This window comes from Pseudomonas sp. 2 (assembly GCF_056627435.1).
Genome location: NZ_JBWXNG010000019.1, coordinates 55,867 through 111,469, shown reverse-complemented (window position 1 = coordinate 111,469; position 55,603 = coordinate 55,867). Strand labels below are relative to the sequence as shown.

The 55,603-nt window shown below is 62.4% G+C and carries 59 protein-coding genes (2 of these 59 running past the window's edge); 28 read left to right on the top strand and 31 right to left on the bottom strand.

The genetic code is table 11. The features are described 5' to 3' along the window. The 9 genes from AC1MEK_RS25520 to AC1MEK_RS25480 all read right to left on the bottom strand — a co-directional run. Positions 1-585, bottom strand: partial view of a D-alanyl-D-alanine carboxypeptidase family protein gene (locus AC1MEK_RS25520; RefSeq protein ID WP_480399013.1) — the 5' portion only. The gene continues 576 nt to the left of window position 1, outside the view; 585 of the gene's 1,161 nt are visible here — the first part of the coding sequence; its start codon is at positions 583-585; the stop codon falls past the left edge of the window. Positions 586-791: 206 nt separating this feature from the next. Then, positions 792-1,829, bottom strand: a complete 1,038-nt coding sequence (locus AC1MEK_RS25515; protein ID WP_480399012.1) for a septal ring lytic transglycosylase RlpA family protein — start codon at positions 1,827-1,829, stop codon at positions 792-794. Further along, positions 1,829-2,839: a lytic murein transglycosylase B gene (mltB, locus tag AC1MEK_RS25510; RefSeq protein ID WP_480399043.1), complete on the bottom strand. Its 1,011-nt coding sequence runs from the start codon at positions 2,837-2,839 to the stop codon at positions 1,829-1,831. The genes AC1MEK_RS25515 and mltB overlap by 1 nt, the downstream gene beginning before the upstream one ends. 17 nt (positions 2,840-2,856) lie before the next feature. Next, positions 2,857-3,960, bottom strand: coding sequence for a rod shape-determining protein RodA (gene rodA, locus AC1MEK_RS25505; RefSeq protein ID WP_480399042.1), 1,104 nt, complete (start codon positions 3,958-3,960; stop codon positions 2,857-2,859). A gap of 31 nt (positions 3,961-3,991) precedes the next feature. Beyond that, entirely contained in the window at positions 3,992-5,893 is a 1,902-nt protein-coding gene (gene mrdA, locus AC1MEK_RS25500; RefSeq protein WP_480399011.1) for a penicillin-binding protein 2, read from the bottom strand. A 31-nt stretch (positions 5,894-5,924) separates the two neighbouring features. After that, complete coding sequence (gene rlmH / locus AC1MEK_RS25495) at positions 5,925-6,392, bottom strand: 23S rRNA (pseudouridine(1915)-N(3))-methyltransferase RlmH (protein WP_037017961.1); 468 nt, start codon at positions 6,390-6,392, stop codon at positions 5,925-5,927. 9 nt (positions 6,393-6,401) lie between these two features. Continuing rightward, entirely contained in the window at positions 6,402-6,794 is a 393-nt protein-coding gene (gene rsfS, locus AC1MEK_RS25490) for a ribosome silencing factor (protein WP_480399010.1), read from the bottom strand. 16 nt (positions 6,795-6,810) lie between these two features. Further along, complete coding sequence (gene nadD / locus AC1MEK_RS25485) at positions 6,811-7,488, bottom strand: nicotinate-nucleotide adenylyltransferase (protein WP_480399041.1); 678 nt, start codon at positions 7,486-7,488, stop codon at positions 6,811-6,813. A 43-nt stretch (positions 7,489-7,531) separates the two neighbouring features. Further along, positions 7,532-8,806 carry a glutamate-5-semialdehyde dehydrogenase gene (locus AC1MEK_RS25480; protein WP_480399009.1) on the bottom strand — a complete coding sequence of 425 codons (1,275 nt, stop codon included), beginning with the start codon at positions 8,804-8,806 and terminating at the stop codon, positions 7,532-7,534. A gap of 297 nt (positions 8,807-9,103) precedes the next feature. Here AC1MEK_RS25480 and AC1MEK_RS25475 point away from each other — a divergent pair, with 297 nt between their 5' ends. After that, a complete protein-coding gene (locus AC1MEK_RS25475) occupies positions 9,104-9,787 on the top strand; it encodes a DNA-3-methyladenine glycosylase (RefSeq protein ID WP_480399008.1) in 684 nt (227 codons plus the stop codon). A gap of 3 nt (positions 9,788-9,790) precedes the next feature. Next, entirely contained in the window at positions 9,791-11,107 is a 1,317-nt protein-coding gene (locus AC1MEK_RS25470) for a bifunctional DedA family/phosphatase PAP2 family protein (RefSeq protein ID WP_480399007.1), read from the top strand. A gap of 172 nt (positions 11,108-11,279) precedes the next feature. Here AC1MEK_RS25470 and AC1MEK_RS25465 read toward each other — a convergent pair whose 3' ends face one another. From AC1MEK_RS25465 to AC1MEK_RS25455, 3 genes are read right to left on the bottom strand one after another with little or no spacing between them, the layout of a single operon-like run. Continuing rightward, positions 11,280-11,870: an LON peptidase substrate-binding domain-containing protein gene (locus AC1MEK_RS25465; RefSeq protein ID WP_480399006.1), complete on the bottom strand. Its 591-nt coding sequence runs from the start codon at positions 11,868-11,870 to the stop codon at positions 11,280-11,282. A gap of 54 nt (positions 11,871-11,924) precedes the next feature. Next, positions 11,925-12,635, bottom strand: coding sequence for an LrgB family protein (locus AC1MEK_RS25460; RefSeq protein ID WP_480399040.1), 711 nt, complete (start codon positions 12,633-12,635; stop codon positions 11,925-11,927). Positions 12,636-12,637: 2 nt separating this feature from the next. Next, the gene (locus tag AC1MEK_RS25455) at positions 12,638-13,015 is read right to left on the bottom strand and encodes a CidA/LrgA family protein (RefSeq protein WP_480399005.1); all 378 of its coding nucleotides are present in this window, start codon (positions 13,013-13,015) and stop codon (positions 12,638-12,640) included. Positions 13,016-13,312: 297 nt separating this feature from the next. On the opposite strand from AC1MEK_RS25455, the gene AC1MEK_RS25450 reads away from it, so the two are divergent. The 3 genes from AC1MEK_RS25450 (at position 13,313) to AC1MEK_RS25440 (ending at position 16,377) form a co-directional block, all read left to right on the top strand. Further along, positions 13,313-13,768, top strand: a complete 456-nt coding sequence (locus AC1MEK_RS25450) for a MaoC family dehydratase (RefSeq protein WP_480399004.1) — start codon at positions 13,313-13,315, stop codon at positions 13,766-13,768. Positions 13,769-13,910: 142 nt separating this feature from the next. Beyond that, complete coding sequence (locus AC1MEK_RS25445) at positions 13,911-15,635, top strand: C13 family peptidase (protein WP_480399003.1); 1,725 nt, start codon at positions 13,911-13,913, stop codon at positions 15,633-15,635. A 100-nt stretch (positions 15,636-15,735) separates the two neighbouring features. Next, on the top strand, positions 15,736-16,377 hold the full coding sequence (locus AC1MEK_RS25440) for an oxidoreductase (RefSeq protein ID WP_480399002.1): 642 nt from the start codon (positions 15,736-15,738) through the stop codon (positions 16,375-16,377). 193 nt (positions 16,378-16,570) lie between these two features. Here AC1MEK_RS25440 and AC1MEK_RS25435 read toward each other — a convergent pair whose 3' ends face one another. The 4 genes from AC1MEK_RS25435 to AC1MEK_RS25420 form a co-directional block, all read right to left on the bottom strand. After that, complete coding sequence (locus AC1MEK_RS25435) at positions 16,571-16,861, bottom strand: YceK/YidQ family lipoprotein (protein ID WP_480399001.1); 291 nt, start codon at positions 16,859-16,861, stop codon at positions 16,571-16,573. Further along, positions 16,854-17,483, bottom strand: a complete 630-nt coding sequence (ubiX, locus tag AC1MEK_RS25430; RefSeq protein WP_480399000.1) for a flavin prenyltransferase UbiX — start codon at positions 17,481-17,483, stop codon at positions 16,854-16,856. Before ubiX ends, AC1MEK_RS25435 begins: the two co-directional genes overlap by 8 nt. After that, positions 17,480-18,829, bottom strand: a complete 1,350-nt coding sequence (mpl, locus tag AC1MEK_RS25425; RefSeq protein ID WP_480398999.1) for a UDP-N-acetylmuramate:L-alanyl-gamma-D-glutamyl-meso-diaminopimelate ligase — start codon at positions 18,827-18,829, stop codon at positions 17,480-17,482. The genes ubiX and mpl overlap by 4 nt, the downstream gene beginning before the upstream one ends. Before the next feature lie 208 nt (positions 18,830-19,037). Next, positions 19,038-20,954 carry a sigma-54-dependent Fis family transcriptional regulator gene (locus AC1MEK_RS25420; RefSeq protein WP_480398998.1) on the bottom strand — a complete coding sequence of 639 codons (1,917 nt, stop codon included), beginning with the start codon at positions 20,952-20,954 and terminating at the stop codon, positions 19,038-19,040. A gap of 285 nt (positions 20,955-21,239) precedes the next feature. Between AC1MEK_RS25420 and exaC the strand changes: the two genes are divergently transcribed. The 13 genes from exaC to AC1MEK_RS25355 all read left to right on the top strand — a co-directional run bounded on the left by exaC (position 21,240) and on the right by AC1MEK_RS25355 (position 33,984). Next, the gene (exaC, locus tag AC1MEK_RS25415) at positions 21,240-22,760 is read left to right on the top strand and encodes an acetaldehyde dehydrogenase ExaC (protein WP_480398997.1); all 1,521 of its coding nucleotides are present in this window, start codon (positions 21,240-21,242) and stop codon (positions 22,758-22,760) included. Between the two features lie 190 nt (positions 22,761-22,950). Continuing rightward, positions 22,951-23,403, top strand: coding sequence for an N-acetyltransferase family protein (locus tag AC1MEK_RS25410; protein WP_480398996.1), 453 nt, complete (start codon positions 22,951-22,953; stop codon positions 23,401-23,403). Between the two features lie 276 nt (positions 23,404-23,679). Then, on the top strand, positions 23,680-24,327 hold the full coding sequence (locus tag AC1MEK_RS25405) for a DedA family protein (RefSeq protein WP_480398995.1): 648 nt from the start codon (positions 23,680-23,682) through the stop codon (positions 24,325-24,327). Between the two features lie 3 nt (positions 24,328-24,330). Then, positions 24,331-25,149 carry a M90 family metallopeptidase gene (locus tag AC1MEK_RS25400; RefSeq protein ID WP_480398994.1) on the top strand — a complete coding sequence of 273 codons (819 nt, stop codon included), beginning with the start codon at positions 24,331-24,333 and terminating at the stop codon, positions 25,147-25,149. Positions 25,150-25,246: 97 nt separating this feature from the next. Beyond that, positions 25,247-25,774: an inorganic diphosphatase gene (gene ppa / locus AC1MEK_RS25395; RefSeq protein ID WP_274136284.1), complete on the top strand. Its 528-nt coding sequence runs from the start codon at positions 25,247-25,249 to the stop codon at positions 25,772-25,774. A gap of 449 nt (positions 25,775-26,223) precedes the next feature. Continuing rightward, positions 26,224-26,949: a LexA family transcriptional regulator gene (locus tag AC1MEK_RS25390; protein WP_480398993.1), complete on the top strand. Its 726-nt coding sequence runs from the start codon at positions 26,224-26,226 to the stop codon at positions 26,947-26,949. Positions 26,950-27,565: 616 nt separating this feature from the next. After that, entirely contained in the window at positions 27,566-28,594 is a 1,029-nt protein-coding gene (locus AC1MEK_RS25385; protein WP_480398992.1) for a glycosyltransferase, read from the top strand. After that, positions 28,591-29,712, top strand: coding sequence for an NAD(P)/FAD-dependent oxidoreductase (locus AC1MEK_RS25380; RefSeq protein ID WP_480398991.1), 1,122 nt, complete (start codon positions 28,591-28,593; stop codon positions 29,710-29,712). The genes AC1MEK_RS25385 and AC1MEK_RS25380 overlap by 4 nt, the downstream gene beginning before the upstream one ends. Then, on the top strand, positions 29,699-31,198 hold the full coding sequence (locus AC1MEK_RS25375) for a hypothetical protein (protein ID WP_480398990.1): 1,500 nt from the start codon (positions 29,699-29,701) through the stop codon (positions 31,196-31,198). Before AC1MEK_RS25380 ends, AC1MEK_RS25375 begins: the two co-directional genes overlap by 14 nt. Next, positions 31,195-31,974, top strand: coding sequence for an NAD-dependent epimerase/dehydratase family protein (locus AC1MEK_RS25370; protein WP_480398989.1), 780 nt, complete (start codon positions 31,195-31,197; stop codon positions 31,972-31,974). The genes AC1MEK_RS25375 and AC1MEK_RS25370 overlap by 4 nt, the downstream gene beginning before the upstream one ends. After that, complete coding sequence (locus tag AC1MEK_RS25365) at positions 31,971-32,807, top strand: sugar phosphate isomerase/epimerase family protein (protein WP_480398988.1); 837 nt, start codon at positions 31,971-31,973, stop codon at positions 32,805-32,807. The genes AC1MEK_RS25370 and AC1MEK_RS25365 overlap by 4 nt, the downstream gene beginning before the upstream one ends. After that, entirely contained in the window at positions 32,804-33,160 is a 357-nt protein-coding gene (locus AC1MEK_RS25360; RefSeq protein ID WP_480398987.1) for a multidrug transporter, read from the top strand. Before AC1MEK_RS25365 ends, AC1MEK_RS25360 begins: the two co-directional genes overlap by 4 nt. Further along, positions 33,160-33,984, top strand: a complete 825-nt coding sequence (locus AC1MEK_RS25355) for a glycosyltransferase family 2 protein (protein WP_480398986.1) — start codon at positions 33,160-33,162, stop codon at positions 33,982-33,984. The genes AC1MEK_RS25360 and AC1MEK_RS25355 overlap by 1 nt, the downstream gene beginning before the upstream one ends. 102 nt (positions 33,985-34,086) lie before the next feature. On the opposite strand, the gene AC1MEK_RS25350 is transcribed toward AC1MEK_RS25355, so the two are convergent. From AC1MEK_RS25350 to AC1MEK_RS25340, 3 genes are all read right to left on the bottom strand, one after another. Beyond that, on the bottom strand, positions 34,087-34,971 hold the full coding sequence (locus AC1MEK_RS25350) for a LysR family transcriptional regulator (protein WP_480398985.1): 885 nt from the start codon (positions 34,969-34,971) through the stop codon (positions 34,087-34,089). A gap of 58 nt (positions 34,972-35,029) precedes the next feature. Next, on the bottom strand, positions 35,030-35,782 hold the full coding sequence (locus AC1MEK_RS25345) for a maleate cis-trans isomerase family protein (RefSeq protein ID WP_480398984.1): 753 nt from the start codon (positions 35,780-35,782) through the stop codon (positions 35,030-35,032). A gap of 216 nt (positions 35,783-35,998) precedes the next feature. Further along, the gene (locus tag AC1MEK_RS25340; protein ID WP_480398983.1) at positions 35,999-36,904 is read right to left on the bottom strand and encodes a LysR family transcriptional regulator; all 906 of its coding nucleotides are present in this window, start codon (positions 36,902-36,904) and stop codon (positions 35,999-36,001) included. A 106-nt stretch (positions 36,905-37,010) separates the two neighbouring features. Here AC1MEK_RS25340 and AC1MEK_RS25335 point away from each other — a divergent pair, with 106 nt between their 5' ends. The 7 genes from AC1MEK_RS25335 to AC1MEK_RS25305 all read left to right on the top strand — a co-directional run bounded on the left by AC1MEK_RS25335 (position 37,011) and on the right by AC1MEK_RS25305 (position 44,737). After that, positions 37,011-38,018, top strand: coding sequence for a zinc-binding alcohol dehydrogenase family protein (locus AC1MEK_RS25335; RefSeq protein WP_480398982.1), 1,008 nt, complete (start codon positions 37,011-37,013; stop codon positions 38,016-38,018). 67 nt (positions 38,019-38,085) lie between these two features. After that, the gene (gene nfsB / locus AC1MEK_RS25330; RefSeq protein ID WP_480398981.1) at positions 38,086-38,739 is read left to right on the top strand and encodes an oxygen-insensitive NAD(P)H nitroreductase; all 654 of its coding nucleotides are present in this window, start codon (positions 38,086-38,088) and stop codon (positions 38,737-38,739) included. A gap of 322 nt (positions 38,740-39,061) precedes the next feature. Further along, complete coding sequence (locus AC1MEK_RS25325) at positions 39,062-39,322, top strand: DUF2790 domain-containing protein (protein ID WP_480398980.1); 261 nt, start codon at positions 39,062-39,064, stop codon at positions 39,320-39,322. A gap of 237 nt (positions 39,323-39,559) precedes the next feature. Further along, the gene (locus tag AC1MEK_RS25320) at positions 39,560-39,802 is read left to right on the top strand and encodes an exodeoxyribonuclease VII small subunit (protein ID WP_062384761.1); all 243 of its coding nucleotides are present in this window, start codon (positions 39,560-39,562) and stop codon (positions 39,800-39,802) included. Further along, the gene (gene ispA / locus AC1MEK_RS25315) at positions 39,799-40,686 is read left to right on the top strand and encodes a (2E,6E)-farnesyl diphosphate synthase (RefSeq protein ID WP_480398979.1); all 888 of its coding nucleotides are present in this window, start codon (positions 39,799-39,801) and stop codon (positions 40,684-40,686) included. Before AC1MEK_RS25320 ends, ispA begins: the two co-directional genes overlap by 4 nt. A gap of 90 nt (positions 40,687-40,776) precedes the next feature. Next, complete coding sequence (dxs, locus tag AC1MEK_RS25310) at positions 40,777-42,669, top strand: 1-deoxy-D-xylulose-5-phosphate synthase (RefSeq protein WP_480398978.1); 1,893 nt, start codon at positions 40,777-40,779, stop codon at positions 42,667-42,669. A gap of 184 nt (positions 42,670-42,853) precedes the next feature. Then, positions 42,854-44,737: a TonB-dependent receptor domain-containing protein gene (locus AC1MEK_RS25305; RefSeq protein ID WP_480398977.1), complete on the top strand. Its 1,884-nt coding sequence runs from the start codon at positions 42,854-42,856 to the stop codon at positions 44,735-44,737. Between the two features lie 148 nt (positions 44,738-44,885). Here AC1MEK_RS25305 and AC1MEK_RS25300 read toward each other — a convergent pair whose 3' ends face one another. The 12 genes from AC1MEK_RS25300 to nrdR form a co-directional block, all read right to left on the bottom strand. Further along, positions 44,886-45,671, bottom strand: coding sequence for a cobalamin-binding protein (locus tag AC1MEK_RS25300; protein WP_480398976.1), 786 nt, complete (start codon positions 45,669-45,671; stop codon positions 44,886-44,888). Beyond that, positions 45,671-46,096 (bottom strand): MFS transporter, encoded by a 426-nt coding sequence (locus AC1MEK_RS25295; RefSeq protein ID WP_480398975.1) that lies wholly within the window; start codon positions 46,094-46,096, stop codon positions 45,671-45,673. Before AC1MEK_RS25295 ends, AC1MEK_RS25300 begins: the two co-directional genes overlap by 1 nt. Beyond that, the gene (ribA, locus tag AC1MEK_RS25290; RefSeq protein ID WP_480398974.1) at positions 46,093-46,710 is read right to left on the bottom strand and encodes a GTP cyclohydrolase II; all 618 of its coding nucleotides are present in this window, start codon (positions 46,708-46,710) and stop codon (positions 46,093-46,095) included. Before ribA ends, AC1MEK_RS25295 begins: the two co-directional genes overlap by 4 nt. A gap of 111 nt (positions 46,711-46,821) precedes the next feature. Next, positions 46,822-47,604 carry an ABC transporter substrate-binding protein gene (locus AC1MEK_RS25285; protein ID WP_480399039.1) on the bottom strand — a complete coding sequence of 261 codons (783 nt, stop codon included), beginning with the start codon at positions 47,602-47,604 and terminating at the stop codon, positions 46,822-46,824. A 19-nt stretch (positions 47,605-47,623) separates the two neighbouring features. Beyond that, positions 47,624-48,133, bottom strand: coding sequence for a phosphatidylglycerophosphatase A family protein (locus tag AC1MEK_RS25280; RefSeq protein ID WP_108239527.1), 510 nt, complete (start codon positions 48,131-48,133; stop codon positions 47,624-47,626). Next, complete coding sequence (gene thiL / locus AC1MEK_RS25275; protein WP_480399038.1) at positions 48,130-49,095, bottom strand: thiamine-phosphate kinase; 966 nt, start codon at positions 49,093-49,095, stop codon at positions 48,130-48,132. The genes AC1MEK_RS25280 and thiL overlap by 4 nt, the downstream gene beginning before the upstream one ends. Positions 49,096-49,133: 38 nt before the next feature. Next, positions 49,134-49,634, bottom strand: a complete 501-nt coding sequence (nusB, locus tag AC1MEK_RS25270; RefSeq protein WP_480398973.1) for a transcription antitermination factor NusB — start codon at positions 49,632-49,634, stop codon at positions 49,134-49,136. Further along, on the bottom strand, positions 49,631-50,107 hold the full coding sequence (gene ribH, locus AC1MEK_RS25265) for a 6,7-dimethyl-8-ribityllumazine synthase (RefSeq protein WP_074756916.1): 477 nt from the start codon (positions 50,105-50,107) through the stop codon (positions 49,631-49,633). The genes nusB and ribH overlap by 4 nt, the downstream gene beginning before the upstream one ends. Positions 50,108-50,243: 136 nt before the next feature. Continuing rightward, positions 50,244-51,335, bottom strand: a complete 1,092-nt coding sequence (ribBA, locus tag AC1MEK_RS25260) for a bifunctional 3,4-dihydroxy-2-butanone-4-phosphate synthase/GTP cyclohydrolase II (protein ID WP_480398972.1) — start codon at positions 51,333-51,335, stop codon at positions 50,244-50,246. A gap of 16 nt (positions 51,336-51,351) precedes the next feature. Next, positions 51,352-52,023, bottom strand: coding sequence for a riboflavin synthase (locus AC1MEK_RS25255; protein ID WP_480398971.1), 672 nt, complete (start codon positions 52,021-52,023; stop codon positions 51,352-51,354). Between the two features lie 46 nt (positions 52,024-52,069). After that, positions 52,070-53,209: a bifunctional diaminohydroxyphosphoribosylaminopyrimidine deaminase/5-amino-6-(5-phosphoribosylamino)uracil reductase RibD gene (ribD, locus tag AC1MEK_RS25250; RefSeq protein ID WP_480398970.1), complete on the bottom strand. Its 1,140-nt coding sequence runs from the start codon at positions 53,207-53,209 to the stop codon at positions 52,070-52,072. A 2-nt stretch (positions 53,210-53,211) separates the two neighbouring features. After that, on the bottom strand, positions 53,212-53,676 hold the full coding sequence (gene nrdR / locus AC1MEK_RS25245) for a transcriptional regulator NrdR (RefSeq protein ID WP_480398969.1): 465 nt from the start codon (positions 53,674-53,676) through the stop codon (positions 53,212-53,214). A 162-nt stretch (positions 53,677-53,838) separates the two neighbouring features. Between nrdR and AC1MEK_RS25240 the strand changes: the two genes are divergently transcribed. From AC1MEK_RS25240 to trxA, 3 genes are all read left to right on the top strand, one after another. Next, positions 53,839-54,291 carry a hypothetical protein gene (locus tag AC1MEK_RS25240; RefSeq protein ID WP_480398968.1) on the top strand — a complete coding sequence of 151 codons (453 nt, stop codon included), beginning with the start codon at positions 53,839-53,841 and terminating at the stop codon, positions 54,289-54,291. Continuing rightward, positions 54,288-54,941: a class I SAM-dependent methyltransferase gene (locus AC1MEK_RS25235; protein WP_480398967.1), complete on the top strand. Its 654-nt coding sequence runs from the start codon at positions 54,288-54,290 to the stop codon at positions 54,939-54,941. The genes AC1MEK_RS25240 and AC1MEK_RS25235 overlap by 4 nt, the downstream gene beginning before the upstream one ends. 229 nt (positions 54,942-55,170) lie before the next feature. Continuing rightward, positions 55,171-55,603, top strand: partial view of a thioredoxin gene (trxA, locus tag AC1MEK_RS25230; RefSeq protein ID WP_480398966.1) — the 5' end (the start) only. The gene runs 440 nt beyond the window's last position; the window shows 433 of its 873 coding nt (coding positions 1-433); it begins with the start codon at positions 55,171-55,173; the stop codon falls past the right edge of the window.

Here is a 55,603-nt window from a genome sequence, read left to right as displayed (position 1 = left end):
CGCGTAGTGAGCCGGGTCTTCGTGGATGATCGCACGGGCCAGCAGCGCCATGTCGTGGGCAGTGGAGTAGTGATCCGGATTCGGCAGGCCGGTCGGGTTCATGAAGTGGCTGTTGACCATGCCCAGGTCGCCGGCGGTCTTGTTCATCATGTCGGCGAACGCGTCTTCGCTGCCGGCGATATGCTCGGAAACGGCGACGCTGGCGTCGTTGCCAGACTGAATGATGATGCCGTGCAGCAGGTCGCTGACGGTAACCTGGCTGCCCACCTTGATGAACATCCGCGAGCCGCCGGTACGCCAGGCGTTTTCGCTGATGGTCACCGGGTCGTTTTCGCCGATCTGGCCGCGACGGATTTCCAGGGTCGCGATGTAGGCCGTCATCAGCTTGGTCAGGCTGGCCGGTGGCAGACGCTGGTCACCGTTGCTCTCCACCAGGACGTTGCCGCTGTTGGCATCCATCAGGACATAGGCCTTGGCTGCCAGTTGCGGTGCCGATGGCGTCATCTGCTCTGCCGCGAAGACGGCAGGCGCGGTGAGCAGTGGAATAAGCAGGCAAAGTCTTTTTGCGAAGGTGGTGATGTTCATCCGTCTCTCGAAAATGCTAATGGGCAAACATGCCCTTGCGGGCAAAGCGGTAATGCCGGGCTCCCCCGGCCAACGGGCCCACATTCTACAGATGTGGCCGTGAATTGTTGCTGACAACCCTTGCTCTTGCGGCAAGTTCGACCCGCCCCGGTCGCCCGGGTTCGGGTCACTGATTCACATTACTGATCCATGCTCGCTGATCCATGCTACTGATCAGAGCTCACGACGCTTGGCGAACCCAGGTTGGCCGAGCGCACGCTGTTCTGCAGCTGCGCGGCTTCACCCGGCGTGTCGACCGGCCCCATCCGCACGCGATAGAGCGTCTGTTGATTGCGCGCTATCGAGCTCACGAACACCGGCGCCCGTACCATCCCGCTCAGTTTCGACCTCAAGAGTTCCGCAGCGTCCGGGTTGGCGAAGGCTCCCACCTGGAGAAACAGCCCAGACGCTGGTCCGGAAGCGTTTTTTTTTGCATCGATCGGCACTGGATTGACCGGCGCGGCGTGCTGCTGCGGCGGTGGCGTCCACTGTTCGATGGTGCCCGCCGACGCCGTGATCACCGGCGCTGCCGCCTGTGGCTGGGGTCTTGCCGCCGGCCCACTGAGCGCCACCTGCGGCTGATCGAGCATCAATGGCGCCGGCTTGCCGCGCTGAGCCCAGTACTGCGCAGGGTCGATGCCTTCGACCTTGACCCGTGCGGTGCCGATTTCGGCGTAACCGAGCTTCTTGGCTGCGGCGTAGGACAAGTCGATGATGCGGTCCGAGTAAAACGGCCCACGGTCGTTGACCCGCAGAATGACGGTGCGGTTGTTGTCCAGGTTGGTCACGCGCACGTAGCTGGGCAGCGGCAGCGTCTTGTGCGCCGCGCTCATGCCGTAGAGGTCGTAGACCTCGCCGTTGGCGGTGTTCTGGCCGTGGAACTTGGTGCCGTACCAAGATGCCGTGCCGGTCTGCACGTAACTGGCCGAGTCGGTCATCGGGAAGTAGGTCTTGCCCAGCACCGTGTACGGGTTGGCCTTGTAGGCGCCGGTGTGCAGGGTCGGCACGGCATCGGGAATGCGCGAGACGTCGACGTCCCACCACGGCGCGCCATCCTTGTGGGCACGGTTGATGTCCAGCCCCGGTTGCGAGCGGATGATGTTGCCTTGCTGGGTCGGTCGGCTGGTGGAACAGCTGACGACCAGCAGTGCCAGCGCCGCGAAGGCCATCAGTTTCAATGGTTGTTGCATCGGCAATGACCGCATTACTTGACGCCCCGAGCTTGAACGAGCAGTTCAGACAGCTGATGCACGGCCATGGCGTACATCACGCTGCGGTTGTACCGCGTGATTGCGTAAAAATTCTTCAAACCCATCCAGTATTCAGGGCCATTGTCGCCTTCGAGGCGAAAAGCCGTGACCGGCATATCATCGCGCAACGCATCATGACTCGCCCACCCCAGGGCTCGCAACTCCCCTACGGTCTTCACCGGCTCGATGCCAGGGCTCAAACCCTGATCGACACGCTCGCCACTGACACTCGCGCGGCTGACCACGGCCTCGCCGGCGACCCAGCCATGACGCTTGAAATAACTGGCGACACTGCCGATGGCATCGTCCGGATTGTTCCAGATGTTGATATGACCATCGCCGTCGAAATCCACCGCGTAAGCGCGAAAGCTGCTCGGCATGAACTGCGGCAAACCCATTGCGCCCGCGTACGAGCCCTTGAGCGTCAGCGGGTCGACCTGCTCTTCGCGGGTCAACAGCAGGAACTCCCGCAGCTCCTTGCGGAAGAATTCGGCACGGGGAGGATAGTCGAAACTCAGGGTCGATAATACGTCGATCACCCGGTAATTTCCGGTATTTCGACCGAAAAACGTTTCCACGCCGATGATCGCCACGATCACTTGAGCCGGCACGCCGTACTCTTGTTCGGCCCGCGCCAGCACCGCTTCGTGCTGCCGCCAGAAGTCCACGCCACGGGCGACGCGCGCGTCGGTAAGGAACATCGGGCGGTAATCCTTCCACGGTTTCACCTTCTCGGCGGGCCGTGAAATTGCGTCCAGAATCGACTGCTTACGTTGCACATCTCGAAACACTTCGATCAGTTGCTCGCCGGCAAATCCGTAATCGCGGGTCATGTCACTGACGAATTGGGCGACCTGAGGCGAGCCCTCATAGTCACCGGCAAGCGACTCCTGCACTGAACCGAGGATGCCCATCAGGCCGACAAGCGGCACATATCGAGCAGCCCAGCCACGCACTACTTGCATTGAAAAGTTCACCTTAATCAAACCTGAGCGATCCACTTGCGGTGGGTATGGATCGACATCAAAACCCCAAACGCTGACAGCAGCGTCACCAGCGAAGTTCCGCCGTAGCTAATGAAGGGCAACGGCACCCCCACCACCGGCAGCAAACCGCTGACCATACCGATATTGACGAACACATAAACGAAAAAGGTCATGGTCAGGCTGCCGGCCAACAGCTTGCCGTAGAGGGTCTGCGCCTGGGCGGTGATGACCAGCCCGCGGCCGATCAGCAGCAGGTAGATCAGCAGCAGCGCGCAGATGCCCACCAGACCGAACTCTTCGCCGAGCACCGCAATAATGAAGTCGGTATGGCTTTCCGGCAGAAAGTCCAGGTGCGACTGGGTGCCCAGCAGCCAGCCCTTGCCAAAGACGCCACCCGAGCCGATGGCGGCTTTGGACTGAATGATGTTCCAGCCGGTGCCCAGCGGGTCGCTTTCCGGGTCGAGGAAGGTCAGGATCCGCTGCTTTTGATAGTCGTGCATGAAGAAGAACCACATGGCCACCGCCACCGGCACCGCGGCGGCCAGCACGCCGATGATCCAGCGCCAACGCAGGCCGGCCATGAACAGCACGAAGGTGCCGGAGGCCAGAATCAGCAGCGAGGTCCCGAGGTCAGGCTGGCGCACGATCAGAATGAACGGCAGGCCGATCAGCCCCAGGCTCACCGCCACATGCTTCAAATGCGGCGGCAACGTGCGTTTGGACAAGTACCAGGCAATGGTCGCTGGCATGATGATCTTCATGAATTCCGAGGGCTGGAAGCGAATCACGCCGGGAATGTTGATCCAGCGCGTCGCGCCCATGGCGTTGTGGCCCATGACGTCCACCGCCACCAGCAGCAACACGCCAAACACATAGGCCACCGGCACCCAGCGGGCCATGAAGCGCGGTTCCAGCTGGGCGATGACGAACATCGAAACCAGGCCGATGCCGAACGAGGTGGTCTGCTTGATCAAAAGATCCCAGCTCTTGCCGCTGGCCGAATACAGCACGAACAGGCTGCCGGCTGCGAGGGTCAGCAGCAGGATCAGCAGAGGGCCATCGACGTGGATCTTGTTCAGAAAGGTGGCGCGTCGGCGCATCACATCTTCGCTGGAGAGGATGCGGTCGAAATTACTCTTCACGGGCCGCGGTCTCCGGAGGCAGTGTATTGCTGGCGTATTCGGGTTTCAGATGGCCATCCGGGCCCAGCAGCCATGCATCCATGACCTGGCGAACCACGGGCGCGGCGACGCCGGAGCCGGACTCACCGTTCTCGATCATCACCGCCACCACGATTTTCGGGTTGTCCGCCGGTGCGAAGCCAACGAACAGCGCGTGGTCGCGATGGCGCTCCTGAACCTTGGAGCGGTCGTATTTCTCGCCCTGGCGGATGGCGACGACCTGTGCGGTACCGCTCTTGCCCGCGATCCGGTATTGCGCACCGATCGACGCCTTGCGCGCGGTCCCCCGAGCGCCGTGCATCACCTGCTGCATGCCGTGGTTGACCTTGGCCCAGTCGCTCGGGTCGCGCAGGACGATGTCCGGCATCGGGTTGGGGTCGACCGGCTTCTGGCCTTCGATGGTCTTGGCCAGGTGCGGCCGGTTCCATTTGCCCTTGTTGGCCACCAGCGCCGTGGCTTGCGCCAGCTGCAGCGGAGTGGCCTGCATGTAGCCCTGGCCGATCCCGAGAATCAGGGTTTCACCGGGGAACCAGGCCTGGCGACGAGTGATGCGCTTCCAGTCGCGGGAGGGCATCAGGCCCGGCGATTCCTCGAACATGTCCAGCGAGACCTTCTGGCCGATGCCGAACTTGTTCAGGTACGAAGACAGCCGATCGATGCCGACCTTGTGCGCCAGATCGTAGAAGTAGGTGTCGTTGGAGCGCATGATCGCGGTGTCCAGGTCCACCCAGCCGTCACCGGTGCGGTTCCAGTTGCGGTACTTGTGGTCGTAGTTGGGCAGCATGTAGTACCCGGGATCGAACACCCGCGAAGTCGCGGTGACCACGCCGGTATCCAGCCCCGCAATCGCCACCGCCGGCTTGATGGTCGAGCCCGGCGGGTACAGGCCGCGCAGAATGCGGTTGAACAGCGGACGGTCCACCGAATCGCGCAGTTCCGAATAGGCCTTGAAGCTGATGCCGGTGACGAACGGGTTAGGGTCGAAGCTTGGCTGGCTGACCATCGCCAGCACCTCGCCAGTGCTCGGGTCCAGCGCCACCACCGCGCCGCGACGCCCGGCCAGCGCGGCCTCGGCGGCTTCCTGCAGCTGGATGTCGAGGCTCAGAACAATGTCCTTCCCCGGCACCGGGTCAGTGCGTTTGAGCACCCGCAGCACGCGGCCACGGGCGTTGGTTTCGACTTCCTCGTAACCCACCTGGCCGTGTAGCTCGGGCTCGTAGAAACGCTCGACGCCGGTCTTGCCCATGTGATGGGTGCCGCTGTAATTCACCGGATCGAGGGTTTTCAGCTCTTTCTCGTTGATCCGCCCCATGTAACCGACCGAGTGCGCGAAATGCGCGCCCTGTGGATAGTGGCGGATCAGCTGGGCGACCACTTCAACGCCCGGCAGACGGAACTGGTTGACGGCAATCCGGGCGATCTGTTCTTCGGTCAGCTCGAACAGGATCGGCACCGGCTCGAACGGACGGCGCCCCTGCTTCATGCGCTTTTCGAAGATGATCCGGTCGTCCGGCGTCAGTTCCAGCACTTCGATGATGGTGTCCAGCACCTTGGCCCACTCACCGCCGGAACGCTCGCGGGTCATGCTCAGGTTGAAGCTGGGTCGGTTGTCGGCGATCACCACGCCATTACGGTCGTAGATCAGGCCGCGGCTCGGCGGAATCGGCTGAACGTGAACGCGGTTGTTTTCCGACAGGGTCGAGTGGTAGTCGTACTGGATGACTTGCAGGAAGTACAGCCGCGCCACCAACACGCAGATCAGCACGATCACGATGCCAGCACCGACCACGACGCGGTTGCGCACCAGGCGTGCGTCCTTTTCGTGATCTTTCAGGCGTATCGGCTGAGACATTTAGGGCGTGTTCACAGTGAAGGCAGCGGCGCTACTTGTGATAAGGGTGACCGGACAACACCGTCCAGGCACGATAAATCTGCTCGCCGATGAGGATGCGCACCAGCGGATGCGGCAAGGTCAACGGCGACAACGACCAGCGCTGCTCGGCACGGGCACAGACCTCCGGCGCCAGCCCTTCCGGGCCGCCGACCATCAGGTTGACCGTGCGCGAATCCAGGCGCCAGCGGTCGAGCTCGCCCGCCAGTTGCTCGGTGCTCCACGGCTTGCCATGCACTTCGAGGGTGACGATCCGCTCGCCCGGCTGCACCTTGGCCAGCATGGCCTCGCCTTCCTGACGGATCAGGCGGGCCACGTCGGCGTTCTTGCCACGGGTGTTGAGCGGAATCTCCACCAGTTCCAGGGCCAGTTCCGATGGCAGACGCTTGGCGTACTCGTGCCAACCCTCTTCCACCCACTTGGGCATGCGTGAACCGACAGCGATCAGGCGCAGACGCACGGCAAGCCCTTATTCGTTGCCTGGCGTGTGGTGCGCGCCGCTGGCGGCACGGCTCTGCTCGGCGCCCATCCACAGACGCTCCAGGTCGTAGAACTGGCGCGCGGCGGCGGTCATCATGTGCACGATCACGTCGCCCAGGTCCAGCAGCACCCAGTCGCTCTCGCCCTTGCCTTCTTCGCCCAGCGGTTGGGCGCCCTTGGCTTTCACGTTCTCGCGAACCTTGTCGAGCATCGCGTTGATCTGACGGTTCGAGGTACCGGTGGCGATCACCATGTAGTCGGTCAGGCTGTGCTTGTCACGCACGTCGATGATCTGGATGTCCTGGGCCTTGACGTCTTCCAGAGCGGCCTTGGCCAGTTCAACCAGCTCTTCGCCGGACAGGGAAATCTTTTGCTGTGTCATATAAAACTCATTCAGTTCAATTGGGTACACGGTACAGTCCGTGCGCCTCGATGTAGGCCAGTACCGCGTCTGGCACCAGAAAACGTACCGACTTACCGCTGGCCAGCAGTTGGCGGATCTGGGTGGCAGACACCGAAAGCGGCGTCTGCCAGACGAATGTAATGTGTCCGCCGGGCCCCTTCAGGGCCTTTGGATCGCTGACTGCGCGCGCCGCCAGCAGGTTGCGCATGGCATCGGGCGACTCGCTGTCGGCGTCCGGGCGTTGCAGCACCACGATATGGCAGTGCTCCAGCAACTCTTCCCATCGGTGCCAGGTCGGCAGCCCGCAGAAGGCATCCCAACCCAGCAACAAAAATAGCTGATCATCGACGGCCAGTTCCTCGCGCATCGATTCCAGCGTGTCGATGGTGTAAGACGGTTTGTCCCGCAACAGTTCGCGGTCGTCCACCGTCAGTGGCGACACGCCCTTTACCGCGCTTTGCACCATCGCCAGACGGTCCTGCGCCGATACTCCGGGCATGTCGCGATGAGGCGGCCTGGCGCTGGGCGTCAGGCGCAACTCATCGAGTTCAAGCAGCGCGGCGACTTCCAGAGCGCCGCGCAAGTGGCCGATGTGCACCGGGTCGAAGGTGCCGCCGAGCATGCCGATGCGTTTCGGCTTGCGCGTGGCTTTCTTCCCGGCCGGTCTGGCCACTGTTTTCGTATTCACGCCCGTCGGCTGCCGAACCTCGGCCAAGTCAGACCGGCCCCTGTCCGCGCAGCTGGCGGCCGTCGCCGACCACCAGATACTTCTCGCACGTCAGGCCTTCCAGACCGACCGGACCACGGGCGTGGATCTTGTCGGTAGAGATGCCGATTTCCGCGCCAAGACCGTATTCGAAGCCGTCGGCGAAGCAGGTCGGTGCGTTGATCATTACCGAACTCGAATCGACTTCGGCCATGAAACGGCGGACCTGAGCCTGATGTTCGGAGATGATGGCGTCGCTGTGATGCGAACCGTAATGGTTGATGTGCTCGATGGCCTGATCCAGCCCGGTGACTACGCGGATCGACAGGATCGCTGCCAGATATTCGGTGTGCCAGTCTTCTTCGGTGGCCGGGATCGCTTCGATCAGCTCGCGAGTACGCTCGCAACCGCGCAGTTCGACGCCTTTTTCACGGAACTGGGCAGCCATCTGCGGCAGGAAGTCGGCCGCGATCGCCTGATCCACCAGCAGGGTTTCCATGGCGCCGCAGATGCCATAGCGATAAGTCTTGGCATTGAAGGCGATGCGCTGGGCTGCAGCCAGATCGGCGTGGGCACTGACGTAAACGTGGCAGATGCCGTCCAGATGCTTGATCACCGGCACGCGGGCGTCGCGGCTGATGCGCTCGATCAGGCCCTTGCCGCCACGGGGCACGATCACGTCCACGTACTCGGGCATGGTGATCAGGGCGCCAACGGCGGCGCGGTCAGTGGTTTCCACCACTTGCACCACTGCAGCGGGCAGACCGGCCTCGGCCAGACCGCGCTGGATGCAGGCGGAAATGGCGCGATTGGAATGGATGGCCTCGGAGCCGCCACGCAGGATGGTGGCGTTGCCGGACTTCAGGCACAGGCTGGCGGCGTCGATGGTCACGTTCGGGCGCGACTCATAAATGATGCCGACCACGCCCAGCGGCACGCGCATCTTGCCGACCTGAATGCCCGACGGCTGAAAACTCATGTCACGAATGGTGCCGACCGGGTCCGGCAGACCTGCGACCTGACGCAAACCGGCGATCATGCTGTCGATGCGCGCCGGGGTCAGGGCCAGACGCTCGAGCATCGCCGGTTCCAGACCATTGGCGCGCCCGTTGGCCAGATCCTGCTCGTTGGCGGCGGTCAGCTCGTCCCGGGCGGCATCCAGCGCAGCGGCGGTGGCGGCCAGCGCGCGGTTTTTCTGCGCGGTGCTGGCACGGCCGATCACGCGGGAGGCTTCGCGGGCGGCGCGACCCAGGCGGGTCATGTAGTCAAGAACGGACTCAGTCATGGTCTCAGAGGTCTTGGCAGAGAAGAAAGCGGCCGATTATAGCTGCCGGGCGTGACGAACGACAGCGGCGACAGGCGGATGGTCGATATAAGCCGGAATATCAGCTCCTGACGGCAATAAATAACTCCCGTAGCAGCACGGCTTGCCGGCGGGAGCGGCGTGTCAGGCGACTTATTCGTCACAGACATATCGCCCCGCCGGCAAGCCGGACTGCTACGGGCGCGTTTTGTGGCCATTCAGCCGCAATTAAGCCTCGTATTGCTATCATCGCCAGCCATGCCCTCAAGTAGCCTTCCCATGCCCGACCACGCCCCGCGCGCCCTGCCCGACGCCTTCTTCGATCGCGATGCCCAGACCCTTGCGCAGGATTTGCTGGGCAAGGTGGTGCGGCACAAGGTCGGCCAATTGTGGCTGTCGGCGCGCATCATAGAGACCGAAGCCTATTACCTCGAGGAAAAAGGCAGCCATGCCTCCCTCGGCTACACAGAAAAGCGTAAGGCTTTGTTTCTGGATGGCGGGCACATCTATATGTACTACGCCCGCGGCGGCGATTCGCTGAACTTCAGCGCCCAGGGGCCGGGCAATGCCGTGCTGATCAAATCCGCCTATCCGTGGGTCGACGCATTCAGTAACGAAAACAGCCTGGCCCAGATGCAACTCAACAACCCCGATGCCAGCGGCAACCTGCGCCCCGCCGAGCGCCTGTGTGCCGGGCAGACCCTGCTGTGCAAGGCGCTGGGGCTGAGGGTGCCGATGTGGGACGGCAAGCGCTTCGATCATGAGCAGATCTTCGTCGAAGACGTCGGCCAGCGCCCGTCACGCATCATCCAGACCACCCGCCTGGGCATCCCCACCGGGCGCGATGAGCAATTGATGTATCGCTTCGTCGACGCCGACTACGCGCGTTTCTGCACACGGAACCCTCTGCGACGCGGCCAAGTCGAAGGCCGCGATTACCATTTCATCGAGCAAGGACACTGACCCATGGGCTCATGGCTCGACAGCATCACCACCTGGCTGACCCTCAATCCGTCGTGGCTCGGCGCTGCGCTGTTTCTGGTCTCGTTTCTGGAATGCCTGGCCATCGCAGGCATCATCGTGCCCGGCACCGTGGCGCTGTTCGCCATTGCTGCGCTGGCGGGGAGCGGCATTCTCGATCTGAGTCAGGCGCTGCTGCTGGGTTTTCTCGGCGGGCTGCTGGGCGATCTGATTTCCTACTTCGTGGGCCGACGTTTCCACCAGAACATTCGGCGCTTGCCCGGCTTGCGTCATCACCCCGAGTGGATCGCCGGCGCAGAGAGCTATTTCCAGCGTTACGGCATCGCAAGCCTGCTGGTGGGGCGTTTCATCGGGCCACTGCGGCCGATGCTGCCGATGGTCGCGGGCATGTTCGACATGCCGTTCGTGCGTTTTGCCGCGGTCAGTGTGGTGGCCGCTGCCGGTTGGTCGGTGGCGTACATCCTGCCGGGCTGGGCGGCCGGGGCGGCGATTCGCTTGCCATTGCCTGAAGGTTTCTGGCCGCAGGCCGGGGTGGTCGGCGCCGGGCTGGCGATTCTGCTGGGGGTGGCGATCCATTGCAGCGCCCACGGCAAACGCTACGCCACCCGACTGATCGCGCTGATCAGCTTCATTCTGCTGACGGCGGTGTTTCTCGGCTGGCCTTATCTGGCACACCTGGACCAGGGCGTGATGACGCTGGTGCAGGAACATCGCAGTGATGTGGCGCAAACCTTCGTCGTGCTGGTCACCGGCCTTGGCGACTTCAAGACCCAGTTCTGCGCGGCCGCAGTGCTGCTGCTGATTCTGCTGGCGACCCGCCAATGGCGCCACGCGGTCTTCGCCTGTTCCACCACGCTGGGCGCGGCGATCATCAACCAGTGCATGAAACACACCTTCGCCCGCGCCCGCCCCGAAGTGCTGGCCGAACCTTTGAGCACCTACAGCATGCCCAGCGGCCACGCCTCGGCGTCCTTTGCGCTGTTCATGACCCTGGCGGTGCTGGCAGGACGCGAACAACCCGTGCGCCTGCGCCTGACCTGGTTGCTGCTCGGGGTGATTCCGGCCGCGTCGATCGCCATGTCGCGAGTGTACCTGGGCGTGCACTGGCCTACGGACGTGCTGGCGGGGATGCTGCTGGCGTTCTTTGCCTGCGCGGCGAGCCTGGCGCTGGTGGAGCGCAAACAGCCGCTGCCCGCCCTGCCGCTGCGGGTGTGGTGGTGGCTGTTACCGGCGATGATCCTGCTGCTGAGTGGGTTCGCGTTTCACTCGCTGACCCATGGGTTGGTGCGATATGAATATTGAAACTAACCGGCACATCTTCATCGCCTGAACCATCTTTCGCGAATGAATTCGCTCCTACAGGGGGATTCGCGTACGTCCGAGATCCAGAGACGTCCGCAGACCTGTAGGAGCGAATTTATTCGCGAATCGCCGGGGCATTCGACACAGTTATCGAGGTGTTCGCCTTCGCCAACTACGCCTGCATATCCCCCTGCATCTCATCGAGCAGATCCTGAATCGCGTCAAGCCGTTCTTCGGCGTCGTCGATTTCCAGCAACTCGATCTTGTCCTCTTCGGCAAACGGCAACAGGTACGCCAGCTGATTGCTCAGTGAACGCTGGCCGCTGGCCGACAGGCCCATGTTCAGCGCTGCGACCATCGGATGCTCGGCCAGCGCCGCCAGCAGCGCGACCAGGTCTTCATCTTCTTCCTGCAGCGGTTGCTCTTGCGGTTCTTCCAGCCACTCGACCTCGGCGATCAGCAGGTTGTCGCGCTGGGCCTGCGCCTCGGTGACCCGAAAACGCCGCCCGCCGACCACGCGAATGCCCAGCAGGCCGTTGTCCTGTTGTTGAAAATCGGTCACCAGCGCCTCGCAGCCGATCTGCGAGAACCCCTCGGGCACATCGCCCACTTCGCTGCCTTCGGTGATGCAGACCACGCCGAAGCCTTCGCCCTGCTTCATGCAGCGCCCGATCATGTCCAGATAACGCGCCTCGAAAATCTGCAGATCCAGGACACAGCCCGGAAACAGCACGGCGTTCAGCGGAAACAGCGGCAACGACATAGATCCATCCTCAAGCAGCCCGTTTTCGGGCGATCGTCTTCACACAAACCGGCGCTACACCACCAGCGACACCGCCAGCGGCAGGAACAACGCAGTGGCAACGCCCATCAAACTCATGGCCAGCGCCGCGAAGGCGCCGCATTCTTCACCTTCCTGCAACGCCGCCGAAGTGCCCACCGCGTGGGCCGTCAGCCCCAGCGCCATGCCTCGCGCTTCCGGGCTTCGTACCCCGGCCAGCGTCAACAGACCGGGGCCGAATATGCCGCCGATAACGCCGGTAATCAACACGAAAACCGCTGCCAGCGCAGCCACGCCGCCAATCTGCTCGGCCACCAGCATCGCAATCGGCGAGGTCACCGATTTGGGCGCCATGGTCATCAGGATCATGTGGTCGGCGCCCAGTACCCAGCCCAGCGCCACGCACAGCCCGGTCGCAAGCACCCCGCCAATCACCAGCGTAGTCAAGACCGGCCAGAACAACTGCCGGATGCGCCGCAGATTCAGATAAAGCGGCACCGCCAGCGCCACCGTCGCCGGGCCCAGCAGGATGCTGAGGATCTCGGTGCTCTTGCGGTACTCGGCGTAATCCAGCCCGCAGGTGACCAGCACACCGATCACCACCAGCATCGACACCAGCACCGGCTGCAGGAACACCCAACGGGTTTTCTCGTAACCGGCCAGCACCAGTTGATAGGCGCCCAGGGTGATGGCGATACCGAACAGCGGATGGTGGATCACCGACAACCACGCGCCATGCCAGTCCAGATTCATGAGCGCTCCTGCTGGCTGGGTTGATGATCGCTGTGTTGGCGGTCGATGAGTTTTTGCATCAACCAGCCAGCAAAGGTGAGCGAGATCATCAGCGACAGCACCAGAGACCCGACAATGGCCCAGAAATCGTCGGCGATCTGCCCGGCATACACCATCACGCCCACCGCAGGCGGCACCAGCAACAACGGCAGATAGCGCAGCAGGCTGCCAGCCGCGAGGCTGATCGGCTCGCTGACTTCACCGCGCACCATCAGGTAGATCATCAACAGCACAAGGCCAATGATCGGCCCGGGCAGTATCGAAAGGATCAGGTGATTGAGCGCCGTCCCCACCAATTGGAACAGCACCAACCACGTCAGGCCTCTTAGCAACATATTGAAAACACTCCAGCAAAATCGCGGCGGCATTATACGCACGCCGCCCGGCAAGCTATGGGGCGGTATTCGCAAAGCTGCGGTTCTTGACCGATGCCTGGCGGCGTGGTGATCTTGAGCCCGCCCTGACCTGTGGGAGTGAGCTTGCTCGCGAATGAGTTGTGTCAGTCACATTATCTGGCACTGACACAACGCATTCGCGAGCAAGCTCACTCCTACAGGGAACTCAGATCACGCAAGAATGGCGCCCAATCAGACAGAGTTGTAAAAATAGTTGATTCACTAAGGAGAGTATCGATGCCCTATGTACCTGTTGCAGAGCTCAAGAGTTATGAAGGCAAGGAACTGGGAAGTTCCGAGTGGCTGACGATCGATCAGGCACGTATCAATCTGTTTGCCGAAGCCACGGGCGACTTCCAGTTCATTCACGTTGACCCGGTCAAGGCCGCGCAGACTCCGTTTGGCTCGACCATCGCGCACGGTTTTCTGTCGCTGTCGCTGATTCCCAAGCTCATGGAATCGCTGCTGGTGGTGCCCGAAGGCCTGAAAATGGCGGTCAACTACGGCCTGGACAGTGTGCGTTTCATCCAGCCGGTCAAGGTCGATTCGCGCGTTCGTCTAAAAGTTGCCCTGACCGAAGTCACCGAAAAGAAGCCCGGCCAGTGGTTGCTCAAAGCCACTGCAACGCTTGAAATCGAAGGGCAGGACAAGCCTGCGTTCATCGCTGAACCCCTTTCCCTCTGCTTCGTGTAAGCGCTGCTGAACATGAAACAGTCGTAACTGACTGTTTCATGACGCTTCCCGGCTGCGGCATACTCGCTGCGGCCGTGTGAGCGACTCGATACAAAAAACGCGAATCCGATCACGCCGAACCCATTCATCTGCGGGATTTACCATGCGTGCGTTTGCCCCTCTGGCACTGACCCTTCTGCTGACCGCCTGCGGAGACGGCGAATCGCTGTTGCCGCCTGACGCCCGCCTGCCCGATGGCGGCCGCTACCGTGGCGACGTGGTCAACGGCGTGTTGCAGGGCAAGGGCCGCATCGATTACCCCAATGGCAGCTGGTATGCCGGGGAATTCAGCAAAGGCCAGTGGAATGGCCAGGGCGAATGGCACGCCAGCAACGGCGACGTCTATAAAGGTGGCTTCAAGGACGGCCTGTTCGACGGGCCGGGCGCCCTGACCACTAGCAGCGGCACCTACGTAGGCGGCTACAAACTGGGGCGGCGCGAGGGCGAAGGCACGCTCAAAGAGCACGGCATGAGCTACCGCGGCGAGTTCAAGGCCGACCTGTACGACGGCCTGGGCCACCTGGAACTGGAAGACGGCAGCGACTACCAGGGCCAGTTCAGCCACGGCAAACCCAACGGCGAAGGCCAGCGCAGCGATGGGTCGGGCAATCAGTTCAGCGGCAAGTTCGTCAACGGCCAGCTCGAAGGCACCGGCAACTTCAATAGTGCCGATGGCGATCAGTATGTCGGCGGCTTTCATAACAACCAGCTCAATGGTCGCGGCCGTTATGAAAACGCCGACGGCGATGTCTGGTCGGGGCAGTTCAAGGACGGTGCCTTTACCGGCAAGGGCGAGCTGATCGGCGCGGACGGCACCAGCTATCAGGGCCAGTTCCGCAACTGGCGCTTCGTGGGCGAAGGCCGCTTGAAACTGCCGGACGGCACGCTGTATGTCGGCCAGTTCGACAACGACACCTATGACGGCCCCGGCGTGCTGACCACACCGGACGGCCAGGTGCAGAGCGGCACCTGGGCCAATGGCCAGCGCGTGCGTGACACCTTTGGCAAACTGCTGCCTGACCCGCTGGAAACCGGCCTGCTCGCCCAGGGCCCACTGCTGGACAAGGCCCTGGCCGCAGTGCCCGCCTCGACGCCTGCGACCGAGCTCTACACCCTGGTGGTCGGCGGCGATGGCAAACAAAGTGTGTTCATGCGCGAGGCCGATTACGTCAACAAGTTGCTGGCCACGCGCTTTGGCGCCTTTGGCCAGATCTCGCTGGTCAACCATCGCGACCATATGGCCGACCGGCCGCTGGCCACGCGGGAAAACATCAGCCGCGCGGTGCAGACCATCGCCCAGCGCAGCGGCCCGGAAGACCTGGTGTTCATTTACCTGACCAGCCACGGCACCCATGACCACGAACTGGTGCTGGACCAACCGCGCCTGGAGCTGTCCGACCTGCCCGCCAACGAGATGGCCTCGGTGCTGGCGCCGCTGAAGAATCGCGACAAGGTGGTGGTGATTTCCGCCTGTTATTCCGGCGGTTTCATCCCGGCGATCAAGGACGAACGAACCATGGTCATCACCGCCTCGCGGCAAGACCGGGTGTCGTTCGGCTGCTCCGAAGAAGCCGACTTCACCTACTTCGGCGAAGCTCTGTTCGGCAAGGCGCTGGTGGAGACCGACGATTTGCAGCAGGCCTTCAACGAAGCCAAGGTCACGGTGGCGCAGCGGGAAATCGAAGAAAACTTCGAAGCCTCCGAGCCGCAGATCTGGGCACCGAAGGGCGTGCTCGCGCGCTGGAAGCAACTGCGCAAGAGCCAGGCAGAGCGCGCACTCAATACCGTGTTCATCGGCAAAGGCCTGAATGCGGCGCCAAGTCACTGAACAGATGAAGAATCTGAAAAATTTGTGAAACCCGCGAGGTTGACCGGCAGTCTCTTGCGATAGAGCGCCTATGCTTGTGTCGTATCAAGGGAGAAAGACCATGTACTTGACGCCGCAACACATCCTGCTTGCCGGAGCCACTGGATTGACAGGCGAGCACTTGCTCGACCGCCTGCTCAGCGAACCCACCGTCAGCCGCGTGCTGGCCCCCAGCCGCCGGCCATTGGCCGAACACCCGCACCTGGAAAACCCGGTGGGCGATTTCACCTCACTGCTCGCCGAACTGGGTGGCCGGGTGGACATCGCCTTCTGCTGTCTGGGCAGCACCATCAAGCAGGCAGGCTCGCAGGATGCATTTCGCGCGGTCGACATGGACATGGTCGTCGCATTTGGCAAACGCGCTCGGGAATTGGGCGCACGTCATCTGCTGGTGGTCAGCGCGGTGAATGCCGACCCTGAATCGAGCATTTTCTACAGCCGCGTCAAAGGCGAGATGGAAGCCGCACTGCGCGCGCAAAACTGGCCGCAATTGACGATTGCCCGCCCTTCGCTGCTGCTGGGCGATCGCGCCGATCAGCGCCTGGTGGAACAACTGGCCGCGCCAATCGCCAAGCTGATCCCCGGCAAATACGGCGGCATCGAAGCCTGCCACCTGGCCCGCGCACTGTGGCGCCTGGCGCTGGAGGAGCAGGACGGGGTGAGGATTGTCGAGTCCGATGAGTTGCGGCGGTTGGGGAAATAACACCGGCTCGCAAAAACAACGCATCCCCCCTGTAGGAGCGAATTCATTCGCGATTGGCCGGTGCAGCCGACGCATCTCTGTCGTCTGGAACATCCTTCGCGAATGAATTCGCTCCTACAGATAGCCCGACGCACGCCAGGCATTTGGAGGTGTTCATCGAAGGTAAGAGGGGGGCGATGAAGGTGCGCCTGCGCTACATCCCGCCCGTGGCCTGAAACCCTACGCCCAACTCCGTCAGCACCGACAACGGCAACAGCACCGTGTCGAGCAACGCACTGCCCGGCAGATCCAGCATCGGGTATTTCGGGGCTTCGGCGCCGAAACGGTCCTTCTCGCAGCAACCGCCGCGGATCGCATACCAGTCCAGCCGCGTGCCGGAATAGATCACCGGCGCGCCGGGCTGATTGGCGTCCAGGGTGCGCACGGTCGAGCACCCCGTCGCCAACAGCAGTCCGAGGGTGAGCACAAAGAGCTTCTTATTCATCGGCACCGAAGTGATGCTCGCCCCAGCGCGGCAGCATGTCTTGAGGAATATTGAGCAGATTGAGCACCCGCGCCACGACGAAATCCACCAGATCATCGATGGTCTGCGGTTGATGATAGAAACCGGGCGAAGCCGGCAGGATCACGGCGCCCATGTTCGACAACTTGAGCATGTTCTCCAGATGAATGCTGGAAAACGGCGCCTCGCGTGGCACCAGAATCAACTGGCGACGCTCCTTGAGCGTGACATCGGCTGCGCGCTCGATCAGGTTGTTGCAGGCACCGGTGGCGATGGCCGACAGGGTGCCAGTCGAACACGGCACCACCACCATCGCGCTCGGCGAGCCGGAGCCAGACGCCACCGGCGACATCCAGTCTTCCTTGCCATAAACACGGATCTGGCCATCGGCCGCGCCCGTGTACTCGGTCAGAAACGCCTGCATCATCTGCGGCTTGGACGGCAGCGTGACATCAGTTTCGGTGGCCATCACCAGTTGCGCGGCCTTGGAGATCAGGAAATGCACTTCCCGATCTTCCCGCACCAGGCAATCGAGCAGACGCAGGCCGTATTGCGCGCCGGACGCGCCGGTCATCGCCAGGGTGATGCGTTCCGGGCCGCTCATGTGAGCGCCTCGGCCAGTTTGCCGTGCAGCCCGCCGAAGCCGCCGTTGCTCATGATCACCACGTGAGTACCCGGCTGGGCCTGGCTTTTCACGCGCTCGATGATGGCCTCCAGCGAATCGCAGACCACCGCTGGCACTTTGCACTGTGCGGCCGTGGCGCCCAGATCCCAGCCCAGATTGGCCGGGGCGTACCAGACCACCTGATCGGCCTGCTCGACGCTCTCTGGCAGGCCATCGCGGTGGGCACCGAGCTTCATGGAATTGGAGCGAGGCTCGACGATGGCGATGATCGGCGAATCACCGACCTTTTTGCGCAGGCCGTCCAGCGTGGTGGCGATCGCAGTCGGGTGGTGGGCGAAGTCGTCGTAAATGGTGATGCCGCGCACCTCGGCGACCTTCTCCATGCGCCGCTTCACGCTCTTGAAGGCGCTCAAGGCTTCGACGCCCTGCGCTGGCACAACGCCAACATGCCGCGCCGCGGCCAGCGTGGCCAAGGCGTTAGCGACGTTGTGCTGGCCAGTCATGTCCCAATGGACGACGCCTTGCGCCACGCCTTCGAACAGCACTTCGAATTTCGAGCCGTCTTCGCTCAGCAGCTTGGCTTGCCACTGCCCGCCAGCGCCTGTGGTCTGAACCGGCGTCCAGCAGCCCATCTTGATCACGCGCTCCAGCGCAGGCTCGGTGGTCGGGTGAATGACCAGGCCTTCGCTCGGGATTGTGCGCACCAAGTGATGGAATTGCCGCTCGATGGCTGGCAGATCCGGGAAGATATCGGCGTGATCGAACTCAAGATTGTTGAGGATCGCCGTGCGCGGGTGGTAATGAACGAACTTGGAACGCTTGTCGAAAAAGGCGCTGTCGTATTCGTCGGCCTCGACCACGAAGAACGGCGTGTCGCCCAGGCGCGCCGACACCGAGAAGTTCTGCGGCACGCCACCGATCAGGAAGCCCGGGCTCATGCCCGCGTGCTCCAGCACCCAGGCGAGCATGCTGCTGGTGGTGGTCTTGCCGTGGGTGCCCGCAACCGCCAGCACCCAGCGGCCTTGCAGCACGTGATCGGCCAGCCACTGCGGGCCGGAAACATACGGCAAACCTTTGTTCAGGACATATTCCACGGCGGGGTTGCCACGGGACATGGCATTGCCGACCACCACCAGATCCGGCGCAGGCTCAAGGTGCGAAGGGTCATAGCCCTGCATCAGTTCGATGCCCTGCGCCTGGAGCTGCGTGCTCATCGGCGGATAGACGTTGGCGTCGGAGCCCGTGACTTTGTGGCCCAGATCCTTGGCGAGAACCGCCAGCGAGCCCATGAACGTGCCGCAGATACCCAGAATATGAATGTGCATGACCGACCTCTTAAAACATTCGCGCAGGTTAGCTTAGAGAGGGTCGGTTCGCACAGTTCAATCGGTACTTGGCATCCTTTGTCATGCACTGAACCTGTAGGAGCGAATTCATTCGCGAAGTGATGGTTCAGGCCACACACCTCTTTCGCCTGAAAGATCTTTCGCGAATGAATTCGCTCCTACAATTGTAACGTTCTGTGCCTGCGGGCTACCGGGCGATCCCGTGCTTGCGCAGCTTTCTATACAGGGTATTACGGCTCACTCCCAATTCCCGTGCGGCATGTGTCATGTGCCAGCGCTGCGCTTCCAGAATCTGGATCAACGCCGCTCGCTCGGCGCACTCAAGCGGCGAGTCTTCGGCTTCGGCAGCAATGTCCTTGGTACACGCGCTCTGCCGAATCACCAGCGGCAGATCGCCATACCCCACCTGCCCGTCTTCACACAACGCCGCCAGCGTGCGCAGGACATTACGCATCTGCCGCACGTTGCCCGGCCAGGCGAAGTCGAGCAGCGCCTGTCGTGCGTCCGCCTCGATCATGACCACATGACCGCCCGCCTCTTCCTCCAGCAGAAAGTCCAGCAACTGCGCCTTGTCGCTGCGTTCTCTCAGCGCAGGCAGGGCGATTTCCAGGCCGTTGAGCCGGTAATAGAGGTCTTCGCGAAAACTGCCATCCTCCACACGGCCCAGCAAATTCCGGTGGGTCGCGCTGATGATTCGTACATCCACCGCCTGCGGCTCACCGCCGATGGGCACCACCAGCCGGTCTTCCAGCACCCGCAGCAAGCGGGTCTGCAACGCCACCGGCATGTCGCCGATTTCATCGAGGAACAGCGTGCCACCATCGGCCTGCTGCAACTTGCCGCGCATGCCTTCCTTGCGCGCGCCGGTGAAACTGCCACCGCGATAGCCGAACAGCTCACTCTCGATCAGGCTCTCCGGAATCGCCGCGCAGTTCAGCGCCACGAAGGGCTGCTGCGAGCGGCCACTGGCCTGATGCACGGCCTTGGCGAAGGCCTCTTTGCCGGAGCCGGTTTCGCCGTTGATCAACAGCGGCACGTCGCGTTCGAAGACTTTCAAGGCGCGACGCATATCAGCCTGCAAAGACGGATCGCCCAGGAAAATGCCGGTGATCGCGGGTCGCGTCGCCGGTTTGCTGACGACCGGGGTGGCAATCGCCTTCGCCACAGGTTGCGTGTGCCCACGCAAGACTGCGAAAAACCCTCGCCCATCGCGGGTGCGCAACGGCCAACTGGCCGCTGCGTCGGGTGAAGCGCGGCTCATCAGTTCATCCAGCGAACAATCGAACAAGGCCTCCACCGGCTGGCCGATCAGCTCGACACGACCCAAGCTCAACATGTTCAACGCACTCTGGTTCAGCGCACTGACCCGCCCTTCGCCGTCGAACGCCAACAGCCCCTCACTGAACAGCCCGACAGAACCGGCCTGCAGGTGAAAGCGCAGCAGCCACTGATCAGCGAAATGGCTGAGGAAGTACCGGCTTTCGATCATCTTCGCCGACAGATTGACCAGCGCCATGGTGTGGAACTGGCTCTGGCGGGACACATCGTGCCGCGCCGACGAGACGTCGAGCACGGCCAGCAGATCGCCATGAGGATCGAACACCGGGCTCGCCGAGCAGGTCAGCCCGGTGTGCCGCCCGCGAAAGTGTTCGTCGCGATGGATCGTCACCGATTGCCGCTCCACCAGGCAGGTGCCGATGCCGTTGGTGCCCTCCCGCGCCTCGCTCCAGTCGGCGCCCAGCCACAGGCCGGCGCGCTCGAAAATCCGGCGCTCGCTGTCCTGGGTCACACAGTTGAGGATCACCCCGCGCGCGTCGGTCAGCAACACTGCGTTTCCGCCTGAGAGCTGCTGATGCAGGCTGTTCATCTCGCCGCCGGCAATGCTCAGCACATGTTGCAGACGCTCACGGCTTTCCAGCACCCGGGCGTGCTCCAGCACGGTGGGCGCCATGGCTTGCGCGGGGTCCAGGTGATAGTCGTCCAGGCAACGCTGCCATGAGCGGGCAATGGACGGGTCGGCGCCAGGGCCGTAACGATGATCGGCCTTGCCTTGGGCGAAAGTCAGGACTTGCCGGGCATGGCGGGCGAGGTGATTGCTATGCATTTTCTTGTTGTTCCTGAGCATGCTCACGGCCCAGCATCCTCCTCGCCTTGCTCCATTGCAATGCTTGCCAGGACGCATCGCGCTCAGGTGTCCCACATCCGATACGAACTGTCACCCTGCCCGTCCCGCAACTGGCACAAGGACAGTACCCAAGCGTCTGATTTTTCGGCAAAAGCCTTGTAAACCGGGCACCGCACGGCACTGGCCCGCGCTTTGCTCTACGCTTTTATCAAGCGCAGCAGCGCGTTATCCCCACACAATCACAAGAGCAAGGAGATATTCACCATGCGTTATGCCCATCCCGGTACTGAAGGCTCGATCGTTACCTTCAAGGCCAAATACGGCAACTACATCGGTGGCGAATTCGTGCCGCCGGTCAAAGGCCAGTACTTTGAAAACACCTCGCCGATCACCGGCAAGCTGATCGCCGAATTTCCTCGCTCCACTGCCGAAGACATCGATAAAGCCCTGGACGCCGCCCACGCCGCTGCCGATGCGTGGGGCAAGACTTCCGTTCAGGAGCGCTCGCTGACCCTGCTGAAAATCGCCGACCGCATCGAGCAGAACCTCGAACTGCTGGCCGTGACCGAAACCTGGGACAACGGCAAGGCCGTGCGCGAAACCCTCAACGCCGACATCCCGCTGGCGGTCGACCACTTCCGTTATTTCGCCGGCGCCCTGCGCGCGCAGGAAGGTACCGCCGCCGAGATCGACGGCAACACCGTGGCCTATCACATCCATGAGCCACTGGGCGTGGTCGGCCAGATCATTCCGTGGAACTTCCCGATCCTGATGGCCGCCTGGAAACTCGCTCCGGCCCTGGCCGCCGGCAACTGCGTGGTGCTCAAGCCTGCCGAGCAGACGCCGCTGGGCATCAGCGTGCTGGTAGAACTGATCGGCGACCTGCTGCCAAAAGGCGTGCTCAACGTGGTGCAAGGCTATGGCCGCGAAGCCGGTGAAGCGCTGGCCAGCAGCAAGCGCATCGCCAAGATCGCCTTCACCGGCTCCACGCCAGTGGGCTCGCACATCATGAAACTGGCGGCCGACAGCATCATCCCGTCCACCGTCGAGCTGGGCGGCAAGTCGCCGAACATCTACTTCGAAGACGTGATGAAGGCCGAGCCTGAATTCATCGAAAAGGCCGCCGAGGGCGTGGTGCTGGCCTTCTTCAATCAGGGCGAAGTCTGCACCTGCCCGTCGCGCTGCCTGGTTCAGGAATCGATCTACCCGCAGTTCATGGAAGCGGTGATGCAGAAGGTTCTGAAGATCAAACGCGGCGACCCGCTGGACACCGACACCATGGTCGGCGCCCAGGCGTCGCAGCAGCAGTTCGACAAGATTCTCTCCTACCTCGACATCGCTCAGGGCGAAGGCGCCGAGCTGCTGACCGGCGGCAAGGTGGAAAAACTGCAGGGCGATCTGGCGACCGGCTACTACATCCAGCCGACGCTGCTCAAAGGCAACAACAAGATGCGCGTGTTCCAGGAAGAAATCTTCGGCCCGGTGGTCAGCGTGACCACCTTCAAGGATGAAGCCGAAGCCATCGCCATCGCCAACGACACCGAGTTCGGCCTGGGTGCAGGCGTCTGGACCCGCGACATCAACCGCGCCTACCGCGTGGGCCGTGCCATCAAGGCCGGTCGCGTGTGGACCAACTGCTACCACCTGTACCCGGCGCATGCCGCGTTCGGCGGTTACAAGAAATCCGGCGTCGGCCGCGAAACCCACAAAGTCGCGCTCGAACACTACCAACAGACCAAGAACCTGCTGGTGAGCTACGACATCAACCCGCTGGGCTTCTTCTGATCCGGCGTTAACTGTCAGATGACGGCCTCTTCGGAGGCCGTTTTTATTGCAGCCATTCACCCCGCAAAACGACTAATCGCGAAGTTGGATTGCACTTTCTAAAGCGCTTGGGCAAAGTCGAAACCGTCTGTCCCCAGTGCCAGGCGTCCTCCCCCTTTCATGCATTGCACAATGAAGCTGAGGCCCAACCATGCGGATCATTCAAGCCACCCTGGAGCACCTGGACCTGTTGACCCCTCTGTTCGTCAAATACCGCGAGTTCTATGGCGAACTGCCCTACCCTGATTCTTCCCGCGAATTCCTTGAAAAGCGCCTGAGCCGCGAAGAGTCGGTCATCTACCTGGCCCTGCCCGATGACGACGACAGCAAACTGCTGGGCTTCTGCCAGCTGTACCCGAGTTATTCCTCGCTCTCCCTCAAACGCGTGTGGATTCTCAACGACATCTACGTCGCCGAAGACGCCCGCCGCCAGCTGGTCGCCGACCACCTGATGCAGAAAGCCAAGAAAATGGCCCGCGAAACCCAGGCCGTGCGCATGCGCGTGTCCACCAGCGCCAACAACGAAGTGGCGCAGAAGGTGTACGAATCCATCGGTTTCAAGGAAGACACCCAGTTCAAGAACTATGTGCTGCCGATCAACTAGAAAACCTACCCAGTTGATAGCGCGTCATCTGTGGGAGTGAGCTTGCTCACGAAGAAGGTTCAGGAACGGTAAATCCTCCAGGCCAGTGTTGGCCGCTTCGTGAGCAAGCTCACTCCCACAGGATCAGAGACACTCTGCGCGCCATTACATCCAAATGTTTCAATCTGCATACGCCCCTAAGCATCATCCCGATTCTTCCCTCTATAATGCGGCCCACATCACACTGCCCCTCCACCCCGTTGGCCCCGGATCGGGCCACACACTCAGGTGCCGTACATGGATTTCAACCCGATCGACATCATTCTTCACCTGGACGTCTACCTGGACATGCTGGTGACCAACTATGGCACCTGGGTCTACGCGATCCTGTTTCTGGTGATCTTCTGCGAAACCGGCCTTGTGGTAACGCCGTTCCTGCCGGGCGATTCGCTGCTGTTCATCGCCGGCGCCGTGGCCGCTGGCGGTGGCATGGACCCTGTTCTGCTGGGAGCCCTGTTGATGGCCGCGGCGATCATCGGCGACAGCACCAATTACGTGATTGGCCGAACGGTGGGCGACAAGCTGTTCAAGAACCCCGACTCGAAAATCTTCCGCCGCGACTACCTGACCAAGACTCACGAATTCTACGAGCGTCATGGCGGCAAGACCGTCACCCTGGCGCGCTTCCTGCCGATCATCCGCACCTTCGCCCCGTTCGTCGCGGGCCTGGGCAAGATGAACTACCTGCGCTTCGTCAGCTTCAGCGTGCTGGGTTCGATTCTGTGGGTGGGCAGCCTGGTCACCCTGGGCTACTTCTTCGGCAACATCCCGTTCATCAAGAAGAACCTGACCCTGCTGGTGCTGGTGATCATTCTGATCTCCCTGCTACCCATGATCATCGGCTTCATCCGCAGCCGCATGGGCCGTTCCGCCGAAGCGCGCTGATTCATGTGGCCGTTCGGCAACTGGCTCAGACGCCGCACGCTGGCGCGGCATCCGGTCGACCCACAGATGTGGGACCGGGTGCGCCAGCGCTTGCCGATCCTCGACGGCCTGAGCCTTGAAGAAGACCAGCGCCTGCGTGAAAGCTGCATCCTGTTTTTGCAGGCCAAGACGCTGACCGCACTGGAAGGCGTCGAGCTGGACGACGAGTCCTGCCTGTTCCTCGCCGCCCAGGCCCAGTTGCCGCTGTTGGCGCTGGGCGATCTGGACTGGTATCGCGGTTTTCACGAAATCATTCTGTACGGCGATGACTTCATCAGCCCGCAAAAGCACCGTGACGCCAGCGGCATCGAGCACGAGTGGGATGGCGAGCACAGCGGCGAGGCCTGGACTCAGGGCCCGGTGATTCTGGCCTGGCCCGGTGTCCTGTCCAGCGGCGGCTGGGAGGCGTACAACCTGCCGATCCACGAACTGGCGCACAAGCTCGACATGCTCGGTGGCGAGGCCAACGGCCTGCCGCCGCTGCACAGCGACATGCGCGTCAGTGACTGGGCCAGCGCCATGCAAGGCGCCTTCGACGACCTCAATCGCCAGCTCGATGCCGACCCGGATGCCGAAACCGCCATCGACCCTTACGCTGCGGAAAACCCCGCCGAGTTCTTTGCCGTCACCAGCGAGTACTTTTTCAGCGCCCCGGATTTGCTGGTCGAGGCCTACCCAGAGGTCTACCACCAGCTCAGGGCGTTCTACCGCCAGGATCCTTTGGCGCGGCTTACGGCACTTCAGCGAGAAAGCCCTGTCTATCAGGCTCCTGCCGATACGTAGGCCGCATGGTAACGCTTACCAAATATGCCTATAATCCGGCCCACTTTTTGGCGTTTCGCGCCAGATTCAAAATGGTCAACCAAGGGGGCAAAGCCCAATGAGCTACAGCAAGATTCCGGCCGGTAAAGACCTGCCGAATGACATCTACGTCGCAATCGAGATCCCGGCCAACCACGCGCCGATCAAGTACGAAATCGACAAGGATAGCGACTGCCTGTTCGTTGACCGTTTCATGGCCACCCCGATGTTCTACCCGGCCAACTACGGTTTCATCCCGAACACCCTGGCCGACGACGGTGATCCCCTCGACGTGCTGGTCGTGACCCCATACCCGGTCGCTCCAGGCTCGGTCATCCGCGCCCGTCCGGTTGGCGTCCTGAACATGACCGACGACGGCGGCGGCGACGCCAAGGTCATCGCAGTGCCTCACGACAAGCTGTCGCAGCTGTACGTTGACGTGAAGGAATACACCGACCTGCCACCACTGCTGATCCAGCAGATCGAGCACTTCTTCGCGAACTACAAGGATCTCGAGAAAGGCAAGTGGGTCAAGATCGAAGGCTGGGCTGGCGCTGACGCCGCTCGCGAAGCCATCACCAAATCGGCCGCTGCCTACAAGGGCTGATCCGGTTCGCCCCCTGCGAAGCGCCCGCCGCTTCGCAGGTGGCTCTCACGTTTTTCCCCGCGCAACTCAGCAACATCCCCGTCAGATTTCCCCTCACACAGCGCTTTCCCGAGCCGTTTTTTGCCTTGAGCGTTTAAATTTTATCGTCCAAAGGCGTGCCGTTTATCCGAATGAAACATCGGGTACTTTGTCGCAACAAAACAGCGCTGTATTTCATTGCCCAACTCCGCGCAAGACGCCTTGCTTCGCCCCGCAGGCTGTGTCGCATGAAAAGTATTGGGTTTTGTCCAATGCCGGGCATTGTTGAACCCAACAGAAAGAGTGAACGACATGCCCTACAACTTCATTCGAATGTTGTAATCCCGCCCCTCCACTTCAAGTTTGACGGCGGACGCATTTGAACACTTCGTTCATTTAAACAAACTTGAACCCTCCGTAAGATTCGATCCATGAATACATCAGGTGATCGACTACGCGTCCTTCTGCGGGAGTGCCATCTCTCCGCCACAGACTTCGCCGCCAACCGCAAGGTAACGCCGCAACACGTGAACAACTGGTTCAAGCGCGGCATTCCCATGGCGCGCATGGAAGAAGTCGCAGAATTGTTGAGCGTCAACGCGCGCTGGTTGCGCACGGGTGACGGCCCGAAACACCCCGGAGAAGGCCGCGACAAAAACGGCCACGACCGCATGTCCAGAACGATGCCTGCACGCGGTCACGTTCGTGAAGAACTCGACATGCCGGTCTACACCGAACTGCAAACCCAGACACCCGGCCAGACCGCCGTCAGCGAAATACCCAACCACAAAGTGAAACTGTCGCGCCGCGTACTCGAGGCCATGGACGTCGAATTGCACAATGCCATCTGCATCGCCATGGTCGGCAACAGCATGGCGGACAAGATCCAGGACGGCTCGCTGATCGGCGTCGACCGTGGCCGCATCAACGTCATCGACGGCGAAATGTACGCCCTCGAACACGCCGGCATGCTGCGGGTGAAATACCTCTATCGCCTGCCCGGCGGCAGCCTGCGCCTGCGCAGCCACAACGCCGGCGAATACCCCGACGAAATCTTCAGCGCCGAGCAGATCCAGGAACAGAACATCCACATCCTCGGCTGGATCTTCTGGTGGTCCACCCTCAACAACCGCCGCCACCCCGCAACCATGCCCTGAGCGGTAATGAGAAGAGACAAATGGGGCACATCAACACTGGGCATAAACGCAGAACATGAGTATCCTGCACGCCTTCGTTTCAACACCCAGCGGCTACCCGCCGAGGGGTGATCGACCAGGCCCCGTCCCCGTGACAGCCTCGTCTACCTCACAAGCGCCTGCATGCAGCGCGCACTTTTGCGGATGGGTGCGGTTAGCCAAAAACTAGCCAACCCCGTCACCGAGAAGCCGGCCACAAGCCGGCTTTTTAATGCCCGAAATAAATTCGAGCCGGGCAAATATTCCTGACGCCAGCATTCCCTCATCCATGCACACCCGCCATGCAAACTTTAAATGACCCCGTCTCTGCCCCTCCCTGCTGTAAAAGCACATGACAACCGTCCCGAATTGCGGAATCAGATCTGCACGCCAGCCACTCCAACTCATTGATTGAGTTCTTCTTTATCAACTCATCAGACTCCCTGCCAACCTTCTGAAACACCCAGCAGAACCCCGCAAAACGCTCCCTGTGCGTGTGTGAATAATTCCCGTTCCCCACGTGTTCACCTAGCAACACCCGTCTGCACGCTCTTATAAAAAATACCGCCAGGGACAGGCCGTTTCAGAGTATTGAGCCATGGCCTTTTTTCCCTGTTTTCTTTCGGTGGTGTTTGTCGTGCGCAATCAGGCCGAGGGGCTTGAGGGGATGCTGGTCGAGGCGACGGGGTTGATCGCCTCCATGGTGTCGGACTATGAGTTGATCATCGTCGACAACGCCTCGACCGACGGCAGTATCGAGCAGCTCAAGCGGCTGACGGCGGAGGATGGGGTGGCCAATCTTCAGGTGTATGCGCTGACCCGCGAGGTCGATCTGGATACCGCTTCCTGGGTGGGGCTGGAGAATGCGCTGGGCGACTATGCGGTGGTGCTCGATCCGCTGGCCGATGACATCGCCTTTCTGCCTAGCATGCTGGAGCAGGCCGCGCGCGGGGCCGATGTGGTGTTTGTCTGCAACACCGAACACACCGCGCAGAGCCTGCCCTACTGGCTGGCGTTCAAGCTGTTTCATCGGGCCTACCGCTGGTGCAACGGGGTGCATCTGGTCAAGGAAGCACCGCAGTTCCGCCTGCTGACGCGCAAGGTGATCAGTTTCATCCTGCAGCACCCCAAACCCACGATGATTTATCGTCATTTGCCGGCCACCGGCGGCTTTGCCCGGGTCTGCCTGAGTTACTCGGCGCCGCCCAAGGCGCAGCCACGCAAGCACCTGGGGGAAAGCGTCGACCGCGGGATTCGCATGCTGGTGTCCAGCACCCGGGCGCCGATGCGGCTGGTGACGGCGGTGTCGCTGTTTGGCGCGGTGATGAACCTGATCTACTGCGCCTACGTGGTCGCCATCGCTGTGTTCAAGGCCGACGTGGCGGCGGGCTGGACCAGCCTGTCGCTGCAGCAGTCGGGGATGTTCTTCCTGATTTCGCTGGTGCTGCTGGTGCTCGGCGAATACATCCTGAACATGGCCAGTTTTTCCAACGACGGGCCGCAGTATTACATCGGCCAGGAGTTCACCAGTTGCCGGATGACCCGGCTTGAAAAGCTCAACGTCGAGGAGATTGCCCCTACCGCCCACATCAACCGGGCCTGGGGCGCCGAGCGGGCATCGCGATGAACGCGCCTGCAGATTGCCTGGATGCAATCGTCATCGGTGGCGGCTTCTATGGCTCGGCGATTGCCGTTCACCTGGCCCGCCAGCGCGGCTACAAGCGCATCGTGTTGCTGGAGCGCGAAAGCGGCCTGCTCAAGCGCGCCTCGTACAACAACCAGGCGCGGGTGCACAACGGCTATCACTACCCGCGCAGCTTCACCACGGCCTATCGCAGCCGGATCAACCTGCCGCGCTTCGTGGCCGACTGGCCCAACGCCGTGAAGTGCGACTTCACCAAGCTCTATGCCATCGCCCGACACAATTCGAAAGTCACTGCCCGGCAGTTCGAACGCTTTTGTCACGATATCGGCGCCCAGGTGCGCCGTGCCGACGCCGCCGCCAGGGACCTGTTCGAGCCACGGCTGATCGAGGCGGTGTTCGAGGTTCAGGAATATGCCTTCGACTCCACGCGCCTGGCGCGTTGGGCAGAACGAGAACTGGCGGACTGCGGCGTGCAAATCCGCCTGCTGACCCGCGCCACCGAAATCTATCAAGGGCCCGACGCCACCCTGCAGGTGGTCACTGAAAGTGAAGGCGGTCCTCAGCGTTTGAACTGCCGCTACCTGTTCAATTGCACCTACAGCGGCAGCAATCACCTCAATGGCGAATTTCCGGGGCTGGACACCGACCTGCGCCACGAGATCACCGAAATGGCCCTGATGCAGATGCCTGCTGCGCTGCAAGGCCTGGGCGTGACGGTGATGGACGGGCCGTTCTTTTCGATGATGCCGTTTCCGTCGCGCAACCTGCACACGCTGTCCCACGTGCGCTTCACCCCGCACCTGCAATGGGACGACCAGAAATCCATCGACCCCTACGACAAGCTCGCCCGGCATCAGCGCGCCAGCCGCGTCGAGCGCATGGTGCGCGATGTGGCGCGATACATCCCGGCGATTCTCGACTCGCAGCACGTCGACTCGCTGTACGAGGTGAAAACCATTCTGGCGCGCAACGACCGCAACGACGGGCGCCCGATTCTGTTCGAGAAGCACGCCAGCTTGCCGGGCTGCTACTCGGTGCTCGGCGGCAAGATCGACAACATCTATGACGTGCTGGAGAAACTGGACAATGAAGTCTTTTGATCTTTCGCGCCTGAACCCGAACCACGTTTTGCCCATCGCGCTGGCGGTGCTGGCGAGCCTGTTCCTGACCCTGGCCACCCGCTCGATCTGGATCGACGAAGCCATGCTGCTCAAGGACATCATCGAGCTGCGCAGCCCGGAGGAATTCTTCAAGCCGCTGCCTTATTACGATCAGGCGGAACCCGTGCTCGCCTCGCTGTTTTTCAAGGCCATCATGCTGTTGTTCCAGTACAGCATCGAGCCGCTGAGGCTGTCGGTGCTGGCGCTGTCGTGCGTGCTGATCGCACCGGTTTTCGCGGTGTTTCGCCCGTATCGCTGGGGCGCGCTGGTGTTGATCCTGGCGCTGATCGGCCACTCATTTTCGATGGGGCTGTTTCTGACAGAACTCAAGCACTACTTCCTTGAGGTCTCGGTCAGTTTTCTGGCGATCTACGCGCTGTGGCGCGCCGAGCAGACGGACAATCTCTACTGGCCCATCGGCATGGCGGCAGCGGTCAGCCTGCTGGGGTTTTCCACACTGATCGTTTCCGGGGCGCTGCTGATGTATGCCTTCGTGTGTTTTGCCCTGCGGCCCAAGGATGACCGGCGGGGGGCGACGGTCATGGCGTTCTTCAGCGCCGCGCTGGTGATCCTGGCCGCCTACGCCTACATGAAATACCTGACGGTGTTTCAGCTGGGCAACTACGACACGTACGACAAAACGACGGCACTGGGCTCGTTGGGCGTGCTCAAGGAAGCGATCCTCGGCGCCTATGGCAAGGCCTTGCTCATCACCTCTGCGGTAGCCAGTGTCGCGCTGCTGTTCACCCATAAAAGCGGATTCGTCTGCAGGCTGAATCTGTTTTTCATCGGCATTGTGTTGATCGTCATCGTAGGGCGAATCGTCGGATTCTACCCGGCCACTTACCCACGTCATGTGATCTGGCTCGCGCCGTTCAGCATGGTGATTGCCTGCCTTGCGATCCTGGAATTCAGCGCCAGCCCGTCGCGTCCGCTGCGAACGCTGGGCTGGCTGCTGCTGACCTTGATGGCGTTGCAGGCCGGCAAAGCCTGTTACAACAATCTTCGTGGCGTGAATTACGAGTACGTCGATAACAACGCGCTGTACGAACATGTCGCGCAGATGCCGCCCACCGAGTTTCTGGTCTACCCCGACGCGCAGCCGTCGCTGGAGTACTACGCCCTGCTCGACCCACGCCTTGCCAAGCATCAGTACGTGCGCGTGTACGACGAAATCACCCGGGTGCGCGATCCGAAAATGGGCAAGGTCGAGTACCTGGATTCCCTTGCCGAACTGCTGCGACAGCGACCTGCAAAAGACTTTTCCGTGCTGGTGTCCCACGTCAACCTGGACAAGGACATCAGCGGGCGCGGCAAGGCGCTGGAAGCTGAAATCAGCCGCCTGAACTGCACCTACACCTCGTATTTCTACGTGTACAACGCCCAACTGATCCGGGTGCACTGCCCGCTGGATGCGCAACTATGAACGGTCTGATCGGATTCACCGGCTTCGTCGGCTCGACCCTGATGCGGCAAACCCAATTCGGCGCGCTGTATCGCTCCACCAATATTCACGAGATCGAAGGCCGCGCCTTCGACGCGCTGGTGTGCGCGGGCGCACCGGCACAGAAATGGATCGCCAACCGCGACCCCGACGCCGACCGGGAGAAGATCGAAAACCTGATCGAGCACCTGCGCAACGTGCGCTGCAAGATCTTCGTGCTGATCAGTACCGTGGATGTGTTTCACACCCCGCTGGGCGTTGACGAAGACAGCCCGGTCGACGAGGTGGGCCTGCACGCCTACGGCATGAATCGGCGCTTGCTGGAGTGTTTCGTCGAAGACTATTTCCCACAGCACCTGATCGTGCGCCTGCCAGGTCTGGTCGGTCCGGGCCTGCGCAAGAACGTGGTTTTCGACATCCACAATCAGAACAATCTGGCCGCCATCGACAGCCGGGGCTCGTTCCAGTTTTATCCGATGGTCAATCTCTGCCACGACATTCAGGTCGCGCTCAATGCCGGGCTGAAACTGGTGCACCTGTGCGCAGAACCGGTCACGGTGAGCGAGGTTTCCCAGGAAGGATTTGGCAAACCGTTCGACAACGTGCGCAGCGTGATGCCCGCCCGCTACGCGATGCAGACCTGCCACGCAGCACTGTTCGGCGCCCGCGGGCGCTATCAGTACAGCGCCCGGGAAGAGTTGCTGGCAGTGCGCGCCTACGCGCAATCCGAGCCGCATTCGACGGAGCATCCGGCATGAGGCTGGCCATTTCCAACATCGCCTGGGACATCGTCGAAGACACCGACATCGCCGCCCTGCTCAAGCGCTACGCCATCGATGCGATCGACGTGGCGCCGGGCAAGTACTTCCCGGACCCGGTGGCGACCACACCCGGGCAGATTGCCGATGTGCGCGAAGCCTGGGCCGAGCGCGGCATCGACATCACGGGCATGCAGGCGCTGTTGTTCGGCACCCAGGGTTTGAATGTGTTCGGCTGTGCGGCGAGCCAGACCTCAATGCTGCAACATCTGGACGAAGTGTGTCGCATCGGCGAGGGGCTGGGCGCGACCCGGCTGGTGTTCGGCTCACCAAAAAATCGCGACCGCAACGGCTTGAGCGATGAAGAGGCGCTGGACATCGCCGTGCCGTTTTTCCGGATGCTCGGCAACGTCGCCCGGGATCATGGCGTCACCATCTGCCTCGAACCGAACCCGGAATGCTACGGCGCCAACTTCATGACCAACAGCCCGCTGACCGCCACGGTGGTGCGGCGGGTCGATCACCCCAATGTGCTCATGCAGCTGGACACCGGCTCGCTGGCCATCAATGGCGAAGATCCGTTCGCGGTGCTGCACGACACCACCGACCTGATCGGCCATGTCCACGCCAGCGAACCCAGCCTTTTGCCACTGGGCGATGGCACTGCCAGCCATGCCGAGATGGCGGCTGCGATCAGCCGCTACCTGCCCGATCACCTGGTTACCATCGAGATGCTGCCCAAACGCGACGAGCCTCACCTGGCCACCGTCGAGCGCGCGCTGAACGTGGCGATCCAGTATTACCGCGCCGAAGCCTTGAGGGCTCAGCCATGAAGTGGGCAATTCTGATTCTGGGGATTCTGTGTAACGCATCGGCCAGCATGCTGGTGAAAATCGCCATGACCCCACCGCGCCGCTTTCCATCGCTCGGCGCCCCGCTCGAAGCCTTGGGCAACTGGCCGTTCTGGCTGGGTCTGGTGCTGTACGGCGCAGCTTTTCTGCTGTACGCCGCCGCGCTGGCCCGCCTGCCGCTCAACATCGCCCACCCGCTGCTGACCGCCGGCGCGGTGGCGGCCGTGGCCTGTTCCTCGGCGCTGATTTTTCGTGAAACCTTCTATTGGACGACAGCGGCCGGCATTGTGCTGGTGATCGCGGGTGTCGCCCTGATCACTGCGCGGGTGACGTGATGACTGACACAACCTACTCTTCCGCTCGACCGACCCTGGCCCAACTGACCCGGCAGGTTCCGGCATTTGACACGCCCCTGTGGCTGGGGCGCCTGCACCCCTATTGCGTGGTCATCCCGGTGATCAACGAGGGCGACCGCATCGTCAGCCTGCTGGCGCGCATGGCGGCGCTGGCGATCAACCAGATGGCCGACATTCTCATCGTCGACGGCGGCAGCACCGATGGCTCGCTGGCCCACGACATGCTGATGGTCACCGGCGTGCGCGGCCTGCTGGTCAAGACCGCGCCCGGTAAACTCAGCGCGCAGTTGCGTTGTGCCTATGCGTTCGCGCTGGATCAGGGCTACGAGGGCATCGTCACCATCGACGGCAACGACAAGGACGACCCGCAGGCCATTCCGCGCTTCATCAACGCCCTGAGGCAGGGCGTGGATTTCGTCCAGGCCTCACGTTTTCTGACCGGCGGCGCAGGAGAGAACACGCCCAAATCCCGCGACATCGCCATCCGTTTCATACACGCACCGATGCTGAGTATTGCTTCGGGCCGGGACTGGACTGACACCACCCAGGGCTTTCGCGCCTACAGCCGCAAGTTGTTGCTCGACCCGCGCCTGGCGATCTTTCGCGATGTGTTCATGGGTTACGAGTTGCTGGCGTACCTGTCCTACCGCGCGCCGAAGCTGGGGTATCACTGCATCGAGTTGCCGAGCGTGCGGCGTTACCCGCAAGGCGATGTGCCGACCAAGATCAGCGGGATCAAGGGCAATCTGGTGGTGATGTGGGTCTTGGTGCGCGCGTGTTTCGGTGGATACAACCCGAAATGACCGATCAAAGATACGCACTACCCCCGTAGCAGTCCGGCTTGCCGGCGGCAGCGATCTTGAGGCCGCTGCCGCCGGCAAGCCGGACTGCTACGGGATTGGAGTTCACCCCTGATCAAGCAAATGATCGAGAAACAACCCCGCCGCCATCGATAATCCTTCCCGCGAGCGGACGCAAACACTCAGCTCGCGTCGGGCCCAGTCGTCGGTCAAGGGCACGGCAACGGCGTCGTTCAGGCGGTAAATCTCGACGCTGCCCCGGGGCATGATGCCGATCCCGACGCCCGCCTGAACCATCAGGCACAAGGCGTCGTAGCTCGACACCTCCATGCGGATTTTCAGCGAGCGGCCAATGTCGTTGGCCGCCTTGATCAGCTGGAAATTCAGGTGCGTGCCGCTGCGCAGCGTGACGTATTCGTGGTCCAGCGTCTCGCTGAAACCGACCGATTCGCGCCCCGCTAGCGGATGCCCCTTGGGCACCAGCAACACCAGTTGGTCGGTGCGAAACGGGAAGACTTCGATGTCGGCGCCATGGGGCAGCCGGGTGAAAATACCGATGTCGGCGCGGTTTTCCGCCACCGCCTTGGTGATCGCCAGGCTCTGCTGTTCTTCCAGCCCGACGTTGATCAACGGGTACTGCGCCATGAAGGATTTGATCAACTGCGGCATGAATTGCGTGATGGCCGAAATGTTCGCCAGCACTTGCACCGAACCGCGCCGCCCGTGGGAGTAGTCGCGCATCTGCACGACGATTTCGTTGAGGTTGTTCAGCGCGCTGCGCGCCATGAACAGCAGCGACAGCCCGGCATCAGTGGGCGTGATGCCTTTGTTGGTGCGGTTGAGCAAGCGTGAGTCGAGCAGCTCTTCGAGTTCGCTGAGCCGCTTGCTCACCGCCGCCGCCGCAATGTGTTCGCGTTTGGCGGCGGCGGCGATGGTGCCTTCTTCGACGACGCTGACGAACAGGCGCAGCGAAACAGGATCGAGCTTCATATGAGGTACCGGGCGTGCTGGCCTGAGTGGCCGCCATAGTACCTCGTCATTCACCGACTCAGAACGCCCCGGACAACAGATGCCCGGCGTTAGGCACTTGCGCTTTGAGGCCCAGGGTCTTGAGCATCTGGTAAACGGTGGCGACCGACGCCGACAGCACCGGCTTGTCGAGGCGATCCTGTACGACCTGGATCGCAGGCAGCGACGGCATCTGCACGCAGCACGACAGCACCACGCCATCGGCTTGTCCGATGTTTAACTTGTCGGCGTGGGCCACCAGATTCATCGGGTCCAGACGACCGACTTCAAGGTTGTCGGAAACTTCCAGGCTGATCGAGTCGACCACCTCGATACCGGCCGCTTCGATGTAGTCGATCACCTGTTGCGTCAGTGGCTTCATGTACGGGGTGATGATGGAAATCTTCTTGTAGGCGAGCATATTCAGACTGTCGATCAAGGCACCGGCCGAGCTCAGCACCGGCGCGCTGGATTTGTTGCCGGCCACGGTTTTACCCAGTCGCTCCTGGGAGACTTTGTGATAGCCCGCGCCCTGGCACATGATCGCCACCAGACAGGCGTAGGCCATGACATCCACCCGCGCATCGCTCAGTTCCAGAGCGCAGCGGTCGCTGTCGATGTCCATCTTTTTCAGCTCTTCTGGGCTGACGTGCATCATGCGCATGCGCGAGGAATGGAAGGTGAAACGTTCTTCGGGAAACAGCGAATAACGCGACGTCAGCATCGCCGGAATTTCGGTTTCCATGGTGGTGTTGGAGCTGGGGACGATCTGGCCGATCCGGAAGTTTTTCACAGGGCTTTCCTCTCACCTCACTGAAGATGAAAGCGATGGTAGGAGTGCGCGGCGGGGGCGTATATCAGGCATTGGCGAGCCTGCCATCGCGGATGGCGATGGCTGACAATGCACAATCCTGTGGGAGCGAGCTTGCTCGCGAAGCGGTATGGCAGCCAATGCAGATGTCGAATGATCGATCGCTTCGTGAGCAAGCTCACTCCCACAAGGGTCGCGTCACAACAACGTCGGCAACCCTTTTTCCAACTCGGCAAAGCGGCTCTTGAGCGTTGAATGCAGCTGTTGAACCGCCGGGGAAAACTGCTGGCGATGCGGGTACACCAGATTCACCGGCGCAGGCTCGCCGGCGTAATCCGACAGCAGCAATTCCAGCCGCCCGGCCAGCACATCCTCGCGCACGTCCACCCAGGATTTGTACGCCACGCCCTCGCCCGCCACGGCCCAGCGCCGCACCAGATCGGCGTCGTCGGTGAGCAGCGGCCCGGACACCGTGAACACGCGCCCGCCCACCGGCCACTTGTCATAGGGCCGGCCACTGAGGATGTACAGCAGGCAGTCATGGCGCAGCAGATCGTCCGAGGTCTGCGGCCTGCCGTGGCGCGCCAGATACTCGGGCGAAGCCACCAGCACCCGCCGATTCCACGGCGCCAGGGGTCTTGCAATGTAGTTGGCGTCTTCGATCACGCCGCTGCGGATGGCCACGTCCACCGGGTCACGAAACAGGTTGGCCATCTGATCGGACACGAACAGACGCAAATTGAGCGCCGGATGCTGACGGCGAAACGCGGTCATCCAGTCCAGCAGCACATTGCGCCCAAGGTCGGAGGGCATAGCCACCTGCAACGTGCCTTGCAGTTCGGCGCTCCCGCGGCGCAGTTTTTCCCGGCCTTCCTTGAGTGCGTCCAGCACGCTGTGAGCGGTGGGCAGGTACTGCTCGCCCTCGGCGGTCAGGCGCAGGCTGCGGGTCGAGCGGGCGAACAGGCGGATGTCCAGCTCGCGCTCCAGGCGCTTGATCGCCGCCGCCACTTGCCCCGGCAATAGATCCACCTCCCGGGCGGCGTTGGAAAAGCTGCCCAGCGCCGCGGTGCGCACGAACAAGGCGAGGTCGTCGATTCGAATCATCTTCACTCCAAAAGTGAAAGTGTTGACGGATTGTGCCGGTTTTTCCTGTTCGCAGAGAAGACCAGAATGACCTCAACTTCAGAACAGCCTTCAAGAGAGAACGCCCATGAAAGCCATCGCCTTTACCCAGCACGGCCTGCCCATCGAAGATCCACAGGCTCTGATCGACATGGATCTGCCCAAGCCCACGCCCGGCCCACGGGACTTGCTGGTGGAAGTCCGGGCGATCTCGGTGAACCCCGTGGACACCAAGATTCGCGCAGGCTCGGCGGCCACCGCCCCGAAAGTCGTGGGTTGGGATGCGGTCGGCGTGATTCGCGAAACCGGCAGCGAGGTCACGTTGTTCAAGGCCGGCGACGAGGTCTACTACGCCGGCTCCATCGCCCGCCCCGGCAACTACAGCGAGTTTCATGTGGTGGACGAGCGCATCGTCGGCCACAAGCCCAAGTCCATCGACAACGCCCACGCCGCCGCGCTGCCGCTGACGTCCATTACCGCCTGGGAGCTGCTGTTCGACCGCCTCGGCGTGGCTCAAGGTGGCGGCGAAGGCGACAGCCTGTTGATCATCGGCGCCGGCGGCGGGGTCGGTTCGATTCTGGTGCAACTGGCTCGCCAGCTGACCAAGCTGACGGTGATCGGCACCGCCTCCCGCGATCAGACCCGCGACTGGGTCAAAAGCCTGGGCGCACACCATGTGATCGACCACAGCCAGCCACTGGTCGAGCAACTGGAAGCTATCGGCGTCGGCCAGGTCAGCCACGTCGCCAGCCTGACCCACACCGACAGCTACTTCCCGCAACTGATCGACGCCTTGCGCCCACAGGGCCAGCTGGCGCTGATCGACGACCCGAAAACCCTCGATGTCGTACCGATGAAGCGCAAGGCGCTGTCGCTGCACTGGGAGCTGATGTTCACCCGTTCGCTGTATGAAACCCCGGACATGATCGCCCAGCATCATCTGCTCGACCGCGTGGCGGAGCTGATCGATCAGGGCGTGCTGAAAACCACGCTGGGCGAGCACTTCGGCACCATCAACGCCGCCAACCTGCGCCGCGCCCATGCGGTGATCGAAAGCGGCAAGGCCACCGGCAAGATTGTCCTCGAAGGTTTCTGAGCCCTTTGCATCATTGAATGGCCTGCTGCGGCAGGCCAGAATCGCCACCTTTTTCCGGAGAATCCCCATGCAACTGACCGCACTGGCCAAATCCCGCTACACCACCAAGGCTTTCGATGCCGAGCGCAAGATCGATCAGGCAACCATCGACACCCTGCTCGACCAGTTGCGCCACAGCCCGTCGTCGGTCAACTCGCAGCCATGGCACTTCATCGTCGCCTCCGACGCGCAAGGCAAGGCCCGCGTGGCCAAGGGTGCCGAAGGCGCTTTCGCCTACAACGAAGCCAAGATCCTCAATGCTTCCCACGTGATCGTGCTGTGCACCCGCACCGACATGACCGAGGCGCATCTGCAGGCGGTGCTGGCTCAGGAAGACCGCGACGGCCGCTTCCACAACCCAGAGGCCCGTGCCGGCCAGGACGGCATCCGCCGTGGTTATGTGGACATGCACAAGTACGACCTGAAAGACGTCCAGCACTGGATGGAGAAACAGACTTACCTGGCGCTGGGCACCCTGCTGCTGGGCGCCGCGTCGCTGGGCCTGGATGCCACGCCGATGGAAGGTTTCGACTTCAAGAAACTCGACGCCGAACTGGGCCTGCGCGAGCAAGGCCTCACCAGCCTGGTGCTGGTCGCGCTGGGCTACCGCAGCGAAACCGACTTCAACGCCAAGTTGCCGAAGTCGCGTCTGCCGGCTGAGGCAGTGTTTACTCACCTGTAATTCGTCGCCTGCAAGATCGCTCCCGCGGGCAAGCCCTGCTGCTACGTCGGGAGTCGGTGTCGCAAAGATTTGTGTCACACCTCGGAACCGTAGCAGCACGGCTTGCCGGCGGGGCGATTCATCAACCCCATCGAACGTGGAGGATGACGCAATCCAGAGGGAAATGTATCGCTGTGTATCTGCGCCCGCCGCTGATACGCAGCGTTGCTTTTATGCCGATTCAAAGACACATCCGGTATACGTGAGAGGCGTTAAATGGGACCCATCGAGACAGCACACAGCGTCTCAAAACGGTCACCCACTCAACGCAAGGAGATACCTCATGAACTGGAAAAACCTCAGCCTCGCTTCCCTGTTTGCCGTCCTGAGCCTGGGCGCAGTTGCCGCCAACGCCGCCGACAACGTCAAGGCACACAGCTACATGTACGGCGACCACCTGGACATCGCCAAGGTGGTGTCGGTCAACGAAGGTTCTTCCTCGTGCGGTATCGTCAAGGCGCGCCTGACTTACCTGGATTCGATGGGCCAGACTCAGGCGGTCGACTACCGCACCATCGCCCAAGGGTGTGCGCAGGACAATTGATCTGACCGCCGGCCGGAGCAGCACGCACGCTTCCTTGTGGGAGCCGGCTTGCTGGCGAATACGTCAGGTCAGACACTGCAATAGTGAATGATCCACCGCATTCGCCAGCAAGCCGGCTCCCACAATTTTGATCAGTGCCGGACCTTGAAACAGGGCCCCATCCGGCACCTCTCATTTGCCCCAATGCCCTCGCTCTGCTAGTGTCGCGCCGGTTTAACGTCTACCGGGATAGCCGCCATGGCCCGCAAGAAAGCTGCACTGGATTTCGAACAGTCCCTCACGGATCTGCAAACGCTGGTCGAGCGTCTGGAGAATGGCGAGCTGTCACTGGAAGATTCGTTGACGGCCTTTGAACAGGGCATCCGCCTGACCCGCGAGTGCCAGAGCGCGCTGGCCCAGGCCGAGCAGAAGGTGCAGGTGCTGCTCGAACGCGATGGCGAGCTGGCCGAAGAGCCCTTCGACGCGGAACAGCCGGAATGATCGCCGAATATCAGGCCAGCAGTCAGGCCCGCGTCAATGCGGCGCTGGACCTGTTGTTCACGCCTCCGGCTCCCGAACTGGCCCGTCTTTACGAAGCCATGCGCTACAGCGTCACCAACGGCGGCAAGCGCGTGCGCCCACTGCTGGTCTACGCCGCCTGCGAAGCGCTGGGCGGCAATGCCGAACAGGCCAACGGCGCGGCCTGCGCGGTCGAGCTGATCCACGCCTATTCGCTGGTGCACGACGATTTGCCGGCCATGGACGACGACGATCTGCGTCGCGGTCTGCCGACCACCCACAAAGCCTTCGACGAAGCCTGCGCGATCCTCGCCGGTGACGGCCTGCAAACCATGGCCTTCAGCGTGCTCAGCGACAGCAAACTCACGCCACAAGATGCCGAAACCCGCCTGAAGATGGTCACCACCCTCGCCCACGCCGCTGGCCCTGCGGGCATGGTTGGCGGGCAGGCCATCGATCTGGGTTCGGTGGGCCTGAAACTGGACCAGACCGCGCTGGAGTTCATGCACCGGCACAAGACCGGCGCGCTGATCGAAGCCAGCGTCAGGCTCGGCGCCCTGGCCAGCGGCCACGCCAGCCAGACCCAGCTCGACGCCCTGCAGATCTACGCCCGTGCCATTGGTCTGGCGTTTCAGGTGCAGGACGACATTCTCGACGTCGAAAGCGATACCGCGACACTGGGCAAACGCCAGGGCGCCGACATCGCACGGGATAAACCGACCTACCCGGCGCTACTGGGCCTTGCAGAAGCCAAGCATTACGCACTGGAGCTGCGCGACCAGGCCCTGGTGGCCCTGCGACCGTTCGACGCGGCGGCAGAGCCTTTGCGTGCGCTGGCGCGGTATATCGTCGAACGCCGCAACTGACACGCCAGAGCATTGCATCGCTGTCGCGCGTGGGCAGCTTGCGATGCATCAGGTAAACTGCCGCGTCTTTTACTTATAACGATTCGCCTGATGCCCACGACGTTCAAAGAGATTCCCCGCGAGCGCCCGTCCACGCCACTGCTCGACAAGGCAGCGACGCCGGACGGCCTGCGCCGGTTAGGTGAAGCCGAGCTCGAAGCCCTGGCTGACGAACTGCGCCTGGAGCTGCTCTATACCGTTGGCCAGACCGGCGGACATTTCGGTGCCGGCCTAGGCGTCATCGAACTGACCGTTGCCCTGCACTACGTCTTCGATACGCCCGACGACCGGCTGGTCTGGGACGTCGGCCATCAGGCGTATCCGCACAAGATCCTCACCGGTCGTCGCGAACAGATGTCCACCCTGCGCCAGAAAGGCGGTGTGGCCGCGTTCCCGCGCCGCAGCGAGAGCGAGTACGACACCTTTGGCGTCGGTCACTCCAGCACCTCGATCAGCGCCGCCCTGGGCATGGCCATCGCCAACCGCCTGCACGGCAAGGACCGCAAGGCCATCGCCGTGATCGGCGACGGCGCGCTGACCGCCGGCATGGCGTTCGAGGCGTTGAACCACGCCCCGGAAGTCAACGCCGACATGCTGGTGATCCTCAACGACAACGACATGTCGATTTCGCGCAACGTTGGCGGGTTGTCGAACTATCTGGCGAAGATTCTTTCCAGCCGCACCTACGCGAGCATGCGCGAAGGCAGCAAGAAAGTGCTGTCGCGCCTGCCCGGTGCCTGGGAAATCGCCCGGCGCACCGAGGAATACGCCAAAGGCATGCTGGTGCCCGGCACGCTGTTCGAAGAACTGGGCTGGAACTACATCGGCCCCATCGACGGCCACGACCTGCCGACGCTGATCGCTACCCTGCGCAACATGCGCGACCTCAAGGGCCCGCAGTTCCTGCACGTGGTGACCAAGAAGGGCAAGGGCTTCGCACCGGCCGAGGTGGACCCGATCGGCTATCACGCGATCACCAAGCTCGACCCGGTCAACGCCCCCGCCGCCGCACCGAAAAAGGCCAGCGGCCCGAAATACTCCGGCGTGTTCGGCCAGTGGCTGTGCGACATGGCCCAGGCCGACGAACGGCTGGTAGGCATCACCCCGGCGATGAAGGAAGGCTCGGACCTTGTGGCGTTCAGCGAACGCTTCCCAGACCGCTACTTCGACGTCGCGATTGCCGAGCAGCACGCAGTGACGCTGGCCGCAGGCATGGCCTGCGAAGGCAGCAAGCCGGTGGTGGCGATCTACTCCACCTTCCTGCAGCGCGGTTACGACCAGCTGATTCATGACGTCGCGGTGCAGAACCTCGACGTGCTGTTCGCGATCGACCGCGCCGGGCTGGTGGGCGAAGACGGCCCGACCCACGCGGGTAGTTTCGATCTGTCGTACCTGCGCTGCATCCCCGGCATGCTGGTGATGACACCGAGCGACGAGAACGAGCTGCGCAAGATGCTCAGCACCGGCCACCTGTTCAACGGCCCGGCCGCCGTGCGCTACCCACGCGGCACCGGCCCCAACGCCGTGATCGAAAACGATCTTGCGCCGCTGGAAATCGGCAAGGGCATCGTCCGCCGTCAAGGCAGCAAGGTGGCGATGCTGGTGTTCGGCGTGCAACTGGCCGATGCCCTGAAAGTGGCTGAAAAGCTCGATGCGACCGTGGTCGACATGCGCTTCGTCAAGCCGCTGGACGAGCAACTGGTGCGGGAAATGGCGGCTAGCCACGACCTGCTGGTGACCCTCGAAGAAAACGCCATCATGGGCGGCGCGGGCGCAGCGGTCAGCGAGTTCCTGGCGCGGGAAAACATTCTCAAGTCCGTGCTGCACCTGGGCTTGCCGGATGTTTACGTCGAACACGCCAAGCCTGCGCAAATGCTCGCCGAGTGCGGACTGGATGCGGACGGGATCGAAGTGTCGATCACTGCGCGTCTGGCCAAAATGTAAACGCCGCTGACTCACACGATCATCTGACACTCCGGTATTTCCGAGACGTCAGATGACCTGTGGGAGTGAGCTCGCTCACGAAAGGGCCAGCACATTCGCTGCTGATACAGGGCCTGAAAGTCAGCCTTCGTGAGCAAGCTCACTCCCACAGCGCCCGCGCTCGCCAGACAGTTTTCCGAGTATCATGAATTTTTCCCGCCTCGCCCTCGCCCTATCCCTGCTGCCTTGCACCCAGGCCTTCGCCGACCTGCCCTCCCGCGAAAACGCGCTGAAGCTGCCCGATGTGCTGATCAGCGCCAATCGTCAGGTCGAGCAACGGGACGCCAGCACCGCCGCCAACACCGTGTTCACCCGCCAGGACATCGAACGCCTGCAGCCGACCAGCGTCACCGACCTGCTCAACCGCGTGCCGGGTGTACAAGTGGCCAACAGCGGCGGTCGCGGCAGCCTGCCGGGGATCTACATTCGCGGGACCAAGGCCGCGCAGAGCCTCGTGCTGGTCGATGGCCAGCGCATCGCCAATGCCACGTCCGCCGACAGCGCCTTGCAGTTTCTCAACGTCGATCAGATCGAGCGGGTGGAAGTGCTGCGCGGCTCGCGTTCGGCCATCTACGGTGCGGATGCCATTGGCGGGGTGATCCAGATCTTCACCCGGCGCGGCGCCGACCAGGGCCTGCAAGCGCGTCTGCACACCGCCGTGGGCAATCGTGGCACCACGCAGAACAGCCTGGGCCTGTCGGGCGGCGATCAGCAGACGCATTTCAACCTCAGCACCAGCCTCGACGAAACCGACGGCATCGACCGCACCGGCCCGTCCTTCGCCAGCGACGCCGACCACGACGCCTACCGCAACACGTCCTGGAGCCTGAACCTGAGCCACTGGCTGAATGACGACGTGGAAGTCGGCCTCAACGCGCTGGATAACCGCGGCAAGACCGAATTCGACAACCCGTTCGGCCTGTTCGACCCGGTCACCTTCAACAGCGTCGGCCAGCAGCAATACAGCGATTTCGAGCTGAGCAGCCTGGGCACCTACCTCGATGCGCGGATCAACGACGTCTGGAAAACCCGGCTGGAACTGGGCCACAGCGAGAACCGCGAGAAGACCTCAGACAAGCTCAGCAGCGACCGCTATGTGTTCAACACCTATCGCGACTCGGTGACCTGGCAGAACGATCTGACGCTCAACGAGCGCAACAGCCTGATGGTTGGCGGTGACTGGTACGAGGATCGGGTCAACAGCAGCACAACGTTCGACGAGGACAGCCGCTGGAACCGCGCCGCCTTTATCCAGCATCGCTACAAAGGCGAAGGCTTTTCCACCGAACTGGGCCTGCGCCACGACCAGAACCAGCAGTTCGGCAGCCAGAACACTTGGAGCGGCACGCTGACGGTGCCGGTCAATGACGACAACGACGTGCTGCTTTCCTACAGCGAAGGCTTCCGCGCGCCGACGTTCAACGATCTGTATTACCCCGGTTTCAGCAACCCGAATCTGAAACCCGAACACTCGAAAAGCTACGAGCTGCAATGGCGCAGCCGCTTAAGCGAGACCAGCAAGCTGGAAGCCTCGCTGTATCGCACCGATCTTGAAGACGCCATCGCCCTGGATGCCGACTTCCGCCCGGAGAACATCGGCTCGGCGCGGATCAACGGCTTTGAAGCGGCGTACGAGCAGCAATTGTTCGGCTGGACCGGCAAACTCGGCGCCTCGATCATCGACCCACGGGATCGCGACACCGGCCACACCCTCAACCGCCGCGCCCGGCGCACGCTGAACCTGGATCTGGATCGGCAGTTCGACCGGCTGGGCATCGGCGCCAGCTGGCAGGCGGTCAGCAGCAGCTACAACGACGAGGCCAACACCCAGAATATTGGCGGCTATGCGCTGTTCGGCCTGCGCAGCAGCTGGAAGGCCAGTGATGAAGTGAAGCTGGAGTTCAAGCTGGATAACGCCTTCGACAAGCGTTACAGCCGCACCTTGTACAGCTTCGATGGCAGCAATTACGGGTATCGGGAAGAAGGCCGCACCTGGATGCTGGGCGTGACCTGGACGCCGGATCTCTAAGTGGATGCCGCCTCTTTTGATTCTGCCGAAGGCGTGGGAGCCGGCGTGCTGGCGAATGCGGTGTGTCATTCAATACCGCAATGTCTGACCTGACGCATTCGCCAGCAAGCCGGCTCCCACGCCCTTCGGGCAAAATCAAAAGCAGCATTCAGTAGCCTGGGGACAGGGCCTCGCACAACCTCCCCACCGCCTCGATCATCTGCCCACTGGGCCGCTCGATGCCTTTGTCCGGCACCACCACCCTGCGCGCCTTGAGCGTTGGCCAGCTTTTCCACAGTTCGAGCTGAGACGTCGAGCCCGCCACCACCACATCAGGATCGCGCTGCAAGACCGCCTCCACGCTCACCTGCGGCGCCGGCTGAGTCAGGTCGGCAAACACATTGCGCGCGCCACACACGGCCAGCGCGTCGCTGATGATCTGCCCGCCGCCCACGGTGTACAGCGGCTGATCCCATACCTGATAAAACACGCGCAACGGCGTCTGCCGTCGATAGCGTGCTCTCAAATCAGCAAGCCGTTGCCGAAACTCACTCGCCACCTGCCGCCCGCGCTCAGCCCGGCCCAGTCGCTCGCCAATCTGTTCAATCTGCTCGGCCAGTTGCTCCAGCGTGTGGGGTTCGGCGGTGAAGGTCGGAATGTTCAGCCGCTGCAGTTGATCGCGCTGCGCCGCACTGACGCTGCCCGGCCACAACAGCAGAAGATCCGGCCGCAGGCTGAGCAGTTGCTCCATGTTCAATTGCCCGTAACGCCCCACTGAAGGCAGCGCCGTAAGCTGCGCGGGGCGTTCGCCGCCGTCGAGCACACCCACCAGCACATCGGCGGCATCCAGTTCGGTGACGATTTCAGTCAGTGAGGGCGCGAGGCTGACCACACGCTCGGCGGCATTGACCTGCGAGACGGCCAACAGCAGCAGGCAGCCGAGAATTCGACGCATCAGGCCAGCTGACGGGGGATGCGGTAGAGGGACAGCAGAATCACGCTGGACAGCGCCAGCAAGGCCAGAGGCACGGGCTCAAGGTCAGCGAGCACGGCCAGTGCGGCGACCCACGCCGGGATACCCGCGAACAGGAACGCCATGCGCCGGTCCGCTGCCAGCCGTAGCCAAGCAGCGGGCTCTTGGGGGGTGTCGAGGGCTTTCTGGGTTCTGATCAAGCCGCGCTTGTAGACGCCGAAGGGCCTTATGCTAAGGAACATCGACGCCACCCCGGCGATGAACAGCGGCATGGCAAACACCGACGGGCTGGTCGGGCCTTCGCCGCCACCGAAGAACAGGCAGACCACCAGCAATGGCGCCAGCGTCAGCGCCAGTTGGCGCCACCACGCCAGCGCCAGACGGCGTCGCACATTGCCGCGCGTCACGCGGGATCGACCTCGCTCTGATGCTCGTTGCCCATCATGTGGCCGAGCTTGCCGGCCTTGGTGGCCAGATAGAGTTTGTTGTGCGGGTTCTGGCCGGTGTGCAGCGGCACGCGCTCGGCGACCTTGATGCCCATGTCGGTCAGGGCTTTGACCTTGCGCGGGTTGTTGGTCATCAGGCGCAGGGATTTCACGCCCAGATGCTCGAGCATCGGCAGGCAGATGGCGTAGTCGCGCTGATCGGCAGCGAAGCCCAGACGTTCGTTGGCTTCGACGGTGTCAGCACCGCCGTCCTGCAATTCGTAGGCACGGATCTTGTTCATCAGGCCGATGCCGCGGCCTTCCTGGCGCAGGTACAGCAGCACGCCACGACCTTCGGCGGCAATGGCGCGCAGGGCGGCTTCGAGTTGCGAACCACAGTCGCAACGCTGGCTGAACAGGGCGTCGCCGGTCAGGCATTCGGAATGCACCCGACCGAGAACCGGGGCGCCGTCTGACACATCACCAAGGCTAAGTACTACGTGTTCGCGACCGGTTTCCTCTTCAAGGAAGCCGTTCATTTTGAAAGTGGCAAAAGGGGTAGGCAGCTTGGAAGCCGCGACAAATACGACGGGCACCGTGTGCTCCTGATCAGTATGAGGGCTGGAAATTGACTAGGCCGCATTGTAACAGCAGCGTCCTACAGACGCTTAGGCTGAATTGTCGGCCATTCAGATCAATATGTTCGATCATTGCCGGGCCTTTCCCTTGAAATGAGAATCGTCTGCTTCGAACGGATAAGGTTGTTTCCAGCGTGCGAAGATCGGCCGCAACTTGCCGGAGTGCACCAGCTTTGCCATGCGCTCATCGAAAATGTCACGTAGCGCCCGGCCCCGCTCGTTGTCGGCAAAGCTCAGGAACAACGGGATGGCGATCAGGTACGTCTCGCGATAGCGCTGCGGCTCTTTGGCCTGGCGCAGGATGAAATCCATTTCGGGCTTGGCATCGATGTACAGGTCGGCCCGGTCATGGTCGAGCATCGACAGAATGTGATCGCGCCGCGCGACTTCATTGTAGTGCTCGACATTGGGCAGGTAATGCTGGAATTCGTAGCCGCGCACCCAGGCCAGCCGGTAGGTGCCCAGCGTGGCCAGGGTCGGCGCCAGGTCGGACGCCAGGCCCAACGCGTAGATTTCGTCGGTGTCGTAGTGCCACTTGGGGTAAAGCGTGCCTTCGACTTCGTTCTCGTAGGCGCCGACCCAGGCATCGGCCTCGCCTCGCTGCACCAGGCCCACGGCGCGGGTGTAGGGCTCAATGCGCGAGGCAACCTTGATACCGGCAGGCTCGAACACTTCGCGCATCAGGTCCCAGCCCAGCCCGCTACCGTCCGCCTCGGTGTAGGCATTCCACTGCTCGCTGACCAGGACGATGTCCTTTGGCTTGTCGGACGAGCCCTGGGCCGACACCAGCCCGGCAATCATCCAGCACCCGGCCACAACTGCCGAGAGGCCGGCCAGCCACTTCACACTCATGCGCCCCATGAGCCACTTCCTATATGACGCCCCACACCCAGACTAGACCCTGCATCGCCAACCACGCAAAAACCCCGGCCAGCACGTCGTCGAGCATGATGCCGACGCCGCCGTGCACATGCTTGTCGACCCAGTGGATGGGCCAGGGCTTGAGAATGTCGAAAAAGCGGAACACCAGGAACCCTACCAGCAACCAGACCCAGCCTTCGGGCACCAGCCACAGGGTGATCCACATGCCGACCATTTCATCCCAGACGATGCCTTCGTGATCGTGCACGCGTAGATCGTCCGCCACCTTGCCGCACAGCCAGAAGCCGAACAGCATGGTGATGCCCAGCATCAGCCAGTAACCCCAGTCCGGCAGCATCTGCCACAGCGGAATGAATGGCACGGCGACCATCGAGCCCCAGGTCCCGGGCGCCTTGGGCAAGGTGCCGGAGCCGAAGCCGAACGCCAGAAAATGCCAGGGGTTGGTCCACACCGACGGCGGAACGTTTTCCGCCGGGACCTGATTAGGATGATCTGTCACCGTGTCTCCCGAAAATGTTGATAACCCCGAGTCTTCGGAGTGACGTCCTGCCCGTTCTCGTCGATCAGCGCCACGCCCTGCCCTTCGACCGCCCGGCCGATGACGAACACCGGCCAGCCCGCCGCAGTCAGGCTATCGAGCTCTGATGGCGGCAAGGTGAAGGCCAGCACGTAGTCATCGCCACCGGCCAGCGCAGCCTGTTGCGCGTCTTCGCGTGTGAAAAATGCCAGCAACGCGTCGGACATCGGCAAACGCTCGCGTTCCACCAGCAAGCGTACGCCTGAAGCCAGTGCGATGTGCCCGCAATCGGCGAGCAACCCGTCCGAGATATCCAGCGCCGCGCTGGCCTTGCCGCGCAGGGCCATGCCCAAACCCAGCTGCGGCTGTGGCGACCAGTACCGCGCCAGCAGTGCCTCTGCGGTAGACGCCTCGGTGCTGCGCTGGTTCAACACCAGTGGCAAGGCGCCCGCGCCGTCGCCCAATGGCGCGCCGACACAGAGCAAATCCCCGGCCCTGGCACCGCTGCGGGTCAGCGCACGCGCGGCCGGCACTGCGCCGAAGACCGTTACGGTCAGGCTCAAGGGGCCACGGGTGGTGTCGCCGCCGATCAGGCGCATGTCGCAGCTTTGGGCCATCTGATTCAGGCCACGGGCGAATGCTTCCAGCCAGGCAGCGGACACTTCCGGCAAGGTCAGGGCAAGGGTGAAGGCAAGAGGACGGGCGCCCATCGCCGCCAGGTCACTGGCAGACACGCCCAGGGCACGCTGGCCCAGCAGGAAAGGATCGCAGGCGTCGGGGAAATGCACCCCGGCCACCAGCGTGTCGGTGGACACCGCCAGTTGTTCGCCTGGCGGCACCGACAACAGGGCGCAGTCGTCGCCAATCCCCAATGCAACGCCTTCGCCCGGCTGCGCGCAGGGCGCAGCGGCGAAGTAGTTGCGGATCAGTTCGAACTCGCCCATGGCATCAAACACTCAAGCTTCTGGAGAGCCCAGACGCCTCAGCGCTTGTTGGCCTTGACTTCGGCTTCACGCAGACGCGGAGCCAGCTTGTCGAGCACGCCGTTGACGAACTTGTGGCCGTCGGTCGAACCGTAGACTTTCGCCAGTTCGATACCTTCGTTGATGACCACGCGGTACGGCACGTCGATGCGCTCCAGCAGTTCCCACGTCGACAGACGCAGTACCGCCAGCTCGACCGGGTCCAGCTCGTCGATGGTCAGGTCCAGGCACGGCGCCAAGGCTGTATCGATCTGGTCTTTCTTGGCCGGTACGCCGTGCAGGATTTCACGGAAGTAGGCGCCGTCGATGTCGCTGAAATCGTTGTCGACGCGGAACTGCGCTTCGATTTCGTTCAGCGATTGCCTGGCCATGTGCAGCTGGTACAGGGCCTGGGTCGCCAGCTGGCGGGCAGCGCGACGCTTTTCACTCTTCGATGGCTTGCCGGCGTCCGCAGGGCGCGGATCGCGTGGGTTGAAGCGATCGCTATCGTCGTTAATCACTTGGCCTCCAACTGCGCCAACAGGCTGACCATCTCGATGGCGGACAGGGCAGCTTCAGCGCCTTTGTTGCCGGCCTTGGTGCCGGAACGCTCGATGGCCTGTTCGATGGAATCGACGGTCAGCACGCCGAAGGCGACCGGTACGCCGAACTCCATGGACACCTGGGCCAGGCCCTTGGTGCATTCACCGGCCACGTATTCGAAGTGCGGAGTGCCGCCACGGATCACGGCGCCCAGGGCGATGATCGCGGAGAACTCGCTGCGCTGAGCGACTTTCTGCACGACCAGCGGGATTTCGAACGCGCCAGGGGCACGGATGATGGTGATGTCGCTTTCGCTCACGCCATGGCGAACCAGGGCATCAACGGCACCGCTCACCAGGCTTTCGACGACGAAGCTGTTGAAGCGGCCAACCACCAGGGCGTAGCGACCTTGTGGGGCGATGAAGGTACCTTCGATGGTCTTCAGGGTCATTCGGCTGAGTCTCATATTAAAAAGAGCAAAGCGCGCATCAGGCGCGCGCTTTCAGGATTTTAGGCCACGAATCGGTGACCGCAGGCACAAAAGCAGTGAAAGCATAGCGCCTTCACCGGCGATGACCTGCCGGTCGTTATTCGGAGGGCACGTATTCTACAACTTCCAGATCGAAACCGGATATCGCGTTGAACTTCATTGGCGAACTCATCAGGCGCATTTTGCGTACGCCCAGGTCGCGAAGGATCTGCGAACCGGCACCGACCGTGCTGTAAGTGGTCGGTGTCTTGACTGGCGCCGCACCTGCGGTTTCCCGCACATGGGCCAGCACGGCATCGCCGTCCAGCGGGTGACCGAGCAGCAGCACGACACCGCTGCCGGCCTCGGCCACCGCCGCCATGGCGGCCCGCAGGCTCCAGCGGCCGGGCTGTTTGACCATCAGCAGGTCGCGCAGCGGGTCCATGTTGTGCACGCGGACCAGGGTCGGCTCTTCTGCGCAGACCTTGCCCAGCGTCAACGCCATGTGCACGTCGCCCTCGACCGAATCACGGTAGGTCACCAGGTTGAACTGGCCCTGTTCGGTGTCCAGCGGCTGTTCGGCAATCCGCTGAACGGTACGTTCGTGAATCATGCGGTAATGGATCAGGTCGGCAATGGTGCCGATCTTGATGTTGTGCTCGGCGGCAAAAACTTCCAGCTCGGCGCGACGGGACATGGTGCCGTCGTCGTTCATCACTTCGCAGATCACCCCGGTCGGCTCGAAGCCGGCCATGCGCGCCAGGTCGCACGCAGCTTCGGTGTGGCCGGCGCGGGACAACGTGCCGCCCGCCTGGGCCATCAACGGGAAGATGTGGCCAGGGCTGACGATGTCTTCGGCCTTGGCATCCTTGGCCGCCGCAGCCTGCACGGTTCGGGCGCGGTCAGCGGCGGAAATGCCGGTGGTCACGCCTTCGGCGGCTTCGATGGAAACGGTGAACTTGGTGCCGAAGCCCGAACCGTTGCGCGGCGCCATCAGCGGCAGCTTCAACGCTTCGCAGCGCTCGCGGGTCATGGGCATGCAGATCAGGCCACGGGCGTAACGCGCCATGAAGTTGATGTGCTCGGGCTTGACGCATTCGGAGGCCATGATCAGATCGCCTTCGTTCTCGCGATCTTCGTCATCCATGAGGATGACCATCTTGCCTTGGCGAATGTCTTCAACCAGTTCTTCGATGCTATTGAGCGCCACGCGGCACCCCCTTCATTCAGGATTTGAGGTAGCCGTTGGCGGCCAGAAAGCTTTCGGTGATATTGCCGCCCTGGGCAGGCGTCGGGTCGGCGGCCTTGTCACCGAGCAGCAGACGCTCCAGGTAACGCGCCAGCAGATCCACTTCCAGGTTGATCTTACGGCCCGGGCGGTAGTCGCCCATGATGGTCTCGGCCAGGGTGTGCGGGACGATGGTCAGCTCGAACTCGGCGCCATTGACCGCGTTCACGGTCAGGCTGGTGCCGTCGACGGTGATCGAACCCTTGTGCGAGATGTACTTGGCAAGCTCGCGAGGGGCGCGCATGCGGAACTGGATCGCACGGGCGTTTTCCTCGCGGGACAGGACTTCGCCGACGCCGTCGACGTGGCCGCTGACCAGATGGCCGCCCAGGCGGGTGGTCGGGGTCAGGGCTTTTTCCAGGTTGACCCGGCTGCCGGTTTTCAGATCGATGAACGCAGTAACGTCCAGGGTCTCGCGGCTGACGTCGGCCCAGAAGCCGTCGCCGGGCAATTCAATGGCGGTCAGGCACACGCCGTTGACGGCAATGCTGTCGCCGAGCTTGACGTCGGACAGGTCGAGTTTGCCGGTTTCTACGTAAACACGAACATCACCGCCCTTGGGCGTGATGGCGCGGATGCTGCCGATGGATTCGATGATGCCGGTGAACATGGGTCCTCCAGGAGAACGGGGCCTGCGCTGCAAGCGAAAGCCGGAATTATACGCTCGCGCCAGGCGCAGGTATTGCAATGACTCGCCAGTCATTGCCGATTGCGCGCATTTCTACAATCTTCAGTTCCAGCGACTCGCTCATCTGCGCCAGCGGCAGGTCCAGCAGCGGGCGCGCCGAGGAGCCCATGAACTTGCCGGCGATGAAAATCTGGAACTCATCCACCAGCCCCAGACGAGTGAACGCACCAGCGAGCTTGGGACCGGCTTCGACCAGCACATCGTTGACGCCGCGGCTGGCCAATTCGACCAGCAACTTGCGCAGGTCGACGTGGCCGCCACTGCTGGGCAGTGCCAGCAATTCGTGGCCCGCTTCGCTGTAGCGCTCGCGGGCCGAAGCCGCAGCGCAGGTCGCGACCAGCGCGTTGCCCGCCTTGAAGAACGGCGCATCCAGCGGCACCCGCAGGCGTCCGTCGATCAACACGCGCAAGGGCGGACGGCTGACTGCCAGCGCGGTCAGTTCGGCGTTCAGGCCCAGTTCGTCAGGGCGGACGGTCAGGCGCGCGTTGTCGGCCAGCACAGTGTCGGCACCGGTCAGCACCACGCTCGACTGCGCCCGGAGACGCTGCACCGCAGAACGCGCGTCGGGCCCGGTGATCCACTGGCTTTCGCCGCTGGCCATGGCGGTGCGCCCGTCCAGGCTCATCGCCAGCTTCACCTGCACATACGGCAGGCCGTGTTCCATGCGCTTGAGAAAGCCTTTGTTGAGCGCCCGCGCTTCGCCTTCGAGCACGCCGCTCTGCACCGCGATACCGGCGCTCATCAGGCGCAGCAGGCCGCGGCCGGCAACATCGGGATTGGGGTCCTGCATGGCGGCGACCACCCGCGCCACGCCTGCATTGACCAGCGCATCGGCGCAAGGCGGCGTGCGGCCATGATGGCTGCACGGTTCCAGGGTGACGTAAGCGGTGGCGCCACGGGCCTTGTCGCCCGCCTGACGCAGTGCGTGGACTTCGGCATGGGGCTCGCCTGCGCGCACGTGCCAGCCTTCGCCGACGACCTCGCCGTCACGCACAATCACGCAGCCGACCCGGGGATTGGGATGGGTGGAATACACACCCTTGCGCGCCAGTTCCAGCGCCCGCGCCATGTAGGCGGCGTCGAGCACGCTTTGCTCTGTGGAGGACATGCTCACTCTTTAGCCGGCTCGCGGGCCAGTCGGTCGATTTCTTCGCGGAATTCGTTGAGGTCCTGGAAGCGCCGGTACACCGATGCGAAGCGGATGTAGGCCACTTCGTCGAGCTTCTGCAGCTCGCTCATCACCAGGTTGCCGACGATCAGCGATTTGACTTCACGCTCGCCGGTCGCCCGCAGCTTGCTCTTGATGTGGGCCAGTGCCGCCTCAAGCCGCTCGACGCTGACCGGGCGCTTTTCCAGCGCGCGCTGCATGCCGGCACGCAGTTTTTCTTCGTCGAAGGGCTGGCGGCTGCCGTCCTGCTTGATCAGCCGGGGCAGGACCAGTTCGGCGGTTTCGAAGGTGGTGAAACGCTCACCGCAGGCCACGCACTCGCGGCGGCGGCGGACCTGATCGCCCTCGGCGACCAGACGGGAATCGATGACTTTGGTGTCGTTGGCACCGCAGAAGGGACAGTGCATGGTGGCAGGCAACAAAAAAAGGGAGGGCCATGGTAGCGCATCCCGCTCGCAAGACAAGTCCGGTGCTTTGCGGTATACAGACGCGCAAAAGCCGTCACCCTCGGCGATACTGCATCTTCTGGCGCATATTCCGCCCGTTTAACGTTTTAGCTGGAGCCGTTCATGACGCTATGTAAGCTCGCTGCATTTTGCCTGCTTGGCCTGCTCGCTGCCTGTAGCACCGCCGAGGCGCCCAAGCCTGCGGAACCTGCCAAGCCTGCGCCCCAGGCGATCAAACTGCCTGAAGGCCCGGGCCCGCTCTTGCCTTATCAGCGCGAACTGAGCGGCCAGTTGCTCGGCGTGCCGGCAGGCGCGGAAGTGGAATTGGCGCTGCTGGTGATCGACGATCGCAACCGCCCGCAAAAATTGTTGAGCAGCACCAAGCTGATCGGCAATAACCAGTCGCTGCCCTTCCAGTTGCGCTTCAACCCGGAAGCTTTCCCCGAAGGCGCGCGCGTCGAGCTGCGTGGCCGCGCGAGCCAGTCAGGGCAGTTGATCCTGCATCTGCCGTCGGTGCTGATCGCCAAGCCTGAAACCCAGTCGCTGGGGCAACTGCAATTCTTCAAGATGCCATGACGCCTCCGGCTCATCTGCAAGCAGCCCTGAGCGAATTGTTGGGCGATGCGCGACTGGTCGCCGAGCCCTTGCCGGGCACCGATCTGAAGTTGTGGCTGATCGACGCGGACAACATGGACCGCGCCTTCAGCCCCGAAGAAACCCGCCGCATCCTTGAGGAGCCACCCTACTGGAGTTTCTGCTGGGCCAGTGGCCTGGCGCTGGCGCGATTTCTCGCAGAGCAGCGGCATTGGGTCGAAGGCAAGCGCGTGCTGGATTTCGGCGCAGGCTCGGGCGTTGCCGGGATTGCGGCGGTGAAGGCCGGGGCGCTGGAAGTGGTGGCCTGCGACCTTGATCCGATAGCGCTGGCGGCCTGCCGAGCCAACGCTGAACTCAACGGCGTGACGCTGAGTTATTCGGCGAACTTCTTTGCCGAAGCCGACCGCTTCGACCTGATTCTGGTGGCCGACGTGCTCTATGACCGCGCCAACCTGCCGTTGCTGGACCAATTCCTGACCCGCGGCCAGCAGGCGCTGGTGGCCGATTCGCGGGTGCGGGATTTCCAGCATCCGGCGTATGAAAGGCTGGGGATTCTCGAAGCGCTGACCTTGCCGGATCTGGCCGAGCCGTGGGAGTTTCGTCGCGTGAGCCTGTACCACGCCTCCCGCTAGAACCACGGTCCTGTAGGAGCGAATTCATTCGCGAACAATCTGTCGGGCGATGCATCTTTGTCGTCTGGAAAATCTTTCGCGAATGAATTCGCTCCTACAGAGGGTTCTGCGTTTACCCGCAAATGCGGTGGCGATGCGCACGCCTGTAGGTCCGATTTGCCTCGCACCTTCCGACAATCCCCCCAGCCCTTTATAGTTGGCGTCATTGAGCCTTTTTTCGAGACTTGCGATGAGCCAGGACACGCCGTACATCTTCGATGCGACCACTGCCACTTTCGATCAGCTGGTGATCCAGAACTCCTTTCACAAACCGGTGCTGGTGGATTTCTGGGCCGAATGGTGTGCGCCGTGCAAGGTGCTGATGCCGCTGCTGCAGCAGATCGCCGAGAGCTATCAGGGCGAGTTGCTGCTGGCCAAGGTCGATTGCGATGCCGAGCAGGAAATCGTCGGCCGCTTCGGCATCCGCAGTCTGCCGACCGTGGTGCTGTTCAAGGACGGCCAGCCGGTCGACGGTTTTGCCGGTGCGCAGCCAGAATCGGAAATCCGCAAGCTGCTTGAGCCACATGTGCAGATGCCGCCTCCGGCTGCGGGCGACCCGCTGCAGACCGCTCAGGCGATGTTCGCCGAAAGCCATTTCGCTGAAGCCGAAGCAGTGCTACAGA

Coding starts and splice junctions, on each gene's coding strand:
- AC1MEK_RS25515 (WP_480399012.1), bottom strand. CDS start 1,829: ATGCGGTCATTGCCGATGCAACAACCATTGAAACTGATGGCCTTCGCG.
- mltB (WP_480399043.1), bottom strand. CDS start 2,839: ATGCAAGTAGTGCGTGGCTGGGCTGCTCGATATGTGCCGCTTGTCGGC.
- rodA (WP_480399042.1), bottom strand. CDS start 3,960: ATGCGCCGACGCGCCACCTTTCTGAACAAGATCCACGTCGATGGCCCT.
- mrdA (WP_480399011.1), bottom strand. CDS start 5,893: ATGTCTCAGCCGATACGCCTGAAAGATCACGAAAAGGACGCACGCCTG.
- rsfS (WP_480399010.1), bottom strand. CDS start 6,794: ATGACACAGCAAAAGATTTCCCTGTCCGGCGAAGAGCTGGTTGAACTG.
- AC1MEK_RS25480 (WP_480399009.1), bottom strand. CDS start 8,806: ATGACTGAGTCCGTTCTTGACTACATGACCCGCCTGGGTCGCGCCGCC.
- AC1MEK_RS25475 (WP_480399008.1), top strand. CDS start 9,104: ATGCCCGACCACGCCCCGCGCGCCCTGCCCGACGCCTTCTTCGATCGC.
- AC1MEK_RS25470 (WP_480399007.1), top strand. CDS start 9,791: ATGGGCTCATGGCTCGACAGCATCACCACCTGGCTGACCCTCAATCCG.
- AC1MEK_RS25465 (WP_480399006.1), bottom strand. CDS start 11,870: ATGTCGTTGCCGCTGTTTCCGCTGAACGCCGTGCTGTTTCCGGGCTGT.
- AC1MEK_RS25455 (WP_480399005.1), bottom strand. CDS start 13,015: ATGTTGCTAAGAGGCCTGACGTGGTTGGTGCTGTTCCAATTGGTGGGG.
- AC1MEK_RS25450 (WP_480399004.1), top strand. CDS start 13,313: ATGCCCTATGTACCTGTTGCAGAGCTCAAGAGTTATGAAGGCAAGGAA.
- AC1MEK_RS25445 (WP_480399003.1), top strand. CDS start 13,911: ATGCGTGCGTTTGCCCCTCTGGCACTGACCCTTCTGCTGACCGCCTGC.
- AC1MEK_RS25440 (WP_480399002.1), top strand. CDS start 15,736: ATGTACTTGACGCCGCAACACATCCTGCTTGCCGGAGCCACTGGATTG.
- AC1MEK_RS25435 (WP_480399001.1), bottom strand. CDS start 16,861: ATGAATAAGAAGCTCTTTGTGCTCACCCTCGGACTGCTGTTGGCGACG.
- ubiX (WP_480399000.1), bottom strand. CDS start 17,483: ATGAGCGGCCCGGAACGCATCACCCTGGCGATGACCGGCGCGTCCGGC.
- mpl (WP_480398999.1), bottom strand. CDS start 18,829: ATGCACATTCATATTCTGGGTATCTGCGGCACGTTCATGGGCTCGCTG.
- AC1MEK_RS25420 (WP_480398998.1), bottom strand. CDS start 20,954: ATGCATAGCAATCACCTCGCCCGCCATGCCCGGCAAGTCCTGACTTTC.
- exaC (WP_480398997.1), top strand. CDS start 21,240: ATGCGTTATGCCCATCCCGGTACTGAAGGCTCGATCGTTACCTTCAAG.
- AC1MEK_RS25410 (WP_480398996.1), top strand. CDS start 22,951: ATGCGGATCATTCAAGCCACCCTGGAGCACCTGGACCTGTTGACCCCT.
- AC1MEK_RS25405 (WP_480398995.1), top strand. CDS start 23,680: ATGGATTTCAACCCGATCGACATCATTCTTCACCTGGACGTCTACCTG.
- AC1MEK_RS25400 (WP_480398994.1), top strand. CDS start 24,331: ATGTGGCCGTTCGGCAACTGGCTCAGACGCCGCACGCTGGCGCGGCAT.
- ppa (WP_274136284.1), top strand. CDS start 25,247: ATGAGCTACAGCAAGATTCCGGCCGGTAAAGACCTGCCGAATGACATC.
- AC1MEK_RS25390 (WP_480398993.1), top strand. CDS start 26,224: ATGAATACATCAGGTGATCGACTACGCGTCCTTCTGCGGGAGTGCCAT.
- AC1MEK_RS25385 (WP_480398992.1), top strand. CDS start 27,566: ATGGCCTTTTTTCCCTGTTTTCTTTCGGTGGTGTTTGTCGTGCGCAAT.
- AC1MEK_RS25380 (WP_480398991.1), top strand. CDS start 28,591: ATGAACGCGCCTGCAGATTGCCTGGATGCAATCGTCATCGGTGGCGGC.
- AC1MEK_RS25375 (WP_480398990.1), top strand. CDS start 29,699: ATGAAGTCTTTTGATCTTTCGCGCCTGAACCCGAACCACGTTTTGCCC.
- AC1MEK_RS25370 (WP_480398989.1), top strand. CDS start 31,195: ATGAACGGTCTGATCGGATTCACCGGCTTCGTCGGCTCGACCCTGATG.
- AC1MEK_RS25365 (WP_480398988.1), top strand. CDS start 31,971: ATGAGGCTGGCCATTTCCAACATCGCCTGGGACATCGTCGAAGACACC.
- AC1MEK_RS25360 (WP_480398987.1), top strand. CDS start 32,804: ATGAAGTGGGCAATTCTGATTCTGGGGATTCTGTGTAACGCATCGGCC.
- AC1MEK_RS25355 (WP_480398986.1), top strand. CDS start 33,160: ATGACTGACACAACCTACTCTTCCGCTCGACCGACCCTGGCCCAACTG.
- AC1MEK_RS25350 (WP_480398985.1), bottom strand. CDS start 34,971: ATGAAGCTCGATCCTGTTTCGCTGCGCCTGTTCGTCAGCGTCGTCGAA.
- AC1MEK_RS25340 (WP_480398983.1), bottom strand. CDS start 36,904: ATGATTCGAATCGACGACCTCGCCTTGTTCGTGCGCACCGCGGCGCTG.
- AC1MEK_RS25335 (WP_480398982.1), top strand. CDS start 37,011: ATGAAAGCCATCGCCTTTACCCAGCACGGCCTGCCCATCGAAGATCCA.
- nfsB (WP_480398981.1), top strand. CDS start 38,086: ATGCAACTGACCGCACTGGCCAAATCCCGCTACACCACCAAGGCTTTC.
- AC1MEK_RS25325 (WP_480398980.1), top strand. CDS start 39,062: ATGAACTGGAAAAACCTCAGCCTCGCTTCCCTGTTTGCCGTCCTGAGC.
- AC1MEK_RS25320 (WP_062384761.1), top strand. CDS start 39,560: ATGGCCCGCAAGAAAGCTGCACTGGATTTCGAACAGTCCCTCACGGAT.
- ispA (WP_480398979.1), top strand. CDS start 39,799: ATGATCGCCGAATATCAGGCCAGCAGTCAGGCCCGCGTCAATGCGGCG.
- dxs (WP_480398978.1), top strand. CDS start 40,777: ATGCCCACGACGTTCAAAGAGATTCCCCGCGAGCGCCCGTCCACGCCA.
- AC1MEK_RS25305 (WP_480398977.1), top strand. CDS start 42,854: ATGAATTTTTCCCGCCTCGCCCTCGCCCTATCCCTGCTGCCTTGCACC.
- AC1MEK_RS25300 (WP_480398976.1), bottom strand. CDS start 45,671: ATGCGTCGAATTCTCGGCTGCCTGCTGCTGTTGGCCGTCTCGCAGGTC.
- AC1MEK_RS25285 (WP_480399039.1), bottom strand. CDS start 47,604: ATGAGTGTGAAGTGGCTGGCCGGCCTCTCGGCAGTTGTGGCCGGGTGC.
- thiL (WP_480399038.1), bottom strand. CDS start 49,095: ATGGGCGAGTTCGAACTGATCCGCAACTACTTCGCCGCTGCGCCCTGC.
- ribH (WP_074756916.1), bottom strand. CDS start 50,107: ATGACCCTGAAGACCATCGAAGGTACCTTCATCGCCCCACAAGGTCGC.
- AC1MEK_RS25255 (WP_480398971.1), bottom strand. CDS start 52,023: ATGTTCACCGGCATCATCGAATCCATCGGCAGCATCCGCGCCATCACG.
- ribD (WP_480398970.1), bottom strand. CDS start 53,209: ATGTCCTCCACAGAGCAAAGCGTGCTCGACGCCGCCTACATGGCGCGG.
- nrdR (WP_480398969.1), bottom strand. CDS start 53,676: ATGCACTGTCCCTTCTGCGGTGCCAACGACACCAAAGTCATCGATTCC.
- AC1MEK_RS25240 (WP_480398968.1), top strand. CDS start 53,839: ATGACGCTATGTAAGCTCGCTGCATTTTGCCTGCTTGGCCTGCTCGCT.
- AC1MEK_RS25235 (WP_480398967.1), top strand. CDS start 54,288: ATGACGCCTCCGGCTCATCTGCAAGCAGCCCTGAGCGAATTGTTGGGC.